A 56,200-nucleotide genomic window follows, 5' to 3' on the forward strand; every position below is an offset into this window, starting at 1 on the left:
CCGGTGTTCCGGGTGCGCCGCCCCTGTCGTACAGAGTCACGGAGCTCGTGGTCAGCCCTGCTGCGGGGCCCCGCTCATCTGGCCACCGCCGGGACCGCCGCAGCCGCCACCGGGGCCGCCGCCCTGACCGCCGCCTCCGCCGGGGCCGCCGGTCGGCATGCCGGAGGCGTTGCCCGTGGGCTGACCGGTCGGCATGCCCGAGGCGCCCGCGGCACCCGTGGGCGCGCCGGACGGGGCACCGGTGGGCCGGGTCGTGGAGTTTCCGGTCGGCATGCCGGAGGCGGCCGAACAGGACTGGGTGGAACCGGAGTTGCCGGTGCCGGTCGACGAGGTCGAGTCGCCCGAGCCGCAGGCCGCCAGGGCCAGGGGCGAGAGCGCCAGCAGGGCCACCGCGGGGATGAGACGCACACGCTTCATGAGAAACGACTCCAAAAACGATGAGGGTGTCTTGAGACGGGAACTCAATCAACGCCGCTTAGGGCTTCGTTGTCGGCGCCCTGTCCCCACCCTGTGCGCAAGGTAAAGGGCAGCCCAAGAGACCGCCCTGGCCTGGGACTTCACGATTGGCCCCCGCCTACTCCCTGGTACAACTCCGTGACAGAAGCGGCCGCCGCGGCGATCTCCGCGCGGACTTCGGGCGGCGATACGACCTCCAACGTGTCGGCGAACTGGAGGAGTTGACGAGCTTCGCGGACGAAGCCGTACGACAGCCGGGCGGTCACCCACTCGCTCTCACCGTCGAGGGTGGGGAGTTCGGTCAGCGAGGAGGCGTTGAGGCGCACGAACATGTCGAGGCGGGAGCGGCGGACGCGGACGGTGACGTCGAGTCCGCCGGGGCGGTCCTCGACCTGACGGCGCAACACATCCCAGGCGTCGGCGAGTTCGACGCCCGGGCGGCGCTTCACCGGGTCGGGAAGGAGGGTGGCCGAGTGCACGCGGTCGGCGCGGAAGAGTCGGGGTTTCGCGCGGCGGTCGGCGACGAGGTACCAGACGCCCGCCTTGGAGACGAGGCCGTAAGGGTCGACGGTGTAGGTGCTGGGCTCCTTGGCGCCGCTGTGCCGGTAGCGCAGGCGCAGTCGGCGGTCGGCGAAGACCGCGTCCTGCAACACGCCCAGGTCCACGGCGGGTTGGGGTCCGCCCTTCCAGCGGGTGGCGTCGACGAGGATGCGGCGGGAGGTCACCTCGGCGGCCGGGCGGTACGGCGCCGGCAGCGCGGCCATCACCTTGCGCAGCGCCGAGCCGAGTGCCGCGTCCAGGCCCAGTGCGGCGTGGGCGCCCTGCGCGGCCAGGATGAAGAGGGCGCGGGACTCGTCGGCGGTCAGTCCCGTGACATCCGTACGGAATCCGGCGAGCAGCTCGATCCCGCCGTGCCGCCCGCGTTCGGCGTACACCGGCACCCCGGAGGCGGACAGCGCCTCGATGTCCCGGTAGATGGTCCGCACCGACACCTCCAGCCGGTCGGCGAGTTCATGCGCGGGGACCCGGCCCCTGGTCTGCAGGAGCAACAGGATCGAGAGCAGTCGGTCGGCCTTCATACGCAAATGTTGCCGGAAACTGTCAGGTTATGGGCCCACCATCGGGTCCATGAACACCACCCCGATCGATCCCCGCCCCTTGTACACCCGTGCCACCGAGCAGGCCGCCGCGCTGATCAGGACGGTACGACCGGATCAGCTCAACGGCCCCACCCCGTGCACGGAGTTCGACGTACGGACCCTGCTGAGCCATCTGGTCGGCGGCACCCACCGCATCGCGACGATCGGCGAGGGCGGCGACGGCCTCGCCGTACACCCCTTCGTGGACGGCATCCCCGACCAGGGCTGGCCGACCGCCTACGACGAGGCCCGCGCCCGGGCCACGAACGCCTGGTCGGACGGCACCCGCCTGGACGCGCTGGTCCAGGTGCCCTGGGGCGAGGCACCGGGCCGCATCGCCCTGGCCGGCTACGTCATGGAGGGCGTCACCCACACCTGGGACCTCTCCGAGTCCCTGGGCCACCCCCTCGAACTCGACCCGGAACTGGCCGAGTTCGCCCTCACCATCGCCCACCGGGTCCTGCCGGACGAGGAGCGGGACACGGACATCCCGTTCGGCTCTGCCCGCTCCGCGCCTGAACAGGCCGACGCCTACGGTCGGTTGGCGGCTTGGCTCGGCCGCAAGCCCATTATCTGAACCCACCCACCCCCGCAGCGAAAATCCCTCAGGCCAGCTTCGCCCGAGCCAACTGCCGTGACTGGGCCACCAGTCGATCCGCGCTGTCCCAGACCTCCGCGTCCTCCTCCAGGAAGCCGCCGGCCAGGTTGCGGGTGGTGATGGAGACGCGCAACGGGCCCGGGGCGGGGCGGGCGCGGACATGGACCGTGAGTTCGACCGTGGGGACCCAGCCCTTCAGGCCGATCTCGAAGGCTGTGGGTGGCAGCGCGTCCACCGTGAGGAGGAGGGAGAGGGGGTCCGCGTCGCGGCCGTCCGCGAGGCCGAACCAGGAGCGCATCTCGCCCTTGCCGGAGGGTGCGCCCAGGGCCCAGCCGAGGGTGGACGGGTCCAGCTTGAGCATCAGGCGGTCGGTGATGGCCGAGCTGCCGTCGACCGGGGCCGGGCCACCCGACGGCAGTCGGATATCTGATGCAGTTTCCGGGCCGAAGCACTGGTCCAGGGGTGGGAAGACGGGCGGCTTGGCGGACGTGCGGACGTCGTCCGGGAGTGCGTCCAGGTCGCCGTAGGAGGCCAGGACCCGGATGCGTTCCACCTCGTGGCCCTCGTCGTCGTACTGGAAGAGGGATGCCTGGCCGGTGGAGAGGGTGCGGCCGGTGCGGACCGTCTCCGTGCGGACGACCGCCGGGCCCGGCTGGGACGCCGTCAGATAGTGCGCGGAGATCGTGAACGGGTCGCTGTGCGGCAGGGCGTCCGCGAGGGCGCGGCCGAGGACGGCGAGGAGGTAGCCGCCGTTGACGGCGCTGATGATCGTCCAGCCGGCCGAGAGGTCGAGGTCGTAGACGCCCGGGGCGCGGCGGGTGACGGCCGTGTCGCGGTCGAACTCGCTGTCGCCGATCGTGGCCCGCACGGCCGTCGACGCGGAAGCTGCTTCTGGCATAGGTGAACCGTACAATAGGAAATTACTAAGCGGTAGCTTTGGTGTTGCGGGCATATGAAAACACCGACCGGCCGGGTGAGGAAGCGGCAATTTCTTGGTAAGTGTCCGAAGTCGTCCGTGACGCCCGGCCCAGGTTCTCCCTCTTTGGGGACATGAGCCTCACCGGGACTCCGTTCCTCTACACCGCCGTCGTGCTGACGGTCGTCGCCCTCATACTGCCGCTCGTGCTGTGGTCACGGCTGCGCGGCCCCAAGGCCCTGCGCGTGGCGGCACGGGCACTCATGCTGCTGTTCGCCCAGGGCACGGCCGTCACCCTGGTCTTCGTGATGGTCAACAACCAGAACAACCTGTACGACAACTGGGCCGACCTCCTCGGCACCGGCAACCACGTCCAGCAGGCCGCCGACCTCGGCAAGGACGGCACCGGCAACATCTCGCTGAAACGGTTGCCCAAGGTCAGGCAGCACTTCTCCCCCGCCGAGGGCCCCGGCATGCGCGCGGCCGGCGGGGTGGAGGTCACCCAGCTCAAGGGCCAGGTGTCCGGCGTCAACGCCGAGGTCTATGTGTGGCTGCCGCCGCAGTACAAGGAGCCCGCCTACCGGCATCACAAGTTCCCGGTCGTGGAGGTGCTGCCCGGCTATCCCGGCTCGGCGAAGGCCTGGTTCGGGTCGCTGCACGCGAACGCGCAGTTGTCGCCGCTGATGAGGAGCGGCCGGGTCGCCCCCTTCATCCTGGTCGCGCCGCGCACCAACCTGCTGGCCGGTGTCGATACCGGCTGCGCCAACATCACCGGCACCGTCAACGCCGACACCTGGCTGAGCGTCGACGTGCCGAGGATGGTCATGAACAACTTCCGCGCCGAGCCAGCCCCCTCCGGCTGGGCGGTGGCCGGCTACTCGGCCGGGGCGCAGTGCGCGGTCAAGCTCGCGGTGGCCCACCCGGACCGCTACCGCGCGGCCGTCGGAATGTCCGGCTACAACGACCCCATCGGCGAACGCAATTCACTCGCCGCGGCGAGCCCGGCCCTGCGCGCCGCGAACAACCCGTATCTGCTGCTCAAGGAGAAGAAGACCCCGCCGCCGATCGCGCTCTACATCTCCGGCGAGTCCGGCGACGGCTACCAGGCGGGCACCGCCCTGGCGTCGGTCGCGAAGGCGCCGACTACCGTGCACGTGGTGTTCCTGCCGCGCAGCGACGGCGGCCACACGATGGCGCTGTGGCGGCCGCAGGTGACGACGGTGTTCCGCTGGCTGACCCTGGAGATGGGCAAGAACCGTCCGCACGCCAAGGCCGGGAGCACTACTCCTCACGGACGGTCGAACGACGGTTCCACGCGCGCGGAGCTCGCCAGTGGAACCTCATCGCGAGCAGGCGCAGCACGAAAGCGGTGACGATGGCGAGCCCGCTGGTGAGCGGGGTCAGCGCGTCGTAGCGGATGCACAGGACGGAGATCGTGGCGCCGACGATCGCCGGGACCGCGTACAGGTCGCGGTCCCAGCGGAGCAGTGAGGGCACCTCGTTGGCCAGCACGTCCCGCAGCACACCGCCGCCGACGGCGGTGGCGAGACCGAGGGCGGCGGAGGAGGTGAGGTTGAGGCCGTAGTCGTACGCCTTCACCGTGCCGGAGACGCAGAACAGGCCGAGGCCGGCGGCGTCGAAGACGTTGACGCCGAGCTGGATGCGCTCCACGTGGGGATGGAGGAAGAAGACGAGGAGCGCGGCCAAGAGCGGGGTGATGAAGTAGCCCAGGTCCGTGAAGGCGGCCGGGGGCACCGCTCCGATGATCACGTCCCGGAAGATCCCTCCGCCCAGCGCGGTGACCTCGGCGAGGACGGCGATGCCGAACACGTCGAAGTTCTTGCGAACCGCCAGCAGCGCGCCGGAGATGGCGAACACGAAGATGCCGACGATGTCGAGCGTGTGCTGGACGGAGGGGCTGAACAGTTGCTGAAGCACCCCACATTGTTACTCGTGGGGCTTCCCGGTGGATCTACAGCGTGGGCTTGCCCGTGGTGAAGAGCCAGGTCTGGAACAGGTCGTCGAGCTGCTGCCCGCTGATCTTCTCGGCGAGCCTGATGAACCCGGCCGTGTCGCCGTTGCCGTAGCGGTGGAGTTTCGTCCAGGCGGGCAGCAGCTTGAAGAACGCGGCGTCGCCGATGCGTTCGCGCAGCATCTGGAGGGTCATCGCGCCGCGCTGGTAGACGGCCGAGGCGAACATGGTGTCGCGCTGCGGGTCGCCGACGACGGTCTGCCAGAAGGCGTTGTCGGCGGGGCGCGCGTTGTAGGCGGCGAGGAACGAGTCGTGCGCGGTGCGGGTGCCCTGATGCTCGGTCCACAGCCACTGGGCGTAGCTGGCGAAGCCCTCGTTGAGCCAGATGTCCTTCCAGTGCGCGACCGACACGGAGTCGCCGAACCACTGGTGGGCCAGCTCGTGCACGATCGTCGTCTCGCTGCGCACGGCCGAGTACGCGGGCTTGCTCTGCACCTCCAGCGAGAACCCCGCCTCCGGCATGTCGTCGACGATCGCGCCGGTCTCCTCGAAGGGATACGGGCCGAAGACCTGCGACCAGTAGTCGGTGGCGGCGGCCGTCACGGCGTACACGTCGACGCTGTTGCTGTTCGCGAGGACCGGGTCGATGGCGACGTAGATCGGGATGCCACCGGGCGTCTTCCCGGTCCTGACGTCGAACTTCCCGATGGTGGCGGTGGCGAGGTAGGTCGCCATCGGCTTGCTCTCCCGCCAGTGGGTGTACGTCGAGTCGCCCTTGTCGTATGTCGAGATCAGGCGGCCGTTGGAGACGCCGGTGAGGCCCTTGGGGGCCTTGATGCGGATGTCGTAGGTGGCCTTGTCGGAGGGGTGGTCGCTGGACGGGAACCAGGTGGAGGCGGCGTTGGGTTCGCAGGCGACGAAGACTCCGTCGGCGGTCTTCATCCAGCCGTAGTCGGAGCCGAACACGATGGGGCCGTTGAGGGGTTCGGGCACCCCGCCGTAGGTGACGGAGACCGTGAAGTCCCTGCCCTTGCGGAGCGAGTCCCGCGGGGTGATGACCAGTTCGTCGCCGCTGCGGGTGAACTCGGCCCGTCTGCCGTTCACTTCGACCTTGGTGACCTCAAGTCTCTGGAGGTCCAGGTCGAAGGACGAGAGGTTCTGGGTGGCCCGGGCGGTGAGAGTCGTACGGCCGTCGAGGCGGTCGGTGTCGGGGTTGTAGGCGACGTCGAGGGCGTAGTGCCGGGCGTCGAAACCGCCGTTGCCGAGTTGCGGGAAGTAGCTGTCACCGATGCCGTCCGCGCCGGGGGTGGGGGCGGAGGAGGCGGCTACGACAAGAAAAGAGGCCGCCGCGGTCGCGAGGGCCCCTATACGTGCCGCACGGGAGAGTGCCATGAGTCGTCCCTTCGGGTGCGTTTCCGATCAGTCGGACACGCTCGACTCTGCCCGCTCCCGTTTCGGCATGGACATGACTTTACCAACTCGTCATGCACCACTCGCCAGTTGACTCCTGACGATCCCCGGTCCGGGGCAATCCGTTGGCAGGCACGGCATTTGACAGGGGCTTTGCCGCGTTTTTCGCAGCCCCAAAGGACGAATGCCCGCCAAGGGCCAGTACTTCAAGGACGGTCCCGGCGGCACCATGTCGATCTCGGTCACCAAGGCCGGCACCATCAGGTACAGCGTCTCCACCTCGCTGGAGGTGAGCGCGAGCTACCTCTTCGCCTCGGCAGTCGCACCGCACCAACCCGAACTGCACGACGACAACTCTGGCCACGGGCACGGCCAAGCTTCCGGGCATCTTCCGTCGGCCGGCACTACTGGGAAACCAACTCCTGATCCAGTAGTCCGGTTTGACGGAGTGGGCCTCGGCAACCAGTTCCGGTTGCCGAGGCCCACTCCGTCATCGACAGATCTGTTTTCTGCTTCTCGCTGCTACTTCTCGCCGCCGGTTTCCGATTCCTCGTCAGATTCCGAGACGGCTTCAGTGGTTTCAGCGGTTCCTTCGGAGGGGGTCTTGGCGGCCACCGCCGCCGACGCCTCCGCCAGCACCTCGTCCGCCACCAGCTCCGCCGCCTCTTTCGCGGCGGACAGCAGCACCGTGTCCTGCGGCGCCTGGTCCGCGAAGTTCTCCGGGTGGTGGCAGGCGACCCGCTGACCGGGCTTCAGCTCGACGAGCTGCGGCTCGGTCGTCGTGCAGATCTGCGTCGCCTTCCAGCACCGGGTGTGGAAGCGGCAGCCGCTCGGCGGGGAGATCGGCGAGGGCACATCGCCCTTGAGCAGGATGCGCTCGCTCTTGGCCGACTTGCGTCGCGGATCGGGGACCGGGACCGCCGACATCAGCGCCTTGGTGTACGGATGCATCGGCGCCTTGTAGAGCGAGTCCCGGTCGGCCAGCTCCACGATCTTGCCGAGGTACATCACGGCGATCCGGTCGGAGACGTGCCGGACGACCGAGAGATCGTGCGCGATGATCACGTAGGTCAGGCCGAGCTCCTGCTGGAGGTCGTCCATCAGGTTCACGACCTGCGCCTGGATCGACACGTCGAGCGCGGAGACCGGCTCGTCGGCCACGACCAGTTTCGGGCTGAGCGCGAGCGCGCGGGCGATGCCGATGCGCTGACGCTGGCCGCCGGAGAACTCGTGCGGATAGCGGTTGTAGTGCTCGGGGTTGAGGCCGACCACCGACAGCAGGCGCTGCACCTCCTTCTTCACGCCGCCCTCGGGCTCGACGCCCTGGAGCTTGAAGGGAGCACCGACGATCGTGCCGATGGTGTGGCGCGGGTTCAGCGACGAGTACGGGTCCTGGAAGATCATCTGTACGTCGCGGCGCAGCGGACGCATGCCGCTCACCCCGAGGTGCGTGATGTCCTTGCCCTCGAACTCGACGGTGCCCGCGGTCGGTTCGAGGAGCCGGGTGATCAGCCGGCCCATCGTCGACTTGCCGCAGCCCGACTCGCCCACGACACCCAGGGTCTCGCCGGCCTTGACCTCGAAGTCGATCCCGTCGACGGCGTGCACCGCACCGACCTGCCGCTGGAACAGGCCCTTGCGGATCGGGAAGTGCTTCTGGAGCCCGGTCACCTTCAGCAGGATCTCGCCGGGGGCGGCATCCTCGGTGAGTTGAGCGGTGCCCTCGCTCTGCGCGGGAATCGTCACGGCCGCGTCCTCAGGTTTCTCGCTCACAGCTTCGGCGCAATCTCTTCGGTCCAGATCCGCTCCCGCTGTTCCTGCGTCATGTGGCAGGCGGCCCAGTGCCGACTGCCCACCTCGGTCAGCTCGGGGCGGACCGTGCGGGTGACATTGTCCTTCGGGACGTCCGCGTACGGACAGCGCGGGTTGAAGGCGCAGCCGGACGGGATGTTGATCAGCGAGGGCGGGGAGCCCTTGACCGGGATCAGGCGTTCCTGCTGCTCGCGGTCGAGCCGCGGCATCGAGCCGAGCAGGCCCCAGGTGTAGGGGTGGCGGGGCTCGTAGAACACCTTCTCCGCGGGGCCCCGCTCGATGCAGCGGCCGCCGTACATCACCAGGATGTCGTCGGCCAACTCGGCGACGACGCCCAGGTCGTGGGTGATGATGATGACCGCGGAGCCGAACTCTTTCTGCAGATCCCGGATGAGGTCGAGGATCTGTGCCTGGACAGTGACGTCGAGGGCGGTGGTCGGCTCGTCCGCGATGAGCAGTTCGGGGTTGTTGACCAGCGACATCGCGATCATCGCGCGCTGCCGCATACCGCCGGAGAACTCGTGCGGATAGTTGTCGACGCGCTTGTCCGGCTGCGGGATGCCCACGCGGTCCAGCATCTCGACCGCGCGCTTCTTCGCGGTCTTCTTGTCGACGTCGTGGTGAATGCGGTACGCCTCCACGATCTGCTGGCCGATCGTGAAGTACGGGTGCAGCGCGGACAGCGGGTCCTGGAAGATCATCGCCATCTCGCGACCACGCAGCTTGCGTACGTGGTCGGGATCGGCGGAGAGCAGTTCGGTGCCCTCCAGCCAGATCTCGCCGGAGATCTGGGCCTTGCGCTTGCCGTACTGGCCGGCGGTGTGCAGCCCCATGATGCCGAGCGAGGTCACCGACTTGCCGGAGCCCGACTCGCCCACGATGCCGAGGGTCTTGCCCTTCTCCAACTGGAAGCTGAGCCCGTCGACGGACTTGACCAGACCGTCGTCGGTCGGGAAGTGCACCTTCAGGTCGCGTACTTCCAGGAAGGCGGTCGGCGCGGGCGAGGCGTTGATGGGCTCGCCCACGGCTGCCCCGCTCTTGCTGAGTTCGGTCATGACAGCCTCACTCGGGGGTCGATCACGGCGTACAGGATGTCCACCACGAGGTTGGCGATCAGCACGGCGAGAGAAGTGATGAGGGTGACGCCCAGGATGATGGGCAGGTCCTGGTTCTTGATCGCGCTCAGAACCGCCTGGCCGAGGCCGGGCAGGCTGAACGTCGTCTCGGTCAGGATCGCGCCGCCGATGAGGGCTCCGAGGTCCATGCCGAGCATGGTCAGGATGGGCGTCATCGTCGAGCGCATGGCGTGCTTGCCGATGACGACCTGCTCCGTGAGGCCCTTCGCGCGGGCCGTGCGGATGTAGTCCTCGCCGAGGATCTCCAGCATGGTGGCACGGGTGATACGGGCATACATCGCGGCATAGAGGAAGGCGAGGGTGACCCAGGGCAGGATCATGCCGCCGAGGTAGCCGCCGATGCCCTGGTCGAGGGGCACGTACTTGCCGTCGATCCAGCCAAGTCCGTAGCTGAAGATCGCCAGCGACAGCAGGCCGGTGAAGTAGATCGGCAGGGACACACCGCCGAGCGCGATGACCATCGCGCCGCGGTCCCAGATGCTGCCTCGCTTGAGCGCCGAGAGCACACCCGCCGCGACACCGAAGACCAGCCACAGCACGGCGGCACCGAGCGCGAGCCCCAGGGTCACCGGGAAGCGGTCGGTCAGCACCGGCCAGACAGCCTGCTCGCTGCGGAAGGAGTAGCCGAAGCACGGCGCGGCACAGTGGGTGACATCGCCGCCGGCCGCGTAGGTGCGGCCCATGAACAGGCCCTTGAAGAAGTGCCAGACCTGAACGAAGATCGGGTCGCTCAGTCCCAGCTTCTCCCGTACCGCGTTCACCGACGCGGGGTCGGCCTGCTTGCCCACGAAGCTCGTGGCGATGTCCACGCCCGCCCACTTGGGGACGAGGAAGAAGATGCAGAAGACCACCAGGATGATGACCACCAGCATCACTGCGGCGGCGAACAGCCGCCTGATGAGGTAAGCGAGCACAGCTAACGGCCTACCGCGGGACCGTGGGCCACCGGAGGTCGTCCGGTGGCCCACGGTCCCGCCGCGCCGGCCTTCACCTGCCTTTCGTGCCGTACGGCGGGTGTGCCGGAATTACTTCGTGGACTTCAGACCGATGTTGACGAAGTCGTAGTAGCCGCTGTACGCGTTCGTCGTGTAGACATTGCCGATACGCGAGGAGCGCCAGTTCAGCAGTCGCTCGAAGGTGAAGGGCAGGTAGTACGCGCCCTCCATGACCTTGTGGTTGATCTCGGTCGCGATCTGGGTCTTCTTCGCGTCGTCCTGCGTCGAGTTGTACGTGTCGAACAGGCCGTCGATCGTCTTGTCCTTGATCATGGCGAAGTTGTTGTTACCGCTCTGCAGGATGTAGTGGCTGTCCCACAGCGGGATTCCGTAGCCCTGGACGGTCGGGAAGTCCGGACCCCAGCCCATGATGATGATGCCGAGCTTCTTCTTCTGGACGTTCGACGGGCTGCCGATGATGCCGGAACTCTGCGAGCCGTCGTACTGGTAGATGTCGGCCTGGATACCGATCTTCTTCAGCGCCGCCTGCAGGGCCGTGGCCGTGGCCACTTCCTGCGTCTTGTTGCTGCGCACGGCGATGGTGGTCTTGAAGCCGTTCGGCTGACCGCAGGCCGTCAGCGCCTTCTTGGCGAGGTCGACGTTGCCGTTCTTGTTGGCACCGGCGATCCCGTACGGGTCGTACTTCTGGCCCTCGCCACCCGCGACCGACGGCGGGAGCATGTTGGTGCCGATGTCACCACCGGCGACCGGGCCACCGCGCGCGGTCTGGATCGACACGTGGTCGGCGGCGTAGATGACGGCCTTGCGGCACTCGATGTTGTTGAACGGCGCCACCGTCTGCGGGAAGACCGCGTACCGGATGAAACCGGACACCGGGTTGTCCAGGTTGGCCTTGTCCTGCTTCAGTGCGGTGGTGCGGCCCTGCGGGCCCAGACCCGTCTGACTGGCGTCGATGTCGTAGTCGCCGTTGATCAGACGCTGGTCCGCGTCGTTCTGGTTGGACGAGATGTCCAGCGTGATCTTGTCCGGGTACGCCTTACGGATCGGGTCCGAGGACGCCTTCCAGTTGGTGTTACGGACCAGTACCAAGCCCTTGCCCGGGGTGTACGACTGGAACTTGTACGGGCCGGAGGAGAAGGGGTGCAGCGTGTACTTGGCCTTGGTGTCCTTGTCCTGGCGGACCGGCGAGGCCGACACCATGGCCAGGACCTGACGGAAGTCCGAGTTCGCCTTGGGCAGGTGGAAGACGATCGTCTTCGCGTCGGGCGTGGAGATCGCCTTCAGGCCCAGCTTGTCCTTCGAGGTGTCCTTGTAGGGACCCTTGTAGGTGTTGTTGGGGTCGAGCATCTGCTGGAGGTAGATCGGACCGCCGGACAGCACGTCCTGTGCCCAGACGCGTTCTATGCCGTACTTGATGTCCTGGGAGGTGATGGCCTTGCCGTCTTCCCAGGTGCCCCCGTCCCGCAGGTGGAAGGTGTACGTCTTGCCGTCGGCGGACTCCGTACCCATGTCCGTGGCGAGGTCGGGGGTGACGTCCGCGCCCGCCGCACCCGGCTCGGTCTTGTACGTGAGCAGCTGACGGCTGTAGTAGCGCGCGAAGTCCCACATGAAGCCGTAGTAGCCGCGAGTGGTGTCCCAGAAGTCGGCGTCCTGAGTGCTGACGAACTTCAGCGTGCCGCCCTTCTTGACCAGCGAGGCCTGAGCGACCTTGTTGTTCGCCGCGTCGAAGCCGGCCGCGCCGTTGTTGGAACTGCCGTTGTCGTTGCCGCCGCCGCACGCTGCCATGGCCAGCATGCCTGCGACCGCGGCAGCAGCGGCCAACGCCTGCCTGCGCCGCCCTGAGGTGCGTTGGGTAGTCACGATCTCGGATCCTCCGGATTTGATGAGAGACCCCGTGTAGATGGCACGGGAGGCTTGGGGTACAGCAGTTCAGCGCGAGCCCTTCGGGTCCAGCGCGTCCCGCACGCCGTCGCCGAAGAGGTTGAACGCCAGAACGGTGATGAAGATCGCTACGCCGGGGACGATCACGTACATGGGGTCCGAGTCGTAGTAGTCGATCGCGGTCGAGAGCATCTGTCCCCAGGAGGAGGTGGGCGGCTTGACTCCCACACCCAGGAAGCTCAGGGCGGCCTCCGTAAGGATGTTGGTGGGGATCATCATCGTCGTGTACACGATGATGGGCGCGACCAGGTTGGGCAGCAGTTCCTTGAAGAGGATGTAGTACCGCCCCGCGCCCAGCGACCGGGCGGCCTCGACGTACTCGCGTTCACGCATCGAGAGTGTCTGACCGCGCACCACGCGTCCGATGTAGGGCCAGCCGAAGAAGCCGATGACCAGGATCATCACGAACACACGCACGCTGGAACCGCTCAGGCCCAGCATCTGGTCCGGCATGACGGAGACCAGCGCGATGATGAAGAGCAACTGGGGGAAGGCCAGCAGGCCATCCATGACGCGGCTGATGACCGAGTCGACCCAGCCGCCGAAGAAGCCCGCCAGGATGCCGAGGACCGTGCCGAGCACGACAGCGACGATCGCTGACAGGAAGCCGACCAGCAGGGAGATGCGGGCGCCGTAGAGGGTGCGGGCGAAGATGTCGCGGCCGTTGACCGGCTCGACGCCCAGCCAGTGCGTGCCACTGACCCCGCCGAGCGACCCCTTGGGGGTGCTGAACAGGGGGTCGATCAGGTTCTCGTGAAAGGTGTCCGGATCCTGTCCGTACAGATTGGCGAGCACGGGTGCGAGCAGCGCCACCACGACGAGAACGAACACGACGATGCCGCCCGACAGGGCCAGTTTGTCCCGCTTGAGGCGGTCCCAGGCGATCCGGCCGAGGGAACGCCCCTGCACGTCCTTCTCGCCGACGGTCGCGGCCGCCGCTTCCTCGGCCGCGCTCGGGGCCGCTTCCGCGGTCGGCTCGTGCAGTGGTGCCGTCATCTGGCAGGGACCCCTCTCAACCGGCGGTAGCCGGCCCGCGCTTGCCGCTGTGGCGACGTGATCAGTCTGTTGTACACAGGGGTTAAACCCCATGGATCGGGAGTCTTCAACGCTTTGGCGATCTGTTGCCAGACTTGGCGGTGAATGGATGCCTAAACGTGATGCTGTCTGATGGATTCCGTTATCCGAACAGTGGGTAACGCCCCCCGGACGTCGGACAGATCGGACACAACGTCGATCCGGCGTCTTTCGGGGCATCACACCGCGGTCTACGCGCGAAGAAATGTGTCGTAGACGTAAATCCTGCGGAGAAGCGGGGAAGAGGACTCGCGGGTGTCAGTATCCACCACGGGCGGGCGGGTATCCGTACCCGCCCGCCTGAGCCGGCGCCGCGTGCGCCTCGCGGTCGTAGAACGGGCGGGCGTTCGCCCGCAGCCACAGGGCCACCGGGTCGTACTCGTCGGCCATCGCCACGGTCGACACCGGCAGCCCGTCCGGGACCGCGCCGATCGACTGCTGCATCATCGCGCGCACCGAGTCCACGGCGGGCGGGCTGGTGTCGTACACATCCAGTCCGATCGCGAGATACGGCGCTCCGAGCGCGGGCTGCACCCAGGCGCGGCGCAGCGTGCGGACCGCCGGGGTGCGGTGGGCGTTCTGCGTGAGCAGGGCGTAGAACTGCGGGATCTCGATGCCCGGTTCGGACAGCCGCAGTGGTCCGGCGGGCTGGCGCTCCAGGCCGGTGGCGATCCGGCGCAGGTCGAGCCAGGGGATGCCGACGCCGCCGCCGGGGGCGTGCGGGTTGAGCCAGAGACCGAAGTGGTCGGGGTAGAGGGTGCGGGCCACGTCGAGGCCGTCGACCACTTCGTAGGAGCGGTTCCAGCCGCTGGCGGAGAGCTCCTGGGCGGAGGTGACACAGGGGGCGTAGCCGTACCTGTCGACCTGCATGTTCCCGTACTGGGCGTCCGGGGAGCCGGACTGGCCGTGCCACAGGAGCATCCAGATCTGACCGGAGTGGGGGGTCGCGAGGGCGCGCAGGAGCGCCTCGTAGGCGTCGTAGCGCCCGGGCGTCACCTGGCGCAGCATGTGCTCGACCTGGCCGGTCGCGGTGCCGCTGGCGCTCAACGTGTACCGCCCCTTCTGGTAGTTGCCCTGAGATGACCCGCGTATGGAACCAGCTTAAGCGCCCGGTGGCCGGGGGTCCGATGTCCGTCGACGGGTGGGTCGGCGGTCGGACAGGCCCTAGTGACCCTGTGTGTAGAAGGGGCGCACCGACTGGCGCATCCACTCGGCGACCGGGTCCTGGGTCACGTCGAGCAGGACCAGGTTGACCGGCCATTTCACCTCGGCCCGGGCCAGGGCGCGGGACAGGGCGTCCATCGGAGCCGCCCTCAGATCGCCGTCCCAGTTGGTCAGTTCGACGCCGACGAACATGACCGGGTCGGCGGTCTCGATCGCGGCCAGGCAGCGGCGGGCCGTGCCGACCACGCCCGTGCCGGCGAACTCGGCGGAGGCCGCGGCGAGGAAGTCGACCGGGTCGTCCTGCCAGTCGGGCTCGAAGAGCCGGACCCGGCCGCCGCTGGTCGGACCGTCGAGTGCGGTACGGCCGATGCGGCACAACTCGGCGACGGCGGGGGGCGGAAGCGGTACGCCGACCATGCCGTCCGGGTTCACCGCGAGGCCGACCTGCGGGGGCAGCCCGCGGGCGAACTCCACGGCGGGCGCGATGGTGAACGACAGATGCGAGCCGACGACCCGCCGGAACTGCTCCTCGGAGCTGAAGACCGGGACGTAGGCCTGTCCGTCGATCTCCAGGGTGGGCAGGTCCAGGGGGCCGCTCTGCGGGCCGCCGCCGCTGGGCAGCGGGATCCAGATGAAGCTGCGGCCGAGCACCTCGATGATCCGGCCGCCGGCCGAGGGCATGCCGAGGGACGCGGAGAGCACCTCCTCCAGCTCGTTGCCGGGCCATCCGCCGTGCGGATGCGGGTGGGGGTACGCCTGACCGGGGAAGTCCGCCGGGAAGTCCATCTACCTACCGCCTGCTGGTGAAACCGCCTGCTGCAAACCTGCTGTGGCTGAAAAGGCTAGCGGCTCAGTCCGCGAAGTCGATCCGCCGCAGCACGTCCGCCGCGTCCCGGTCGAGCAGGACCGCCGAACCGACGCCCCGCGGCAGGTCACCGCGCTCCACGGCGCGCAACAGCCGGGCGGCGGCCCTGCGGTGGCGCAGGAACGCGTACCGCGAGACTCCGCGACCGCGCTCGCGCTGACCGTCGAGCGCGGTGTCCGGGCCGACGTCGAGGAACACCAGGTGCAGGGTCCCGCCCCGGCGGCGCGCCGCGCGGGCCAGCCAGCCGCGCACCCAGGTCTGGGTGCCGCAGTCGTGCACGACGGCTCCGGACGCGGAGCGCAGGGTGCGGTGCAGTCCGGCGTAGTGGGCGAGCCGGACCAGGGGGCGGTAGACGGAATAAGGGAGTCGGCCCGACATCCGGGCGTCCCAGTGGTCGCGGGTGTCCTGGGAGTCGATCCGTGCGCCCCGGACGGTGCGGTGCATCAGCGTGGACTTGCCACTGCCGGGCAGACCGGTGACCACGACGAGGTCGCGGGCGCCGAAGCGGAGTCCGTGCGGGCTGTGGCCGGCACGCTCGCGGAGATCGCGGACGACCGGTGCCGGGCGGGCCGGGCAGGCCTCTTGGGCCGGGGCCGAGGGTTGCTTCGGCAGCGCGACGGCCGAGGTCGTGGCGTACACCGTGGTCCTTGTCACCGTGATCGTCCTCCCTGCGGGGTCAGGAAAGGTTGTCCCCACTGAACGTAAAGAGAAGGTAATGCACGGTGTCTCGCGGTTCCGTTCGCTTCCGGCCACAGGCCTGTTACAAAGGCTGTGCGATGATGTGCGCGCCAACTGCATACCGGCCGCTTGAATCCGCGCGGGAGAGTCCCCGGCAGTACGTCGTTAGACGTCGTCCGGGGCGCCGAAGGAGCAAGTCCCTCCCTTGAATCTCTCAGGCCCCGTTACCGCGCGGGCGAGGCACATCTGAAAAGCGGGCCGCCCTTCCCGGTGGCCCCACCCAAGGTGCAACCCATGGCCCGCGCGGTCATGGCGAACCTCTCAGGTCCCGATGACAGATGGGGAGGAACGACCTCGCCGTCATGCCTTGGGAGACCGACCGATGAGCAGTACCGCCACCCCTGACAAACGCCGCACCGCGCTCGACGCGCTGCACCGCTCGCTCGGTGCGACGATGACCGACTTCGCCGGCTGGGACATGCCGTTGCGCTACGGCTCCGAGCGCGACGAGCACCTCGCCGTCCGCACCAAGGCCGGCCTCTTCGACCTCTCCCACATGGGCGAGATCACGGTCACCGGACCGGAAGCGGGCGCACTCCTCAACTACGCGCTCGTCGGCAACATCGCCTCGGTGGGCGTCGGCCGGGCCCGCTACACCATGATCTGCCGGGCCGACGGCGGCATCCTGGACGACCTGATCGTCTACCGGCTGGCCGAGACGGAATTCATGGTGGTGGCCAACGCCTCCAACGCCCAGATTGTCCTGGACTCGCTGGTCGAGCGGGCCGAGGGCTTCGACGCGGTCGTCCGCGACGACCGTGACGCGTACGCCCTGCTCGCCGTGCAGGGCCCCGAGTCCCCCGCCATCCTCGCCTCCCTCACCGACGCCGACCTCGACGGCCTGAAGTACTACGCGGGCCTGCCCGGCACGGTCGCGGGCGTCCCCGCGCTGATCGCGCGCACCGGCTACACCGGCGAGGACGGCTTCGAGCTGTTCGTGCGGCCGGAGCACGCGGTGGAGCTGTGGCAGGCGCTGACCAAGGCGGGCGAGCCGCTGGGCCTGGTCCCCTGCGGGCTGTCCTGCCGGGACACCCTCCGCCTGGAGGCGGGCATGCCGCTGTACGGGCATGAGCTGTCCACCGACCTGACCCCCTTCGACGCCGGGCTCGGCCGGGTCGTGAAGTTCGAGAAGGAGGGCGACTTCGTCGGGCGTACGGCCCTGGAGGCCGCCGCCGAGCGCGCCGCCTCGCGGCCGCCGCGCGTCCTGGTCGGGCTCGTCGCCGAGGGCCGCCGGGTCCCGCGCGCCGGGTACTCCGTGGTCGCCGACGGCCAGGTGATCGGCGAGGTCACCTCGGGCGCGCCCTCCCCGACCCTCGGCAGGCCGATCGCCATGGCCTACGTCGACGCCGCGCACTCGGCGCCGGGCACGGCCGGTGTCGGCGTGGACATCCGGGGCAGTCACGAGCCGTACGAGGTCGTGGCGCTGCCGTTCTACAAGCGCCAGAAGTAACCCTTGGGCGTGGCCCCGGGTACGTCACCGCTGCTCACGCATGCTTCCAGCAGTCCCCCATTCATCAGCACTCCCTCGCGTACAGGAGAATTCAGGCCATGAGCAACCCCCAGCAACTGCGCTACAGCAAGGAGCACGAGTGGCTGTCGGTCGCCGAGGACGGCGTCTCGACGGTCGGCATCACCGAGTTCGCGGCCAACGCGCTCGGCGATGTCGTCTACGCCCAGCTCCCCGACGTCGGCTCCACGGTGACCGCGGGCGAGTCCTGCGGTGAGCTGGAGTCGACCAAGTCGGTGAGCGACCTGTACTCGCCGGTCGCCGGCGAGGTCACCGAGATCAACGAGGACGTGGTGAACGACCCGTCGCTCGTCAACTCGGCCCCCTTCGAGGGGGGTTGGCTGTTCAAGGTACGCGTCGCGGAGGAGCCGTCCGACCTGCTCTCCGCCGACGAGTACACCGCGTTTTCCGCCGGCTGAGGAGTCGTACACCCCTATGTCCGTACTGAACACGCCCCTGCACGAACTCGACCCGGACATCGCCGCCGCCGTCGACGCCGAGCTGCGCCGTCAGCAGTCCACGTTGGAGATGATCGCGTCGGAGAACTTCGCTCCGGTCGCGGTCATGGAGGCACAGGGCTCGGTCCTCACCAACAAGTACGCCGAGGGCTACCCGGGCCGCCGTTACTACGGCGGCTGCGAGCACGTCGACGTGGCCGAGCAGATCGCGATCGACCGGGTCAAGGAGCTGTTCGGCGCCGAGTACGCCAATGTGCAGCCGCACTCGGGCGCCTCCGCCAACCAGGCCGCGCTGTTCGCGCTGGCGCGGCCCGGGGACACCATCCTCGGCCTGGACCTGGCGCACGGCGGCCATCTGACCCACGGGATGCGGCTGAACTTCTCCGGCAAGCAGTTCGACGTGGTCGCCTACCACGTCGACGCGCAGACCGGTCTTGTCGACATGGCCGAGCTGGAGCGGCTCGCCAAGGAGCACCGGCCGAAGGTGATCATCGCGGGCTGGTCGGCGTATCCGCGCGAGCTGGACTTCGCCGAGTTCCGCCGGATCGCCGACGAAGTCGAGGCCTATCTGTGGGTCGACATGGCGCACTTCGCGGGGCTGGTCGCGGCCGGTCTGCACGCCAACCCGGTGCCGTACGCGGACGTCGTCACGTCCACCACGCACAAGACGCTGGGCGGCCCGCGCGGCGGGATCATCCTCGCGAAACAGTCCTTCGCGAAGAAGCTCAACTCGTCCGTGTTCCCCGGCTTCCAGGGCGGTCCGCTGGAGCATGTGATCGCCGCCAAGGCGGTCTCCTTCAAGGTCGCGGCGAGCGAGGACTTCAAGGAGCGCCAGCGGCGTACGGTGGAGGGCGCGCGGCTGCTCGCCGAGCGCCTGGTGCGGGACGACGTGAAGGCCGTAGGCGTCGACGTCCTGTCCGGCGGCACGGACGTGCACCTCGTCCTGGTCGACCTGCGCAACTCCGAACTCGACGGTCAGCAGGCCGAGGACCGGCTCCACGAGGTCGGCATCACGGTCAACCGGAACGCCGTCCCGAACGACCCGCGTCCTCCGATGGTCACCTCCGGCCTGCGCATCGGCACTCCGGCGCTGGCGACCCGCGGCTTCACCGCCGAGGACTTCGCCGAGGTCGCGGACGTCATCGCCGAGGCGTTGAAGGCGCCCTCTCCCTTCGGGGCGGCCGACGTCGACGCGCTGAAGGCCCGCGTGACCGCGCTGGCGGAGAAGTACCCGCTGTATCCCGGGCTGTAGTCGGCCCCCGGGACACCGCGCACACTGGGAGGTGTGCGCGGTGTCCCACCCCCTGCACCACCTCGCATGTCCTGCTTGTTCTGAGGAGTCACCGTGGCCATCTCCGTCTTCGACCTGTTCTCGATCGGTATCGGCCCGTCCAGCTCGCACACGGTCGGCCCGATGCGGGCGGCCGGCCTGTTCGCGCGCAAGCTGCGCAACGAAGAGCTGCTGGACTCCGTCGCCTCGGTCCGCACCGAGCTGTACGGCTCGCTCGGCGCCACCGGTCACGGGCACGGCACCCCCAAGGCGGTGCTGCTCGGCCTGGAGGGCGAGTCGCCGCGCACGGTGGACGTGGAGAAGGCCGACGAACAGGTGGAGCGGATCCGGGAGTCCGGCCGCCTCCGGCTCCTCGGCGACCACGAGATCCCCTTCTCCTACGACGACGACCTGAAGCTGCACCGCCGTAAAGCCCTGCCGTACCACGCGAACGGCATGACGCTGTGGGCGTACGACGCGGCGGGCACCGAGCTGCTGTCCAGGACGTACTACTCGGTGGGCGGCGGTTTCGTCGTCGACGAGGAGGCGGTGGGCGCCGACCGCATCAAGCTGGACGACACGGTCCTCAAGTACCCCTTCCGCACCGGCGACGAGTTGCTGCGGCTCACGCGGGAGACCGGTCTGTCGATCTCCGCGCTGATGCTGGAGAACGAGCGTGCCTGGCGCACGGAGGAGGAGATCCGGGCCGGGCTGCTGGAGATCTGGCGTGTGATGCAGGCGTGCGTGTCGCGGGGCATGTCGCGCGAGGGCCTCCTGCCCGGCGGCCTGAAGGTCCGCCGCAGGGCCGCCATGTCGGCGCGCCAACTCCGGGCGGAGGGCGACCCGTTGGCGCACGCGATGGAGTGGATCACGCTCTACGCGATGGCGGTGAACGAGGAGAACGCGGCGGGCGGCCGCGTGGTCACCGCCCCCACGAACGGCGCGGCCGGCATCATCCCGGCGGTCCTGCACTACTACATCAACTTCGTGCCGGGCGCGGACGAGGAGGGCGTGGTCCGCTTCATGCTGGCCGCCGGCGCCATCGGCATGCTCTTCAAGGAGAACGCCTCCATCTCCGGCGCCGAGGTCGGCTGCCAGGGCGAGGTCGGCTCCGCCTGCTCCATGGCCGCGGGCGCCCTGGCCGAGGTCCTGGGCGGCAGCCCGGAGCAGGTCGAGAACGCGGCCGAGATCGGCATGGAACACAACCTCGGCCTCACCTGCGACCCCGTCGGCGGCCTCGTCCAGATCCCCTGCATCGAACGCAACGGCATGGCCGCGGTGAAGGCGGTCACGGCGGCGCGGATGGCGATGCGGGGGGACGGCTCGCACAAGGTGTCCCTGGACAAGGTCATCAAGACGATGAAGGAGACGGGGGCGGACATGAGCGTGAAGTACAAGGAGACGGCGCGCGGCGGGCTCGCGGTGAACATCATCGAGTGCTGAGGCCGTTGTCCCCGAGCTGATGCCCGGCTTCGAGGGCGATCGGGTAGCGGTGGACGGGTGGCAGGTCCGCGAGCAGGCCGGGCCACACCGTGTCGATGACGTGCGCACTCGGGGTGAACAGCGGCTGCGGCAGGGCGGGGAGGTCGGTGACCTCGTGCCACTCCCAGCGACGGATCAACTGCGGTTCGGTGACGGTCGGTCGACCGGTCCAGGCGGGGACGTGGACGACGGCTGTCAGCCGGGGCATGGTGTCGATGGAGTCCAGCAGGAGGGCCGGCACACGCGCCTCGGCGGGGTCGGCCCGCAGGCCCGTCTCCTCCTCCAACTCCCGTACGCCCGCCTCCAGGAAGCCTTCGCCGGGGTCGTTCTTGCCGCCGGGCAACTCCCATACCCCGCGCACCGACCAGCCCAGCAGGATCCGCCCCGCCGAGTCGGTGACGACGACACCGGCGCCGGTGAGGGCGTGCGGGGAGGGCCGTCCTTTGCCCGCACAGGTGGCCTGGGCGGGGGCGGACCCTCGTAGGACGACGAACGCGAGGCCGTCCGCGTCGTGGCGCCCGGCCGAGGCCCAGCCCGCGCACAGCGCGTCGATCTCCTCGTCGTCGAGGGCGATGGGGCGTTTGCCGTCCGGTACGGCCCGCGCGAGAGGCGTGATGACACAGAGGGCGCCGCCCGGCCGCAACCGCTCGCGCAGCCGGTTCAGCACGCGGGTGCGGTCGTGGACGAACGCCCAGGTGAGGCGGAAGGTGATCAGGTCGTAGGCGGGGCGGGGCAGCGTGTCGAGGTCGTCGCGTTCGATGTCGAAGAGGTGGTAGGTCACCGCGGCGGTGGCCTGGTGCCGGGCTTCGGCGCGGGTGAGGGCGGCGGGGGCGTAGTCGACGGCGTCGACCTCGTACCCCAACTCGGCGAGGTGACGGGCGAGTTCGCCCAGTCCGCAGCCGACGTCCAGGGCGCGTCCGCCGTCGGCGGGGGCCGGGGCGTGCGCGGCGAGCAGCGCGCGTTCGGCGTCGCGCAGGGGGCTGAAGGTGTTGCCTTCGGCGTAGTGCGCGTCCCATTGGTCGGGGTTGGTGTGTCCCACCGGTTCTCCTGGTCGGTCGTTGGTGGTCAGCGGTCGGTCGACAGGGTCAGGAGTTCGGCGAACAGGCCGCCGCCGTGGGCGAGTTCGGCGGCCGTACGCACCGCCTCCAGCGCGGCCCCGGTCACGGTGAGCGCGCTCAGCGGGGTGCCGCGAACAGTGGAAGTGATCAGGGCGAGGTGCTGGGCGGACGTCGCGGTGAGACGGGGCGCGCGGCCGGGGCCGAGGTAGGACACGGCGTGCCGGTGGGCGAAGGTCTCGCGGGTGAAGGCGAGGGGCGCGGCGGAGAGCTTGACCCAGAAGCGGTCGCCACCGCCCTGCCGCCCCGCCGTCACCTCCCACGCGCGCGAGGGCGACGGCCAGGCGGCGAGGGGGGCATCGTCGAGAGACGTGACGGGACCGATGACGGATTCGGCCCAGGCCCGGACGGGGTCCGGAAGGGTGGTCGCTCCGCTCATGCCCCCACCTCGCTGGCCGTCGTGACGTATCCGCGTGGGCGACGGCCGTGGCGTCAACCTCGTGCGTCGCGGACAGGACGGGGACCGTGATCAAGGGGGCGCGATGTTCGAACTCGAGCGGGGCGGGGGCAGGAACGGGGACGGGATCCATGGCGGCCTCCTGCGACGGACTGAGCGACTCGGCGCCTGAAGAACGCGCCTGATCACGGAGCCTTCACGGGTGAGGCCGGGCGAATCGTCGGACGAAAGTTCGAGACGACGACGGGTGCGGGCCCAGGGACTGCTGGGAGGTGCGGTCGCCATGCGGTGTTCGATCGGCCGCGCAGGGGGTGTCACCTGATCGAGGGATTGCGACGGGGGACGGGAGGCCGGAGCACGGTACGCTCCGGTCGGCCGTCTGCCCGCACGAACCGGTGCTCAGGTCCGGTTGACCCCGCTGGCCACCGCGTGGCCGATGAAGAGGTAGACGAGGGCGGGCAGGCCGTAGTTGACCACGGTGCGCCAGTCCGCCGAGTGGATGGTGAAGAGGTTGCGGGACCAGCCCGAGAGCCAGTTGGCCGCGTGGTGAACCCAGTCGACCGTGCTGTTCGCGGTGTTGGCGTCGAACAGGTAGAGGCCGATCCACAGGATCAGTATCAGTGCCGCGATGTCCGCGATGACGGAGATGACCGTCCCCGCGGGGCTTCCGCCGTAGCGAATGGACATGTTGAACGGATGACCCGGAAAGCCGGGCTGAAACCAGCAGGCGCCCGGTGCCCTCAGCGACGGGCGAGTTGGCGTTCGCCGTTGACACCGGGGCGGTAGGGCAGGCCGTAGTGCTTGAAGATCGGCTCCTCCTGTTCGGCGGGCAGGATGTCGTCGGTGCCGATCGAAGGAGCCTGTTTCACCAGGGCTTTGGCGTAGCCGACCTTGACGTAGTCCGGGCCCACGATCGCGTCGTCCAGCGGGACGAAGATCAGCCGGTGCCGTGTGGGCAGCCCGACCCGGACCGTGGCCATGGCCGGCTCGTCGGTGGCGGTGTCGACGTAGACGGCCTCCAGGACACCGATCTTGTGCGACTCCGGGTCCACGACGTCACGTTCACGCCACTCCCGGATGTCCGCTGCGTGGATCATGGCCTTCTCCTTCTGGACGGCCCCCTCTTGCTGTCAATCTTGACCGGGTACCCACCCCTCGGAAAGGGAAAGATGACCATTGACTCCGCGCTCGTCGACCGACTCCTCAGCACGCAGTTCCCGCAATGGGCCCAGTTGCCGCTGACCCCTCTGGAGGTCGCCGGATCGGATCACCACATCTACCGGCTCGGCGAGACGATGTCGGTGCGGCTGCCGCGGAGCGACTGGGCGGACGGGGAGGCCGCCAAGCAGCACCTGTGGCTCCGCCGCCTGGCCCCCTTGCTGCCCCTGCCCGTCCCGGAACCGCTGGGGCTCGGCACACCGGGCGACGGCTACCCATGGCACTGGTCCGTCACCCGCTGGCTCGACGGGACGACGGCGAGCGCGGAGAACCTCGCCGACCCCGAGCGGACCGCCGTCCAACTGGCCGATTTCCTACGGACGTTGTACGGCATCCCGACCGCCGGAACGCTGATCCCCGGCCCCCATCCCGAGCTGACCCGCGCCCCGCTGGCCGACCGCGACGACGCGATCCGGGCGGCGATCGAGGCCGTGGACGGGGCATTCGACGCCGCCGCCCTGACCGAGGTCTGGGAGAACGCGCTCCGGGCTCCGGCCTGGGACCGCGAACCGGTCTGGTGCCACGGGGACTTCCACACGGGCAACCTGCTCACCACCGACGGCCACCTCTCCGCCGTCATCGACTTCGGCGGCCTGGGCATGGGCGACCCCGCCTGCGATCTGGTCATCGCCTACACCCTGCTGTCGCCGACGACCCGTCCGCTGTTCCGCTCCGCCCTCGGCCTGGACGACGACACCTGGACCCGCGGCATGGGCTGGGCCCTCGCCACCGGCCTGAACGCCTACACCAGGCACGCGGCCACCGACCCCCGCGTCGCACGCCAGACCACCCACCAGCTCACCGAGGTCCTCACCGAGCACGGTCACCCCTCACTACTCTGAGCACTTCAAGCACATCAGGGGGTGGACGCCATGGCAGCAGAGCCGGTCGGCGCCGAGGTCGTGGCGGCGGTGCAACACGTGTTCCGGGACGGGCTGTTGAGCGGCAGATCCGCCTTCGTGCCCGAGTGGGAGGCATGGAACGAGCGGACGGCCACCGATCTGCGCGTCCGCTTCGTGGACCATCCGGACGAATCGTCGGACACCTTCCTGGTCAAGCTGCGCCGCCAGTTGGACGGTGCCCCGGACGAAACGATCGCGCTGGCGGCCGAGTTGCTGTTCGTGAACATGGCACCGCTGGTGCCGGAGCAGATAGGACTGCGCAAGAAACGGGAGATCCTGACCGAGGTGCTGTCCTGGGCCGGTCGGCCGGTGTCGATCCCGGCGGATCTTGAGGGCGGTCTCGGCGGGTTCATCCACGGCGGGCAGGGCTTCCTGAACTACCGCTGGGCGCAGTTCCAGATCCTGGTCCTGCTGGTGGAACGGCTCGCCGCGATGGAGCGCCCGGAACGCGAGGCGGTGCTCGGCGACCCGTGGCGGTTCCGCGCCGAATGCTTCGCGATCCAGGAATCGGAGGGCCACAAGAAGGGGCGGGCGCAGATCCACGTCCTGCTGTATCTGCTCTTCCCGGACAAGTTCGAGCCGATCGCCAGCGTCTTCCACAAGCAGGAGATCCTGAAGGCCTTCGCCGGCGACCTGCCCGAGCCGACCGGCGACCAGGACCGCGATCTGCTCGCGCTCCGCCAGGTCCTGGAGGCGCGGTCCGGTGAGCCGGTCGACTTCTACGCCGAGCCCTGGCAGGGCAGTTGGCGGAAGCGCGCGACCGAGCACGCGCAACGCGGCTGGCTGGTCCGCGGCGCCAACGTGGACGGCGCCAACTTCATACCGTCCTGGCTCGATCAGGGCTACTGCTCCCTGTCCTGGGGGGAGATGCCGGACATCCCCGCCGACTCCACCAAGCCGCAGGTCCAGCACGCGGTGGCGGAGGCGATGCCCGACGCCAGCGCCCAGCTCCGCGGCCAGGCCACCTACCAACTGCACGCCTTCGTCACGGTGATGCAGCCCGGCGACCTGATCGTCACCGTCACCCCGGACGAGGTCCACGTCGGCACCGTCCAGGGCCCTTCGTCGTACGACCTGACCGACGGCCCCGACAACGCCCGTCGCCGCCCGGTGCGTTGGGCCACGATCGGCCGGCCCCTGGAGCGGGCACGGCTGCCGGAGACGGTACAGGCGCAGTTGACCCGGCCTCCGGCGGTCTACGACATCAGCAGCGTCGCCGCCGAACTCGCCGAGCGGGCCGGCCTGGAGGACGTCGTGGCCGAACCGCTCATTGAGGCCGACGTCACCAAGCCTCTCGAACTGCCCTCCGTCACCGAGGAGTTGGCGACGCAGTTGCTGATGCCTCTGGACTGGCTGCGGGAGACCGCCGAACAGTTGCAGGAGCAGCGGCAGTTGGTCTTCCACGGACCGCCCGGCACCGGAAAGACCTATGTCGCCCGCGCGCTGGCCCGACACCTTGCCGGTCCCGACCGGGTGGAACTCGTCCAGTTCCACCCCTCCTACACCTACGAGGACTTCTTCGAGGGCTTCCGGCCGGTCCGGGGCGAGAACGGCTCGGTGGTGTTCGAGGTGCTGCCGGGCCCCTTGAAGCTGCTGGCCGGGCGGGCCCGGAACGACCCGTCGAACCCGTACATCCTGGTCATCGACGAGATCAACCGCGCCAACCTGGCGAAGGTGTTCGGCGAGCTGTACTTCCTGCTGGAGTACCGGGAGGAGCCGGTCACCACCCAGTACAGCCCGCACGACCCGTTCCATCTGCCGGGCAATCTGCTCGTCATCGGCACGATGAACACCGCCGACCGGTCGATCGCGCTCGTCGACGCGGCGATGCGCCGCCGCTTCGCGTTCCGCCGCCTCTCGCCCGAACTGCCGCCGGTACGCGGCCTGTTGGAGCGCTGGCTGCACGACCGCGGCCTGCCGGACACGGCGGCCCGACTGCTGAACACGCTCAACTCCCGGCTGGGCGACCCCGACCGCGCCATCGGACCGTCGTACCTGATGAAACCGGCCGCGGCCCGCCCGGAGGGACTCGACCTCATCTGGCGCACCCAGATCCTGCCCCTCCTGGAGGACCAGCTCTACGGCACCGGCGTCGACGTCGAGGAGGAGTACGGGCTCGCCGCACTGAACGCCGGTGCGGCGGAGGAGAGTTGAGCACCACCGACCCGCTTCGGCTCACCGTCGACGAGACCGGCCCCGGCGTGGTGCGCGAGCTGACCGGCGACCAGCTCGCCGGACTGCTCGGCGTGCCCGGGCTGGTGCGGCTGAGCCCCGTCGGCGGCGGCAGATGGCGGCTGGCCGGAAACCAGAAGGCCGGCCTGATACGGCTGCGCACCCCCTCCGGAGCCGCGATCCAGCTCCGGCTGCGCCCCAAACTCCCGGTCCGCAACCTGCTGTTCCTGCTCTCCTACTCCGCTGCCGACCCATGGCTGCGCGAGACGGTCGACACCGCCGAGGCCGACGACCTGCCGCCGGCCCTCGCCGACCTCCTCGCCCGCGTCACCCGCCGCACCCTGGACGCCGGGGTACTGCACGGCTACCGCACGGTCGAGGAGGAACTGCCCCTGATCCGGGGCCGCATCCGCACCGCGGACCAGTTGCGCCGGGTCGGCCTGCCCCTCCCGGTCGCCGTCCGCTACGACGACCACACACCGGACATCGCCGAGAACCGCATCCTGCTCGCCGCCCTGCACCGCGCCGCCCGCCTGCCCGAACTCCCCGTCCGCACCGGCCTCGCACTGCGCCACCTCGCCCACCGTCTCGACGGCGTACACCTGCCGCCGCCCGGCGCACCACTCCCCCACTGGACCCAGAACCGCCTCAACTCCCGGTACGCACCGGCACTGAGAATCGCGGAACTGCTGCTGTCCGACCGGTCCGTCGACCCGGACGGCCAACTCCCCACCACGGCGGACGGGTTCGTCCTCGCCATGCCGGCCGTCTTTGAACGGTTCCTCACCCTGGCGCTCACCGACGCCCTGGCCCGGCACGGGGTCCGCTGCGCGGCACAGGAGCGGCACCACCGTCTCGATCAGGCGGGGCACGTCCGGCTGCGACCGGACCTCGTCCTGTACCGGGCGGGCCGTACGGTGTCCGTCGTGGACGCCAAGTACGCCGCCCGGCACGCACCCGCGCCGCCCACCGAGCACCTGTACCAACTCCTCGGCTACTGCACGGCGTTGGGCCTACCGCACGGTCATCTCGTGTACGCCGCGACGAGCCGGGACGGACCGACCGAGCATGTCGTACGGCGAGCCGGCATCAGCGTCACGGCCCACGCGCTCGACCTGGACCGGCCACCCCCCGAGCTGCTCGGCGCGGTGTCCGAACTGGCCGGACTGATCGCGAACGCGAGGGACACCGGCGGCCTTCCGAGCCCGGCGGAAGCCGATGTTCCTCCAGGGGCTACCGAGCAGTAACCGCTTCCCCCTACGCTGCTGCCGCCCACCAGGCGCCCAATCAAGCGCCAACCAGGCTACGGCGAAGGGGACTTGAGACCCATGAAGGCGATAAGACGGCTCGCGGCGCTGCTGGGCGCCACGGCTCTGCTGCTGACGGGGGCCGCGGGCAATGCGCACGCGGCGGCGGCGACGTTCTCCGAGACGACGACGATCGGCACGCACAACGCGTACGAGCAGGACAAGTACACGTACTGGGCGCAGGCGTTGGACTCCGGGGCCTCGCTGCTCGAACTGGACGTCTACGCCGACAGCCTGAGCAAGCGGTGGCGGGTCAGCCACAGCAACCCACTCGGCAACGACAACAACTGCGAGTACGCGAGCACCCCCGCCGACCTGTACAGCAAGGCCCGCAACCAGGATCTCGGCAGTTGCCTGGACAACATGGCCGCCTGGAACACCCTGCACCCGGACCACGCGCCCGTCATCATCAAGGTGGAGATGAAGGTGGGCTTCAACAACGACGTCGGCCTCGGCCCGGACGAGTTCGACACCCTGGTCTCGCAGAAGCTCGGCAGCAGCGTCTACAAGCCGTCCGACCTGCTCGGCTCCTCCTACTCCACGCTCGACGCGGCGGCCCAGGCGAACGCGTGGCCGTCCCGTGACACCCTCAAGGGCAAGTTCCTCTTCGAGCTGATCCCGGGCACGGTCGAGCAGGCCAATCCGTTCGACCACTACTGGACGGACCAGGAGTACGGCGACCATCTGCGGGACCTGTACGCGGCCGGGAACATCTCCCAGGCACAGGCCTTCCCTGCGGTACTGGGCGCGGCGAACGGCGACCCCAGGGCGAGCCGCTGGACCTCCGACACCTCCATCCGCCCCTGGTTCGTGTTCTTCGACGGTGACGCGGCGACGTACGTCAACAACGGCTACGACACGTCGTTCTACTCCACGAACCACTACATCCTGATCATGACGGACGCGTACGCGGTGGCTCCGGCGATCTCCTCCACAGCTCCCACGGACGCGGAAGTCGCCGCCAAACTGGCCCTGTTGGCGGCCGACCACGCAAGTGTGATCACCTCTGACTGGTCGTCGAAGTCGGCGTCGGTGCTCAGCTCGGTGGCCACCAGAAGCTGAGGTTCCGGATACCGGGGACGGGGCACAAGTCCCCCATGTTGCATGGCATCGACGTAAGCGCGTACCAGTCCACCGCGTACGACACGAGCGGTTCCTCCTTCGTCTTCATCAAGGCGACGGAGGGCCACTCGTACGTCAACCCCAGACTCACCGCCCAGACGAAGACGGGCCGTGACGCGGGCCTGGTAGTCGGCTTCTACCACTTCCTCTGGCCCGGGAACATCACCGCCCAGGCGGAGTACTTCGTGAGCAAGGCCCCTGAGAAAGCAGGGGACTTGCTGGCCGTCGACTGGGAGACCACCGGCGACGGCACGCACGCGTCCAACGCGGAGAAGGACAGCTTCATCCGGAAGGTGAAGGCGTTGCGGCCGAACAACCGGGTCGTGCTGTACACAAACCGCAACTTCTGGCTCACCGTGGACACCACCTCATACGCCGGCGACGGCCTCTGGATAGCCGACTACGTCACCGCGGGCAAGCCCCGCATCAAGGCCAAGTGGCTTTTCCACCAGTACACCAGCGACCCGCACGACAAAGACGTGGCCGACTTCGCGGACAAGGCCGCGCTGAAGAAGTGGGCGGCGGACGCGTAACAGCTATCCGTCCAGCGCGGCGACAAATCCCGCACGCATCTGCCGCGCGGGCGGATTTGCCAAGTAGTCGTTCAGGACATCGAAGCTGCGAAGAGCCGCCGGAAGAGCCTCATACCAAGCGAGGCCACGCCAATTGCACGTGGAACAGAGCAATCCCCGCACGCAGTCGCCACAGCTCCGACGCCCAGGACAACACGTGTGGTCGTGGTCGACGTGCATGGCTTTCGCCCCCGAGTCGGGAGCTCCGCATATGGCACACCTCCCGCGTTGGAACTCCAGAAGCAGGTCCACGAACTCTTTCGTCACGCTGTAGTTGCCGAGGCGCACACGCTGGCTGTTGCACGGCTTGCAGTACGGCCGCGGCAGACCCGCCGCGCTAAGTGTCGAGTACTCAGATGCTGCTGATAGTGGCCCGTGCACAACCCACGGGCGCTCACTCGTCGCACACATCCATCGAACGCACATGTACGACTCTCCGTCGCTGCGCGAGGAGCTCCGACGGGGGCCAGGCCTCGGCCTTTCCGGTGTTGCGCATAGTGGGCCGCACAGAGCCCCCTGGTGAGCCGATGCTCGTCGGAAGACCGACCGCAAGCCCACCCGTCTCCGCCCGCCAGGCACTTCTTCACCCGTTCCCCAACCGCGTTGATCCGTAAGACACATCACCCGGTCAACGAGGAAGTCGAACACATGTCACGCATGCGCACGCGAAGGCGATCAAGTGCTCCAGCGGGCGGGGCCGCACCTACCCCCGGAGATCATGTGAGCCTGTGCCTGGTCAGCCCTTGAAGTCCCCCGTCCGCTCAGGCGAAGCCTCCGCCAGCCCCTTCGTGATGCCGGCCGCGTCCTCCCGCAGCCCGTACACCGGTGTCCCCGGCTGCTGGCGCCAGGACTCGTCCAGGGTGCCCGCGTCGACCGTGTCGAAGCCGAGGTCGTCGATCAGGGCCCTGACCTTGCGCTTGGCCGCCTCGTCGTCGCCGGCCACGGGGAGCGCGATGCGGTCGGGGGCGCCGGCCGGGCGGGGGCGGTCCAGGATGTCCTGGGCGAAGGTGCCGTTGAACGCCTTGATCACCGTGTGGCCGATCTGCCGCGCCGTCCAACGGCTCTCGGTGAGGCCGTCGTCCAGGATGGCGTCGATCCTGCCGTCCCGCCCGGGGTAGTAGTTGCCGGTGTCGATGACCGCGACGCCGTCCGCCGCGCCGTCGAGGAAACCCTTGGGCAGGTTCGGGACCGCCTTGAGCGGGACGGTGACCACGACGACCTCGGCCCCGTTCGCCGCCTCCTCGACCGGTACGGGGGTCGCCCCCGTCTCCTCGGCCAGCGCGGTGAGTGTCTGCGGGCCCCGCGAGTTGGCGACGGAGACGTCGTGGCCGAGGGCGGTGAGCCGCCGGGTGAGGTTGCCGCCGATGTTGCCCGCGCCGATGATGCCGATCTTCATGACAGACCCTTCGCCGATTCGGAATCAATGAACATGCACATGCATCCTTCGAGGGGCCTCAACCTCGGCCACCCACCAGCTATTCCGGACCCCCTGCCATACGGGTGACACGGCCTCCGGCGCCGAGGCCCTACTCCCCGAACGGATCCTCCAGCTCCGCCCGCAGCACCTCCGCCGCCGTCTCCGCGTCCCCCTCCGCGACCGCCCGCACCAACGCCTCGTGCGCCCCGTCCCCGGTGTTCGGGTCGTGCTCGCGCAGCCCGGTCAGCGCCAGCAGCTCCACCAGCCCCTCCCGCAGCACCGGTCTGAACTGGTCGAAGAGATCCGCGAGTACGGGGTTGTGCGCGGCGGCGACCACGGCAGCGTGGAACGCGATGTCGGCGGCGACGAAGGCGGTGTCGTCCAGGGCGGACGCGGCCCGGCGGCCCTCCAGCGCACGCTCCATCGCCGTCACGTCCTCGGGTGTACGGCGCCGTGCGGCCAGCCGTGCCGCCTGGACCTCGACACCCATCCGCACTTCGTAGACGTCGGTCACCGCGGCCCGCCGCAGCCGGGTCGGCCAGTCCTCGGCGGGTTCGGTGGCGACGACGAACACGCCGGCGCCCTGCCGAGGCCGGACCAGCCCCGCCCCGGCGAGCGCCCGCAGCGCCTCGCGGACCGTCGAGCGGCCGACACCCAGCTCCGTGGCGAGCGTGGTCTCCCCGGGCAGCTTGCTGCCGACCGGCCACTCACCTGCGGCGATCTGCGCGCGCAGCCGGGCGGCGGCCTGCTCGACGAGGGGACTGGGGCGGACAGGACCTAGCGGCATGCGCGGTTCACCAACTCCGGTGTCGGAAGGAAGAGGCTCAGGAAATTCTCACTTGTCTGAGGACCTGAGGTGTGGATAGCGTACCGGCATGACGCTTCGCGGTCTCCTTCTTCTCGGCTGCCGCGGCGGGGTTTGACGCGACCGGCACCCCGCCGCGGGGCGCCGTGCTGCCGGTCACCGTCCGACCGAGCCGAGAGCAGTCAGCAGACGATGACCACCGCCCCAGCCGTCCGTTGGAACCCCCAACGCCCGAGCCCCATGCCGTACCACCGCTACCGCCCCTTCCACGACCGGGTGAACGTCCCTGCCGGGAACCGGAGTTGGCCCTCCGCCCGGATCGAGCGCGCCCCCCTCTGGGTCCCCGTCGATCTGCGCGACGGCAACCAGGCCCTCGCCGAACCGATGGACACCCCCCGCAAGCGCCGCCTCTTCGACCTGCTGGTGGCGACCGGCTTCAAGGAGATCGAGGTCGGCTACCCCTCCGCGAGCCGTACGGACTTCGACTTCGTACGACACCTGGTGACCTCCGGAGCCGTACCCGACGACGTCACTCCCGTCGTCTTCACCCCCGCCAGACGGGAGTTGATCGACCGCACCTTCGACGCGATCGAGGGGCTGCCCCGCGCGGTCGTGCACCTGTACATCGCGACCTCACCGGTGTGGCGGGAGGTGGTGCTCGGCCGGGACCGGGGTGAGGTCCGGGAAACCGTGCGCGCGGCGGCCGAGCAGATGGCGCGCCGGGCCGGGGACGCGCCCGGTGTCCGGTTCCAGTTCTCGCCGGAGACCTTCAACCTCACGGAGCCCGACTTCGTCCTCGAACTGTGCGACGGGCTCACGGAGTTGTGGGACGCGAGCCCGGACCGCCCGGTCACGCACAACCTCCCGGCCACGGTCGAGATCGCGACGCCGAACGTCTACGCCGACCAGATCGAGTACGCCCACCGGAACCTGTCCCGGCGGAAGTCGGTGATCCTCTCCGTCCACCCGCACAACGACCGCGGCACAGGCGTGGCCTGCGCCGAACTCGCCGTCCTGGCCGGCGCCCAGCGCGTCGAGGGCTGTCTGTTCGGCAACGGCGAGCGCACCGGGAACGTCGATCTGGTGACCCTCGCGCTCAATCTGTTCGCCCAAGGAGTGGACCCCACGGTCGACTTCGGGAACATCGACGCGGTCCGGGAGACCGTCGAGCACTGCAACCGGCTGCCGGTGCACCCCCGGCACCCGTACGCCGGTGACCTGGTGTACACGGCGTTCTCCGGCACCCACCAGGACGCGATCAGCAAGGGCCTGACCCATCACGCAGGCAGGGCGAGGGAGTTGGGGGTGCCCGAGCGGCGGGCTCCCTGGTCCATCCCGTATCTGCCCATCGACCCCGCCGACGTGGGCCGTTCCTACGAGGCGGTGATCCGCGTCAACTCGCAGTCGGGCAAGGGCGGAATGGCGTATCTGCTGCGCACCCACCACGGACTCGACCTGCCGCCGCGCATGCGCCCCGACTTCTCCCGGGTCGTCCAGGAGGCGACGGACGCGAGCGGGCGGGAGGCGACACCGAAGGAGCTGTACGAGCTGTTCCGGGAGACGTACGTGGTGGACGGGTCGGTGGAGCCGGGCGCGTACCCGGACACAGCCGCCCTGGTGGACGCGCTCGCGCGGACCGGATGCGTGGTCGAGGTCCTGGAGTTGACCGAGGACGGGACGGCCTCCTATGCCGAGTGCCGGGTGGACGGCGTCACGGTGTGGGGTGCCGCGGAGGGCTCGGCGGCCTCCGTACGGGCCGTCCTCTCCGCGGTGAACCGCGTGGCCCGATGAGCGAGGTGCTGCGCGCCGAGGACGTGCACGTCGTACGGGACGGGCGGCCCATCCTCGCGGAGGTGTCCCTCACCGTCCGGGCCGGCGAGCACTGGGCGCTCCTCGGCGCCAATGGGGCAGGGAAGTCAACCCTGTTGAGCCTGCTCGGGGCGCGGGTCCATCCGACCGGCGGGACGGTGGAGGTGCTCGGCCGCAGGCTGGGCCGAGTCGACGTACGGGAGTTGAGGTCGTACGTGGGTCACGTCGACCCGCGTCATCCGCTCGCCGAGCCGCTGCGGGTGCCGGAGGTGGTGCTGACGGGGCTGACCAACTCCGTGGCGTTGCTGCCCCGTTGGCGGCCGACGCCGGAGCAGGAGGCGCGGGCCGAGCGGCTCATCGACACGATGGGGCTCACGGAACTGCGCGAGGCGCGCTGGCCCACGCTCTCCCAGGGGCAGCGGGGCCGGACCCTGATCGCCCGCGCGCTGATGCCCGAGCCCCGGCTCCTGCTGCTGGACGAACCGGCCACCGGTCTGGATCTGCCGGGCCGGGAGCGGCTGCTCGACGCGCTGGACTCGCTGCGCCGGAAGCATCCGCACCTGGCCACGGTCCTGGTCACCCACCACCTGGAGGAGTTGCCGGCCGGCACCACCCACGCCCTGCTGCTGCGCGAGGGCCGTCCCCTCGCACAGGGTCCGGCGGCCGAGGTCCTCACCGGTGACCAGGTCGGCAAGTGCTTCGACTTGCCGCTGGTCCTGGACCGGCACGACGGCCGCTGGAGCGTGCGGATCAGGAGCGGCCGCCGGGCATGACGGAAGGGGCGCCCCTCCACGAAGGACGGGCGCCCCTTCCGCTGGGATCACTCCCGGTTCACTTGTTCAGGTGGGCCCAGAACTCGTCGAACGAGAGGACCTTGTCCCCGTTGAGGTCCCGGCTCTTGATGATGGCCTCGGCGACCGTCTCGGTCACGTTCCAGTCGCCTCCCTGGGCCAGGGCGGTCTTGAACTCGGCCGCGGTGATGAAGCCGTCACCGTCCGTATCGATCCGCTCGAACTGCTTGCGTGCTTCCTCGATGTCCGCCACCGGATCCGCCCCTTCGTAACGCATTACCGCCTGTTGACGGAGGCCAGATTAACCGGCCGCGCGAGCACGCAGTGCGGCGACCACCCACGCGAACTCCTCACGGTGCGCCGCCGCGGGTCCGGCGCCCTTCACCGCGGACAGCAACTCCCGGTACCGGGCAAGCCTGTTGTTGGACGCCGCCTCCATGCGTTCGAGGACGACGGCCGGGTCGCCGCCGTCCCCCAGCACCTCCCGCACGATCGCCTCCGCCTCCGGGGAGTCGGGGGCGATGCCCCGTTCGCGGGCCTCCGTCGCCAGCTGGATCAGCCGCATCGGGAACCACGTGGAGCGCCCGCGCACGGCGGCGCGCTCCTGGTCCGACGCGTTGAACTCGACGGCCGCCCGCATCTGGGCCCGGAACTCCGGGTCCTGGACCATCTCCGCGAGTTCCACCCAGGCATCCACCTGTTCGGGGGTGGGGTCGTCGGGCAGGTCCACCGCGATGGACCGCATCCGCTCCTCGATGGCCGGATCCACGGTGTCGAGGCCGTGGAACAACTCGTCCACGAACTCCTCCATGATCCGCCTGCGTTCGGCTGCCGACAGCCGTGCCAGTTTGTTCATGAGTGTCATCTCCTCTGTGGTCGAGCCACGTCGCGCCACGGTCGACAGCACCGCACGGGTCACCCTCAGTGAACGGATCTGGGCGTCCAGCGCCACCACATGGGCGGCGGCCACCTCCGCGACCGTCGTCTCCCCCGCCAGCACCTTGCGCACGTCGTCCAGACCGAGGCCCAACTCGCGCAGGGTGCGGATCAACTCCAGGCGGGCGGCGGACTCGGCGTCGTAGAGCCGGTAGCCGCCCGCGGAGCGGGTCACCGGGGTGAGCACGCCCTCGTCGGACCAGTAGCGGATGGTGCGCACGGTCAGACCGGTGGACCTGGCCAGTTCCCCGATGGTGAAAAGTCCGGTGCCGTCTTCGATCATGTCTGCGAGTGTGGGCCTTCCAGTGGGTGGAGACTCAAGGAGCACGGGGGAGCACGGTGGTGGAGACTCTCCGGGACATTCTCGACGCGGCGGCGCAGGGTGTCCTCCCCCCGCCCGACGGCCGTACGACCGTGGTGCCGCAGGCGTCCGAGCGGGACGCGGGGGTGCTCGCCTTCACCGCGCACGCGGTGGTCTTCACGGACGAGGATCCGGAGTGGGTGCGGGCCACCTTGGCGGCCGTGCCGTGCGACGCGCTGGCGGCGCCGATGAACCCGCGGTTCCTGACGGCCCTGCTCGACCGGACGGGCCGTACGTCCGAGACCGTCGACGCGATGCTGGTGGGCTCCCCGCTGCCGGGCGAACCACCGCTCCCGCTGAAGGAGATCACGGACGGCGACCATCCGCGGATCGTGTACGCCCGCGGCCGCCGCGACGACGTGCGCGCGTGGACGACGGAGGGCGGAGTGCTGGTGACGGGCCGCGGCGTGGCCGGCCGGCTGGAGGTCTCGGTCGAGATCGACGCGGACGTACGACACCGGGGCCTGGGCCGCACCCTGGTGACGGCGGCCCGCCACCTCGCGGCCGAACCCCTGTGGGCGCAGGTGGCACCGGGGAACGCCCGCAGCATGCGGGCGTTCCTGGCGGCGGGTTACCGTCCGGTGGGTTCGGAGGCGCTGCTGCTGCGCCCGCGGTCAGCGGAAGATGCCGGTGTGGCCCAGTGAGTAGCGGCCCGGCTGCGGGTACACGGCGAGGCCGTGCGGGCCGCTGCCGACCTTGATGCGGGCGAGTTGGGTGCCGGTGCGGGTGTCGATGGCGTAGACCTCGGAGTTGTAGCGGCCGGAGAGCCACAGGACCTTGCCGTCGGCCGAGACGCCGCCCATGTCGGGGCTGCCGCCGTTCGGCAGATGCCACTTCTTGGTCAGCTTGTTCCGGGTGAAGTCGAAGACGGAGATGCTGCCTTCGCCGCGGTTGGAGATGTACATCTCGCGGGAGTCCCGGCTGATGTAGAGGCCGTGGCAGCCCTTGCCGGTGGGCAGGAAGTCCGGTTTGGCGAAGGTGTCGCCGTTCAGGACCCACATGCCGTCGGCCATCATGTCGGCGATGTAGAACTTCTTGCCGTCGGGCGAGATCTTGACGTCCTGCGGCATCGCCCCGTGGAACGGCAGCTTCTGCTGGCCGATCACCTTCATCTTCTCGGTGTCGACCTTGAGGAGTTCGCCGCTGAACTCGCAGGAGACGATGAAGTACCGCCCGTCCGGGGAGAAGTCGGCGTGGTTGACGCCGTAGCAGCCCACCGGCACCGCCTTCACCGTCTTCATGGTGTGCGCGTCGCGGAAGACGAGCTGTCGGTCGAGGGAGGCCATCACGATCGCGTACTTGCCGTTGGGCGTGAAGTACAGGTTGTAGGGGTCGTGCACATCGACCGGGTCGCCCGCCTCCCCCGTTCTCGGGTCGATCGGGGTGAGGGTGTTGCCCCGGTCGTTGTTGACCCACAGCGTCTTCAAGTCCCAGGAGGGGACGACGTGTTGGGGCTGGATGCCGACCGGAATGGTCTCGATGACCTTGTACGTCTTCGGGTCGATCACCGAGACCGTGTTGGAGTTGGTGTTGGGGACGTAGACCCGGGAGGGGAAGTCCCGTACGACCGGGGAGAGTTGGTTCGGCCGGTCGGCCGCGTACAGGTCGGCCGGGTCGAGCACCGGCGGCATACCGGGCAGCCCCAGTGCCTTCTTGTGCTGCTGCGGCCGGAGCGCGGCCTTGGTGCCGAGGGCTTCGTCGGCGTGGTCCTGCGAGCTGCAGCCGGCCAGGGCGGCCAGCACGGCGAGGGCGGCGCCGGTGACCAGGACGCGGACGGCGCGGGCGAGTCGGGTGGGGTGCATCAGCTCAGCAGCTCCGTGGTCGTCACCGCGCGCAGTCCGCGGCGGTCGAGTTCTTCCAGTACGGCGGGGAGCGCGGCGACCGTGCCGGCGTACCCGAAGTGCATGCTCACGACGGACCCGTTGCGGACCTCGGCGAGCACCTTGCGGGTGATGGCGGGCGCCCCGGGTTCGGTGAAGTCGAGGGAGTCGACGTCGTACGACAGCACATGCGGGTAGCCCACGCGGTGGGCCAGTCGCTCGACGAGCGGGGACGCGGCCGGGGCGCGCGAGGGCCTGAACCAGGTGCCGATCGAGCCGGTGAGCCGCTTGAGGCGGTCGGCGCAGCCGGTGATCTCGGCGAGGGCGTCGGCCTCGGACAGGGTGTTGACGGCGATGTGCCGCTGGGTGTGGTTGCCGAGGTCGTGGCCGCCGTCGAGGATGCGGCGGGCCATCTCGGGGTGGGTGTCGAGCCAGGTGCCGACGGCGAGCACGGTGACATGGGCGCCGTGTTTCTCCGCCTCGGTGAGGAGGGCGGTGGCGATCTTCGGGTCGCCCTGGCCGTGGAAGGTGAGCGCGATCCGGGGGCGGTCGCGGGGTCCGTGGGTGATCTGCGCGGGCTGCCGGGGGAAGGCGCGCGGGGCGGGGGCGGTGAGCGGGGTCGCCTTGGCGGCGGGCGTGCGGGCGGGGGCGTCGGGGGGCGCGGCGGGGCCGGTCGTGGCACATCCGGCGGCGAGTGCGCCCCCGGCGACGAGCCCGGCACCCGCACGCAACGCCGTACGGCGGTCGGTCGTGGTCACCCGGACCATTTAAGGGGCGCCGGGTAAGAAAGCGGGGCATTAACCCATTTGAGGGACCCTCACGGGTCGCGCTAGAACAGGGGTTCCAGAAAGGGTCTACGGCGGAGCCGCGCCGGTGCTCAGCGGTCGGCGACCCGCATCTCGAACCAGGTGGTCTTGCCGCGCGGCAGCAGGTCGACGCCCCAGCGGTCGGAGAGCTTGTCGACGAGGAAGAGGCCGCGGCCGCTCACGTCCATCTCCTGGACCGGCATCAGACAGGGCAGGCCCCGGGAGGGGTCGCGGACCTCGATGCGGATCCAGCCGCGACGGCGCCGCATCCGCAGGCCGAACACCCGGGCGCCGGTGTGCCGTACGGCGTTTCCGACGAGTTCCGAGACGAGCAGGACGGCGTCCTCGGTCATTTTCGGGGTGAGTCCCCAGTGCCGTAGCACGACGATCTGGGTGAGTCTGCGGGCGGCGGCGGCGGACTCGGGGCGGGACGGGAGCGGAACTTCCGCCTCCGTGGGATTGCCGAACAACTCGATCGCCTTGAGTGCCCGCTCGTCCTCGACCGCAGGCGACCAGCGCGCCGCGGTCGCACGGCCTTGTCCCCGCGGCTGTCCGATACCTTCCAGCCCCGCCATGCGTCCATCATGGCCGCCCCGCAGGCCCTCCGGGGCGGTTCCGGAGGAATACGCCCCCCGGAAGCCCCCGTTCCGCGACATCCGCTCGACATATGCCGAAGGCATTTCAGGGCTCGCCGCAACCCCTACGACCTGCGGCGAAGGCTGTGTTGGTGGCAATCGACAGGCTCCCTCGACAAGGCAGGCTTAAGGTCCAGTTAAGGCTCCCATAAACCACCCCGCCGGGGGACCTGTATGAGACATCGCGTCAATTGCAAGTAGTACAGCGGGATTTGACAACCCGTGTCAGAGGAACTTGGCCTTGCCGGGGCCCTCTTCGACGAAGCTCCGCATCCCGCGCTCACGGTCCTCGGTCGCGAACAGCCCCGCGAACCACGTCCGTTCGACCGCCAACCCGGTCTCGATGTCCGTCTCCAGCCCCGTGTCGATCGCCTCCTTCGCGGCACGCAACGCGATCGCCGGCCCCTTCGCCAGCCGCGCCGCCCACGCATGCGCCTCCGCGTACACCGCACCGGCCGGCACCAACCGGTCCACCAGACCCAGCGCCAGCGCCTCCTCCGCCTTCACCATCCGACCCGTGAAGATCAGATCCTTCGCCTTGGACGGACCGATCAGCCGCGCCAGCCGCTGCGTGCCGCCCGCACCCGGGATCAGCCCCAGCAGAATCTCCGGCTGCCCGAGCTTCGCGTCGTCCGCCGCGATCCGGAAGTCCGCGCACAACGCCAACTCACAACCCCCGCCCAGCGCATAGCCCGTCACCGCCGCCACCACCGGCTTCGGAATCCGGGCCACCGCCGTGAACGACTCCTGCAACGCACGCGACCGCACGACCATCGCCGCGTGGTCCATGCCCTGCATCTCCTTGATGTCCGCGCCCGCCGCGAACACCTTCTCCCCGCCGTAGACGACCACGGCCCGCACGTCCTCGCGCCGCGTCACCTCCTCGGCCAGCACCTTCAACCGGTCCTGGACGGCGGTGTCCAACGCGTTCATCGGCGGGCGGTCCAGACGGATGGTGCCCACGCCCTCGGCGACTTCGAGATTCACGGTCATGGCAGGAGGTTAACGCGTGCTAACGACAACGGGCCCGGTGCTGTGGGTCACAGCACCGGGCCCGATCAAGTCACTACGGAAGCGTCACGCCTTCCACTTCGCCCACGACATGTTCCAGCCGTTGAGGCCGTTGTCGGGCGCGACGGTCGCGTCGTTGGAGTTCTTGACGACCACGACGTCACCGAGGATCGAGTGGTTGAAGAACCACGCGGCCGACACGCTCTTGCTGTAGCCGCCCTTGACGTCCTTGAGGCCTATGCAGCCGTGGCTGGCGTTGTAGTTGCCGAAGGCGTCGCCGCCCCAGTAGTTGCCGTGGATGAAGGTGCCGGAGTCGGTCAGGCGGGTGGCGTGCGGGACGTCCTTGATGTCGTACTCGCCGCCGTAGCCGACCGTCTCGCCGTTCATCCGGGTCACTTCGAGCTTCTGGCTCATGACCATCTGGCCGTTCCAGGTGTCGTAGCCGGGCTTGCCGGTGGTGACCGGGATGGTCTTGATGGTCTTGCCGTCCTGGGTGACCTTCATCGTGTGCTTCTTGGCGTCCACGATGGAGACCTGGTTGCGGCCGATGGTGAACTTGACCGTCTTGGCCTGCTTGCCGTAGACGCCCGGACGGCCTTCGACGCCGTCGAGGTCGAGCTTGACGGTGACCTTGGTACCGGACTTCCAGTAGTTCTCGGGGCGGAAGTCGAGGCGGTCGTTGCCGAACCAGTGGCCCTCGACGTCGACGGCCGGCTCGGTCGTGATGGTGATCGCCTTCTTCACGTCCTCCGGGTGCGTGATGCCCCTGGTGAAGCGGATGGAGAACGGCATCCCGACGCCGACCGTGGAGCCGTCGTCCGGGGTGAAGTTGCCGATGAAGGTGTTCGCCGGGGTCAGCGTGGTGAAGCTGGAGTCCTCCGCGGCGACCCGGCCGTCGGAGTCCTTGGCGACCGCGTGCACGGTGTACTTGGTGGCGGCGGCGAGATGCGTGGCGGGCGTCCAGGTCGCGCCGCCGCCGGTGATCGCGCCGGTGACCGCGGTGCCGTCCGCGTCCTTGACGGTGACCTGGGTCAACTTGCCCTTCGCGGCACTGATCTTGAGGGCACCGCTGGTGTCGACGGCCTTCGAGCCGTCCTTGGGCGCGATGGTGACGACCGCCTGCGACTGCTTGGCCTGGGCCGTGTCCGAGCCCTTGCCCTTGCTGTCGCCCGACCCGGACCCCGAGTTGGAGCCGCCGCCACCCCCGCACGCGGCGACGGCGAGCAGCAGCACGCCGAGAACCAGCGCCAGCAGCCCTCTGTTTCTACGGCCGCGCGCGTCCCCCGACGCCCCCGATATCGGTCGCACGTTCAAGACTTTCTCCCCTCGCCGGGCCCGGTCCGGCCCGCACCCCTTCGCGCATCTGACGTGCACGTCCGCGCATATTAACCGCCAAATTTTGAGCTTCGTGTCAGTCGAATGTCACCGTTCGGTCGCAACTTCAACTGCCGCCTGACACAAGGCTCCCGCCCCTTCTCCGGTCACTTGACCGCACTGCCCGCCTTCCACTGTTTCCAACCCATGTTCCATCCACCGAGGCCATTGTCCGGGGCGACCTGTTTGTCGTTGCTGTGCACGACCTCGATCACGTCACCGATGATGCTGCGGTCGAAGAACCAGCCGGCCGGGGTGTCCGAGCCCCCGCCCTTGACGTCCCGCAGGCCCACGCAGCCGTGGCTGACGTTGATGTGTCCGGGGGCGTCGGGCGCCCAGTAGTTGCCGTGCAGGAAGGTGCCGGAGTCGGTGAGCCGCATGGCGTGCGGGACGTCGGGGATGTCGTACTCGCCGCCGAAGCCGACCGTGCGGCTGTTCATGCGGGTCACCTCCAGCATCTCCATGACCACCATTTTCCCGTTGTACGTGGTGGTCCTGGGGCCGCCGGCCGTGATCGGCACGGTGGCCAGGAGGTCGCCGTCGCGCCGCACCTCCATGGTGTGCTCGGCCGCGTCGACGAGGGAGACCTGGCTGCGGCCGACGGTGAAGGAGAACGTCTTGTACTGGAGTCCGTAGACCCCGGGTGCGCCCTCGACGTCGCGCAGACGCAGGGAGACGGTGACCTGGGTGCCGGGTTTCCAGTAGGTCTCGGGGCGGAAGTCGAGGCGGGTGGTGCCGAACCAGTGGGGGCGGACCTCCACGGCCGGTTTCGCGGTGACGTGGACGGCGCGTTCTACGGCGGCCCGGTTCTTGATCTCCCGGTTGAAGCCGAGGGACACGATCATTCCGGTGCCGACGGTGGCGCGGTTCTCGGGGGTGACGTAGCCGATGAACCGCTCGTCGGGGACGTAGGTCGTGAACGTGGCGTGCCGGGCGGAGCGGCGGCCGTCGCCGTCCAGGGCGACCGCGTCGACGGTGTACTCGGCGGCCAGCGCGAGCTTGGGGTCCTCGGGTTCCCAGCGCAGTCCGTCGTCGGAGATCCGGCCGGGGACCGGGGTGTCCTGGGCGTCCTGCTCCTTGACGACCTGCACCGACTCCAGCCGTCCGCTGGGCACCCGGACCAGGAGCCGCTGGTCGGGTTTGACGCCCTTGGCGGCGTCGTCGGGGGAGATCCTGATCACGTCCTCGGGTGCCGGTGCCTTGCCGAAGAGTTCGTCGATGCCGCTCCCGCCCGAACCGTCGGAAGTACAGCCGGTGGCTCCGGCCAGCAGTCCTGCCCATGTCAGTACGGCGGCCAGTGCGACCCCTGCGCGTCGCGCGCGCCCTTGTGCATGCCTCACGGGGTGCTCAACGAGCGGGCCTGCCTCAGGGAAACGTGAGTGCGACGCAAGCTCTGGGCAGAACAGTGGGGAGGACGACAGGACAGGCAGGCGCGGCCGGGACGCCGTACGCCCTTCACCTCGTCGTTCCATGAGTCGCGGGAGGCCGGACGGTGTCGAGCGCAGCCGAGCAGGAGGCCGTGCAGGAGGGGCGCGTCGACGGCGGCGTGCCGGTGGAGCGGTCCGTCGAAAGCGCGGCGGACGCGACAGAGGCGGCCGACACGGCCGTGCCGTCGCCGCGTGCCGCCCCCGCGCTGAACGGCGCTCCGCGCCCCGCGCCGCCCGTGCCCGTGTGGCCGGGGACGCCGATGCCTCTGGGCGCCCGGTTCCGGGTCGGCCCGGACGGGGTGCCCGGCACCAACTTCGCGCTGTGGGCGGGGGGCGCGGAGTCGGTCGAGCTGTGTCTGTTCGACCAGGAAGGGCCAGAAGGAGGGGAAACGGCCGTCCCGCTCACCGAGTTGACGCATGAGATCTGGCACGGCTTCCTGCCGGGTGTCATGCCGGGGCAGCGCTACGGCTTCCGGGTGCACGGCCGTTGGGATCCGTGGACCGGCGCCCGCTGGAATCCGGCGAAGCTGCTCCTGGACCCGTACGCGCGGGCGGTGGACGGGGAGTTCGGGTTGCCGCCGGAGGTGTACGCGCATGTGCGGGACTGGCCGCAGCAGCAGGTCGCGGACACCGTGCGCGACGACCGGGACTCGGCGCCGTACGTCCCGAAGGGTGTCGTCGTGCACGACGACGCGACCGACGACGAGTGGATGGACGACCGCCGCCCGAAGACACCGTGGGCGGACTCGGTGATCTACGAGCTACATGTCGGCGGCTTCACCAAACTGCACCCGGGCATCCCGGAGGAACTCCGGGGCACCTACGCCGGGTTGGCACACCCGGCCGCGATCGAGCACCTGGTGAAGCTGGGCGTGACGGCCGTGGAGCTGCTGCCCGTCCACCAGTTCGCACACGAGGACCATCTGCTGCGCAAGGGCCTGAAGAACTACTGGGGTTACAACTCCATCGGCTACTTCGCCCCGCACGCGGCCTACGCGGCGACCGGTACGGCGGGGCAGCAGGTCGGCGAGTTCAAGCGGATGGTGCGGGCCCTGCACGCGGCCGGGATCGAGGTCATCCTCGACGTGGTCTACAACCACACCGCGGAAGCGGGCGAGTTGGGGCCGATGCTGTCCCTCAAGGGCATCGACAACCGCGGCTACTACCGCCTCCAGAGCGACGCCCGCCGCTACACGGACTACACGGGCTGCGGCAACACCCTGCACGTGGTGCAGCCGCATGTCCTCCGGCTCATCACCGACTCGCTGCGCTACTGGGTCACGGAGATGGGCGTGGACGGCTTCCGCTTCGACCTCGCGGCAGCGCTGGCCCGCTCGATGCACGACGTCGACATGCTGTCGCCGTTCCTCGCCGTGATCGCCCAGGACCCGGTGCTGCGCCGGGTGAAGCTGATCGCCGAGCCCTGGGACGTCGGCTCCGGCGGCTACCAGGTGGGCGCCTTCCCGCCCCTGTGGACGGAGTGGAACGACCGCTATCGCAACGCCGTGCGGGACTTCTGGCGGGGCACGCTGCCGGACGTACGGGACCTCGGGTACCGGCTCTCGGGGTCGAGCGACCTGTACGCGTGGGGCGGTCGGCGCCCCTACGCCTCCGTCAACTTCGTCACGGCGCACGACGGTTACACGCTCCGCGACCTGGTGTCGTACGAACGCAAGCACAACGAGGCAAACGGCGAGGGCAACCGGGACGGCACCGACGACAACCGCTCCTGGAACTGCGGGGCGGAGGGCGAGACCGGCGACGAGCGCGTACGGGCGCTGCGGCGGCGGCAGTTGAGGAACCTCCTCACCACGCTGCTGCTGTCCACGGGGGTGCCGATGCTGGTCGCGGGCGACGAGCTGGGGCGGACGCAGCGGGGCAACAACAACGCCTACTGCCAGGACAACGAGATCAGTTGGGTGGACTGGGGGCTGCTGGACGACCCCGGCTGGCGGGCGCTGACCGATCTCACCGCCCGCCTGATCGAGCTGCGGCACCGCCATCCGGTGCTGCGCCGCCGGGCGTTCTTCTCCGGGCGGGCCCATTCGGCGGACGGCATCAGGGACTTGGCCTGGTTCACCGCGCGCGGCGCGGAGATGACGGAACGGGACTGGTACGCGCCCGCCGCCACCCTGGGCATGTATCTCTCCGGCCGGGACATCCCCGGCCGCGACGAACGCGGCGCCCCGATCGTCGACGACAGCTTCCTCGCCGTCCTGCACGCCGGTGACCGCCCGGTGAGTTTCGTGCTGCCGGGGCCGCCGTGGGCGGAGCGGTACGAGGTGGTCGTCGACACCTCGCGGGAGGAACAGGGGGAGGCGCCGGGGGTGGTGCACCGGGCGGGGGCGGCGATCACCGTGCCGGCGCGGGCGGTGCTGCTGCTCAAGGTGGTCGGCTGACCGCCTCAGCCGAGGATGCCCCGGTCGTACGCCACCGCCACCGCGGCCGCGCGGTCCTTGACGCCCAACTTGCCGTAGAGGTGGGTGAGATGGGTCTTCACCGTCGCCTCGCTGATGAACAGTTCGCGGGCGATCTCGCGGTTGGAGGTGCCCTTGGCGACGAGGACCAGCACTTCGCGTTCGCGGGCGGAGAGTGGTTCCTTGCCGGGGGTCTGGGGGCCGCGGACCGCGGAGACCAGTCGGGAGGCGACGGCGGGCGAGAGGACCGTGCGGCCTGCCGCCGCGGCGCGGACGGCGGTGAACAGCTCGTCGCGCGGAGCGTCCTTCAGCAGATAGCCCGTCGCGCCGGCCTCGATCGCGGGCAGGGTGTCGGAGTCGGTGTCGTACGTCGTCAGGACGAGCACCTTGGCGCGGGCGGAGCGGCGGGTCAGCTCGCGGATGGCGTCGACTCCCCCACCGCCCGGCATCCGCAGGTCCATCAGGATCACGTCGGGGTCGAGGGCGGCGGCCCGCGCCACGGCCTCGACGCCGTCGGACGCCTCGCCCAGGACACGGAATCCGGGCGCGGAGTCGAACATGCCCCGCAGACCGTCGCGTACGACGGGATGGTCGTCGACGATCAGAACGGAGATCAGCGGCTCGTCACGCAGGTCGTCACTCATGGCGGACCAACGGTACGCGAGCCGACAGGGCCGTGCCGTGCCCGGGCTCGGACTCGACGGCGAGGGAACCGGCGATGCGTTCGGCGCGGGCGCGCATGCCGTCGAGGCCGAAGCCGCCGGCGTGGGTGCGGTCGGGCAGCGCGAGCGGGTCGAAGCCCTGGCCGTCGTCGCGGATGTCGAGGATGACCTCGTCGCCGAGGAAGGAGAGGGTGACGCCGACGCGGGTGGCGCGGGCGTGCCGGGCCGCGTTCGACAGCGCCTCCTGGGCGATCCGCAGCAGGGTCGCCGAGAGCTCGTCGTGGAGCTGCTCGGTGGTGCCGGTGACGGTGAACTCGGCGCGGACATTGGTGCGTTCACCCCATTCCGCGACGGTGTTCTTCAAAGCCTCGGGCAGTCCGTCGTGTTCCAGGGCCACGGGGGCGAGGTTCTGCACGGAGCGGCGGGCCTCGCCGAGGCTGTGCCGGGCGAGTGCGGAGGCGCGGTCGAGATGGGTGCGGGCGGTCGTCAAGTCGGGTGCGCCCGCCACGACTTGGAGCTGGGCGATGATGCCGGTGAGGCCCTGGGCGATGGTGTCGTGGATCTCGGCGGCCAGTCGGCGGCGTTCGTCGGCGACCCCCGCTTCCCTTGCCTGGACGAGGAGTTGGGCGTGCAGGGCGGCGTTCTCGTCGAGGGCCTGTTGCAGGGCGGTGTTGGTGCGTTCGAGTTCGGCGATGGTGTCGCCGCGCTCGTGGGAGCGCCGCATCTCCTGCTCCTGAAGATGGGCGACCACCATCTGGAGGGCGGACATGGTGACCAGGAGCGCGAGGAAGACCATCCACTGGACCGCGCTCCCGAACGGCATCCCACCGGCTTGCGCGCCGGCCACGGTCACCGAACTCGCGACCAGTGCGAGTCGCTGCCATGTCCTGCCCGGGATCGTCTCGTCGGCGTCCATGTAGCCGGCGGCGGCGTAGAACGCGAAGAACGGGTTGAGCCAGGTGAGGGCGAAGGCGATGGCCCAGCGGACGGCGTAGTACCCGGTCCCCGCCCGGGACGGGGTCCGACGGCCGCCGGGCTGCCGGGAACGAGTGCCGTGCCACCACAACTGGAGGACGAGCGCGGCGCCGACCAGGGTCCAGGCGGCGTACCACCGGGTGTCGATGTCGACGGGACCGGAGGAGGCGAGCGCGAGGACGACACCGATGCCGAGCAGCCCGTACGGCCCCCAGGTGTGCAGTTGCTCCCAGCGCCGCTCGATCTGCCGGTCCGCGGTGGTCATCTCCCCAGTCTGCACGGCGCTCCCCTACTCCCAGCGGAACCAGCGGGAGGCGCCCGCCGTGAGCAGCACGGTCCAGGCCACGAGCACGCCCAGGTGGGTCCAGCCCGGCCAGTTCCCGGCCGCCGCCCGGTTCAGGGCCTCGGCGGCGGCGCCGAAGGGGGTGTAGCCGACGATCCGGGCAAGGGTGTCCGGCATCGCCTGCACCGGGATCCACACGCCCGCGCAGAACATCATCGGGAAGAACACGGCCGAGCCGATCGCACCGGCGATCTTTGTGGTCCGCGACAGCGCGGAGACCACCGCGCCCAGCGCGAGCGCGGCGAGGACCGCGAGGAGCAGGGCGAGGAGATAGCCGTAGGGCTGCTTCGGGAGGCGGACGTCGAAGGCGAGGCGGCCGACGATCAGCGCGCACAGGGCGGAGGCCAGGGCCGCCGTGCCGTAGACCAGCATCTGCGCGGAGAGCAGGGCGGACGGGCGGATCGGGGTGGCGGACATGCGGCGCAGGATGCCGCGTTCGCGGTAGCCGGTGAGGTTCTGCGGCATCGACTGGAGCGCGCCGACGATCATGCCGAGCAGGACGGCGACCGGGACGTACACGTCGACCGTGCGCAGGCCGCCGAGGTCGGCCTGGTGGTGGCGGAAGCCGGGGATGGAGCCCAGGATCACCAGGAGCAGGGTGGGGAAGGCCAGGATCCAGAAGAGCGCGCCCGGTTCGCGGCGGAAGAGGCGCGACTCGGCGCGCAGGACCGCGGTGTTCATCGGGTGACCTCCGTCAGGTCCAGGAAGGCGTCGTCCAACGTGGCGTCGGAGACCCGGAGTTGGTGGGCGGTGATGTGGCCGCGGGCGAGCAGGGTGATGACGGCGTTGACGGTCTCGTCGGTGCCGGAGAGCGTGATCCGGCCGTCCTTGCGGGTCACGGCGGTGAGCGCGGGCAGCGCGTTCAGGTCACCGTCGTCCAGCGGAGCGGAGGGCGTGAAGCTGATGACGGTGGAGCCCGCCGAGCGGCGGATCAGCCCGTCCGGGGTGTCCAGCGCGGCCACCCTGCCCTGGTCGATCACGGCGATCCGGTCGCAGAGGCGCTGCGCCTCCTCCATGAAGTGGGTGACGAGCAGGACGGTGACCCCGCTCGCCCGGACCTCCTCGATGAGCTGCCAGGTGTCGCGGCGGGCGCGCGGGTCGAGGCCGGTGGTCAGTTCGTCGAGGACGACGACCCGGGGGTCGCCGATCAGCGCGAGCGCGATGAACAGGCGCTGCTTCTGGCCACCGGAGAGTTTCGCGAACCGGGTGGTCAACTGGGCGGTCAGGCCTAGGCGTTCGGCCAGCGGCTTCCAGTCGGCGGGGTGCGGATAGAAGGACGCGTACAGCTCCAGGGCCTCGCGGACGGTGAGTTTGGCCTGGAGTTCGCTCTCCTGGAGCTGGGCGCCCAGCACGCGGGCGACCTGCTCGTGGTCGGCGACGGGGTCGAGGCCGGTGACGCGGACCCGGCCCGCGTCGGGGACGCGCAGTCCCTCGACGCACTCGACGGTGGTGGTCTTCCCGGCGCCGTTCGGGCCGAGGATCCCGAAGATCTCGCCCTCCTCGACGGCGAAGGAGACACCGTCGACGACGGCCCGGCCGCCGTAGGACTTGCGCAGTGCGGTGACTTCGATGACGGGTGTGGCTGACATGCTCCGAGGGTCCCGCCGGGGGCGGGCCGGGCACATCGGCCATCGCGCTCGAAGGGACATCGACCGATCGGTTGATACGGCGCTACGACCGGACCGGCGACCGGCACCGCGGCCGGTCCTAGGACCCTGGTCGGAGCCCTGGTCGGCCAAAACTCGGTGGGCACTGTCAGTGCCGGTCCGTAGGCTCGCCCGTGATGTCGACGACACGTGCAACCGCCGAGAACCGATCCGCCGTCCGCGTCCTCGCCCGGCTGTGGCCGTATGTACGGCCGGTGCGGGCGCGGCTGTTCGCGGCCGCCGCCGTCGCGATCGTCGCGTCCTGTACGGGGCTGGTGTTCCCGCTCGTCCTGAAGTGGATGGTGGACGGGCCGGTCGCCGAGCGGGACACGGCGGGGGTGTGGCTCGGGGCGCTGTACCTGCTGCTGCTCGGTGTCGCGGAGGCCGGCCTTTTCGGGTTGCGGCGGTGGCTGGTCGCGCGGCCGCTGTCGCATGTCGAGGCGGGGATGCGGGCGGATCTGTACCGGCATCTCCAGCGGCTGCCGGTGTCCTTCCACGACCGGTGGCCCTCGGGCCAGCTCCTTTCCCGGGGCACCACCGACCTGATGCTGCTGCGCATGTTCCTCGCCTTTCCGCTGACGTTCCTGCTGGTCAACGCGGTGACGATCCTGGTGGGCGTGGTCATCATGCTGCTCCAGGACTGGACGCTGGGGCTGGTGATCCTGGGGCCCGCCGTGCCGGTGGTCGTCACCTGTGTGGTGTTCGAGCGGCGGTACGCGCACGTGGCGCGGCTCGCGCAGGACCAGGTCGGCGATCTGACGACGGTCGTCGAGGAGAGCGTGCTCGGCATCCGGATCATCAAGGGGTTCGGCCGGCACCGCAGCCAGGCGCGGGCCTTCCGTGAGCTGTCCCGGACCCTGCGCGGCACCGAGCTGCGCAAGGCCCGGCTGCTGGCCACGATCTGGGGTGTCATCGTGACGCTGCCGGAGCTGGCGCTCGGGGCGACGCTGGTGCTGGGCACGGTGCAGGTCGCGGACGGGAACCTGTCGGCGGGCACGCTGGTCGCGTTCCTGTCCACGGCGCTCGCGCTGCGCTGGCCGGTGGAGTCGATCGGCTTCCTGCTGGCGATGAGCCAGGAGGCGGCGACGGCCACCGAGCGCTACTTCGAGGTGATGGACGAGGCCCCGGAGGACTCCCGGGTCGTGGCCGAGCCGCGGCCCGCCGAGCGGGACGGCGGGCTGCGCTTCCGTGACGTGGTGTTCCGCTATCCCGACGCCGCCGCCGACTCCCCGCCTGTCCTGGACCACATCGATCTGCACATCAGACCCGGCGAGTCCATGGCCCTGGTCGGCGCCACCGGCACCGGCAAGACCACCCTCACGGCGCTGGTCCCGCGTCTGCACGAGGTGACCTCGGGCCGGATCACCCTGGACGGCGAGGACATCAGGGCGATGCCCCGCGAGGAGCTGCGAGCGAAGGTGGCGGTGGCCTTCGAGGAACCGACATTGTTCTCGGCGAGCGTCGGGGAGAACGTCCTCATGGGAGTCGAAGGAGGCGCGGGGCGGCCCGAGTTGGAGCACGCTCTCGCCGTCGCCCAGGCCGATTTCGCGCACGCGCTGCCCCAGGGCACGGACACCCAGGTCGGCGAGCAGGGCCTGAGCCTCTCCGGCGGCCAGCGCCAGCGGCTCGCCCTCGCGCGGGCGGTGGTCGGCAGCCCCCGCTTCCTGGTCCTCGACGACCCGCTCTCCGCCCTGGACGTCCACACGGAGGCCGCCGTGGAGGCCGCCCTGCGTCAAGTCCTCGCCGACACCACGGCGTTGATCGTGGCCCACCGCCCCTCCACGGTCCTCCTCGCGGACCGCGTGGCCCTGCTGTCCGAGGGCCGGATCACGGCGGTCGGCACCCACCAGGACCTCCTGCGGACGAACGCGGAGTACGCGCATCTCATGTCGGGTGTCCCGGAGCACTCGGGCATCCGGGAGCACTCGGGTATTCAGGAACAGGAGGACGCACGATGACCGCCCCGACCACCTCGGCGCCCGCCACCGACGACGGCCAGGAACCCCCACGCCCGCCCGCCGCGAGCGACCCCTTCGACCACGACGTCCTGCCCACTCCCCCGGGCGCCACCGCCGCCCTGCTGCGGTCGCTGCTCGCGCCGATGAAGGCGCGGGTCGCGGTCACCACGCTCCTGCTGCTGCTCCAGCAGGCCGCGGTGCAGGCGGGGCCGCTGCTCGTGGCGTACGCCATCGACCGGGCGGTCCCCGCGTTCCGCGCGCACGACCACGGGCCGCTGATCGCCGTGGCCGTCGGCTATCTGCTCTGCGCTCTCGTCTCCGGCGGGCTCCAGTACGCGTTCATCGGCGCCTCCGCGCGCGTCAACCAGGATGTGCTGCTCGATCTGCGGGGCCGGATCTTCCGGCACGCGCAGGCCCTCAGCATCGACTTCCACGAGCGCTACACCTCGGGCCGGCTCATCTCGCGTTCCACCACGGACGTCGAGGCCCTGCGCGAACTGCTCAGCGAGGGACTCCAGGAACTGATCACGGTCGTCCTGTCGTTCGTGTACATCTCGGCGATGCTCCTCTGGCTGGACCTGGGGCTCGGCGCGGTCGCGGTGGCGTCCTTCGTGCCGCTGTACGGGCTGGTGCGGGTCTACCAGCGGCGCGCGGTGCGGGTGTACGCGGTGCGCTCCACGGCGATCGCGCGGGTGATCGTGAAGTTCGTGGAGACGATGAACGGCATCCGTCCGGTGCGCGCCTTCCGCCGCGAGGACGTCAACGACGCCGACTTCCGGGTCCTCAACGAGCGGCACGAACGGTCCAACGGCGACGCCCTGTTGGAGATGGCCCGCTATGTCACCGGCTCCCGGCTGGTCGCGAACACCGCCGTCGCGGCGATCGTGCTGTGGGGCGCGAGCCGGGTCGCGGACGGCTCGCTGGAGCTGGGGGTGCTGGCCGCCGCGGTGCTGTATCTACGGCGGCTCTACGACCCGATCGACCGGCTCGGCATGTTCCTCAACTCCTACCAGTCGGCCGCCGCCTCCCTGGAGAAGATCGCGGGCCTGCTCGCCCAGACCCCCTCGGTGCCGGAGCCCTCAACACCCGTGCAACTCCCGGAACTTGCCTCGTCGCAGCCCGGCCGTGAGGTCGTCTTCGACGGCGTGCGCTTCGCCTACCGCACCGGCGGCGAGGTGCTGCCCGCCTTCGACCTCGCCCTCCCCGCCGGGCAGACGGTCGCCGTGGTCGGTTCCACCGGCGCGGGCAAGTCCACCCTGGCCAAGCTGCTGGCCCGCTTCTACGACCCCACTGAGGGGCGGGTGTTGCTCGACGGCGTCGACCTGCGCGAGTTGTCCGGGCCCGAGCTGCGGCGCGCGGTGGTGATGGTGACGCAGGAGGCCTTCCTGTTCTCGGGCACGGTCGCCGAGAACATCGCGATCGGGCGTCCGGACGCGCCCCGTGAGGAGATCGAGCGGGCCGCGAAGGCGATCGGCGCACACGACTTCATCAGCGCGCTGCCCGACGGCTACGACACGGACGTCCGCAAGCGGGGTGGCCGTATCTCAGCCGGTCAGCGCCAACTCGTCGCGTTCGCACGGGCGTTGCTCGCCGACCCGGCGGTGCTGATCCTGGACGAGGCGACGAGTTCGCTCGACGTGCCGGGCGAACGGGCCGTGCAGCGGGCCATGTCGACGGTCCTGCGGGGCCGTACGGCGGTGGTGATCGCGCACCGGCTGTCCACCGTGGAGATCGCGGACCGGGTGCTCGTGATGGAGCACGGCAGGATCGTCGAGGACGGCAGCCCGGCCGAACTGATCGCGGGGACCGGGCGGTTCGCGGATCTGCACCGGGCGTGGCGGGACAGTCTCGCGTGAGCGGACAGCATCCAGGATCCGCGACTTCGTCAGCAATGAAGGTGGTCGTTGGCAGTGGATCAGCAAATCCGCGATCACAGGAAGCGGTCGCCGCTTCCTCGGCGAAGCCACTCGTCTCCTGTCCCTGCGCGACGACCACCGCGCCGGGAAACCCGGTTGCTCCCGCCCGAACACCGCTGACAGGGTCTTGACCATGCCTACCTTCTCCGCGCACGACGGAACCACGCTCGCATACCACGTGTTCGGAGACGGTTCCCCGGTGGTCTGCCTCCCCGGAGGCCCGACCGACTCCGCATACCTCGGCGACCTCGGCAGCCTTTCCTCGCATCGGCAGTTGATCAGGCTAGATCTCCGCGGCACCGGCGAGTCCGCAACTTCCGAGGACACCGCCTCCTACCGCTGTGACCGACTCGTCGACGACGTCGAAGCCCTGCGCCAGCACCTCGGACTCGATCGGATGGACCTGCTCGCTCACTGCGCCGGTGCCAATCTCGCCGCGCTCTACGTGAGCCGTCACCCGGAAAACGTCAACAAGCTCGCCCTGATCACGCCGAGCATCAGGGCCGTCGGCCTCACCGTCACAGGAGGCCTCCGGCTGGAGACCGCACAGCTCCGCCGGAACGAACCGTGGTTCCCGGAAGCGTTCGCGGCCCTGGAAGCGATCGTGGCGGGCAAGGCCACCGCCGAAAGCTGGAACGCCATCGCACCGTTCTCCTACGGCCGCTGGGACGAGGCGGCTCAGGCGCATCAGGCCGCCGGGGACGAACGGATGAACCCGGAGATCGTCGCCGCCTTCGGCGCCGAAGGCGCTTTCGACCCGGACACCACCCGCACCGCACTCGCCCAGTTCACCCCGCCGGTCCTCCTGCTGGCCGGTGAAACCGACCTGGGAGCCCCTCCCCACACCATGGCCGAGTTCGCGGGCCTCTTCCCGAACGCCGAACTCGTCATCCAGCCCAGCACCGGACACTACCCGTGGCTCGACGACGCCGAGCAGTTCGTGAAGACCACCACAGCGTTCCTGGGTCACACCACCGCCCCGTCGTCATAACCCCAGCCGTTGCAGTTCCCCGGACGAAACCAGGTGGCACAACGGAAAGTAACCACCCTCGCCGACCACCAGGGACCGAATTGCTCACCATGAACCGACGCGGCCAGTGCTCACGACACCCGGATCCAGGCGTTTCCGCAGGGCCCACTACTAACGATCAAGCGGAACCGACACAGCACATACGGGGGCGGCGATGATCGACGCGTACGAGGATCCCGGGACACCCGACTGCCGGGGCGGCTGGCGGTTCCTGTGGTGGCTGGTGCTGCGGCAGTGGGAGCGGGCGGTGTCCGGGGCGCTGCTGTCGAGCGTGTGGATGGTGCTGATGGCGGCGGCGCCCTATCTGATGTCCCGGGCGGTCGACGACGGGCTGGTGCCGGGGCATCTGGGCGCGCTGGCCTGGTGGACCGGGGTGCTGTTCGCGGTCGGGGCGGTCAACTCGTGGCTGAGCATCATGCGGCACCGCACGATGACCCGGGTGCGGATCGACGCCAACTTCCGCACGGTGAAACTGATCGTCGGGCAGGCGGTGCGGCTGGGCGCGGTGCTGTCGCGCCGGGCGCGGGCCGGTGAGGTGATCACGGTCGGCGTCGGCGACGTGTGGACGATCGCCCAGTCGCTGACCGTAGTGGGGCCCGGCTTCGGTGCGCTGGTCGTCTACGGCGTGGTCGCCGGGGTACTGCTGTCGATCTCGGCGCCGCTGGCCGCCGTGGTCCTGCTGGGTGTGCCGGTGATAGCGCTGCTCGCGGGGCCGTTGACAGTGCGGTTGCAGGGTGTGGAGACGGAGTACCGGGAGCGGCAGAGCGTGCTGACCGCGCGGATCGGCGACCTCGCGGGCGGCCTGCGGGTCCTCAACGGCCTGGGTGGCAAAGGGCTGTTCGCGGACGCGTTCCGGCGTGACTCGCAGCGGCTGCGGGCGCAGGGCTACCGGGTGGGCGCGGTGGCGAGCTGGGTGCAGGCGATCGGGGTGGGCCTGCCGACGCTGTTCCTCGCCGTGGTGACCTGGCTCGCGGCCCGACTGGCGGCCCAAGGGCGGCTCAGCATCGGCGAGTTGGTCGCCGTGTACGGCTATGTCGCGGTCCTGATCGGCCCGGTGGCCTTCTTCATCCAGATGGTCTACGAGCTGAGCCGGGGCGTGGTGGCCGCGCGGCGGGTCGTGGAACTGCTGCGCCTGGAACCCGTAGCGGACACCGGAACGACGCCCGCCCCCGCCGAACCGGCCGCACTGCACGACCCCGACTCGGGAGTACGGATCCTGCCGGGCCGACTGACCGCACTGGTGGGCGCCCGGCCCTCCGACGCCCTGGCCGTGGTCGACCGCCTCGGCCGGTACACGCCGTCCGCGGCCACCTGGGGCGGGGTGCGGCTCGACGCGATTCCGCTGGACCAGGTGCGCTCGCGGATCCTGGTCGCCGACAACGAGGCCGACCTGTTCGCCGGACCGCTGCGGGAGGTGGTGTCCGGGCGCCGGGAGCCGTCCGAGGAATCGCTGGCGCGGGCCGTGCACGCGTCCGCCGCCGACGACATCGTGCAGGGACTGCCGGAGGGCCTGGACTCGCCGGTGGCCGCACAGGGCCGCAGCCTCTCCGGAGGACAGCGTCAACGGGTGCGCCTGGCAAGGGCGTTGCTCGCCGAGCCGGAGGTACTCCTCGCGGTGGAACCCACCTCGGCGCTGGACGCCCACACGGAGGCGGCGGTCGCACGCCATCTGCGCGAGGAGCGCGCAGGCCGTACGACGGTGGTGACCACGACGTCCCCACTGGTCCTCGACCACGCGGACACCGTCCACTACCTGGTCGACGGCAAACTCGCGGCCACCGGCACCCACCGGGGCCTGCTGGACTACGAGCCCGGCTACCGCGCGCTGGTGGCCCGGGACACGGACGCGGAAGAGGTCATACGGTGACGCCGGCCCCGGTATCCACAGGACAACTGCCCGTCGCCGGAAGTGCGGACGTGCGGCGGGCCGCCATGCGGCTGATCCGGGTCGATCGGCGGGCGTTCGTCGTCGTGCTCGTGGTGAACTCGCTGGCGGCCGGGGCCGGGCTGGCCGGGCCGTGGCTGCTGGGGCGGATTGTGGACGAGGTGCGGGGCGGGGCCGGGGTCGGCACGGTGGACCGGCTGGCGCTGGTCATCGTGGTGTGTGCGCTGGCCCAACTGCTGCTGGCGCGCTGGGCGCGGTACGTGGGGCATCGGTTCGGGGAGCGCACGCTGGCCCGGGTCCGGGAGGACTTCGTCGATCGGGCGCTGGCGCTGCCCGCGTCGGTGGTGGAGCGGGCCGGGACGGGTGACCTGACCGCGCGCGGCACGGCGGACGTGGCCATCGTGGGGACGACCCTGCGGGACGTCGGGCCCGATCTGCTGGTCAGCTTCGTGCAGGCGGCCTTCGTGATGGGCGCGG

General features: G+C 69.9%; 52 protein-coding genes and 1 riboswitch (1 of these 53 cut by a window edge). Of the genes, 20 read left to right on the top strand and 32 right to left on the bottom strand.

Going from position 1 to position 56,200, the window contains the following annotated elements; genetic code table 11:
- Positions 1-51: 51 nt before the first annotated feature.
- Positions 52-417: a hypothetical protein gene (locus tag ABZT04_RS37800; RefSeq protein ID WP_356062921.1), complete on the bottom strand. Its 366-nt coding sequence runs from the start codon at positions 415-417 to the stop codon at positions 52-54.
- A gap of 140 nt (positions 418-557) precedes the next feature.
- Positions 558-1,535 (bottom strand): YafY family protein, encoded by a 978-nt coding sequence (locus tag ABZT04_RS37805; protein ID WP_356062924.1) that lies wholly within the window; start codon positions 1,533-1,535, stop codon positions 558-560.
- Positions 1,536-1,584: 49 nt separating this feature from the next.
- On the opposite strand from ABZT04_RS37805, the gene ABZT04_RS37810 reads away from it, so the two are divergent.
- The gene (locus ABZT04_RS37810; protein WP_356062926.1) at positions 1,585-2,172 is read left to right on the top strand and encodes a TIGR03086 family metal-binding protein; all 588 of its coding nucleotides are present in this window, start codon (positions 1,585-1,587) and stop codon (positions 2,170-2,172) included.
- 28 nt (positions 2,173-2,200) lie between these two features.
- Here ABZT04_RS37810 and ABZT04_RS37815 read toward each other — a convergent pair whose 3' ends face one another.
- Positions 2,201-3,091 carry a thioesterase family protein gene (locus ABZT04_RS37815; protein ID WP_356062929.1) on the bottom strand — a complete coding sequence of 297 codons (891 nt, stop codon included), beginning with the start codon at positions 3,089-3,091 and terminating at the stop codon, positions 2,201-2,203.
- 152 nt (positions 3,092-3,243) lie between these two features.
- Here ABZT04_RS37815 and ABZT04_RS37820 point away from each other — a divergent pair, with 152 nt between their 5' ends.
- A complete protein-coding gene (locus tag ABZT04_RS37820; RefSeq protein ID WP_356062932.1) occupies positions 3,244-4,482 on the top strand; it encodes an alpha/beta hydrolase-fold protein in 1,239 nt (412 codons plus the stop codon).
- On the opposite strand, the gene ABZT04_RS37825 is transcribed toward ABZT04_RS37820, so the two are convergent.
- The 10 genes from ABZT04_RS37825 to ABZT04_RS37870 form a co-directional block, all read right to left on the bottom strand.
- Positions 4,391-5,047, bottom strand: coding sequence for a trimeric intracellular cation channel family protein (locus tag ABZT04_RS37825; RefSeq protein ID WP_356062935.1), 657 nt, complete (start codon positions 5,045-5,047; stop codon positions 4,391-4,393). The two genes, ABZT04_RS37820 and ABZT04_RS37825, sit on opposite strands and share 92 nt — an antisense overlap.
- Before the next feature lie 34 nt (positions 5,048-5,081).
- Positions 5,082-6,473: a M1 family metallopeptidase gene (locus ABZT04_RS37830; RefSeq protein ID WP_356062938.1), complete on the bottom strand. Its 1,392-nt coding sequence runs from the start codon at positions 6,471-6,473 to the stop codon at positions 5,082-5,084.
- A gap of 540 nt (positions 6,474-7,013) precedes the next feature.
- Complete coding sequence (locus ABZT04_RS37835; RefSeq protein WP_356062941.1) at positions 7,014-8,264, bottom strand: dipeptide ABC transporter ATP-binding protein; 1,251 nt, start codon at positions 8,262-8,264, stop codon at positions 7,014-7,016.
- Entirely contained in the window at positions 8,261-9,358 is a 1,098-nt protein-coding gene (locus tag ABZT04_RS37840) for an ABC transporter ATP-binding protein (RefSeq protein ID WP_356062944.1), read from the bottom strand. The genes ABZT04_RS37835 and ABZT04_RS37840 overlap by 4 nt, the downstream gene beginning before the upstream one ends.
- Entirely contained in the window at positions 9,355-10,353 is a 999-nt protein-coding gene (locus tag ABZT04_RS37845) for an ABC transporter permease (protein WP_356062947.1), read from the bottom strand. The genes ABZT04_RS37840 and ABZT04_RS37845 overlap by 4 nt, the downstream gene beginning before the upstream one ends.
- A 111-nt stretch (positions 10,354-10,464) precedes the next feature.
- Positions 10,465-12,255, bottom strand: coding sequence for an ABC transporter substrate-binding protein (locus tag ABZT04_RS37850; RefSeq protein WP_356062950.1), 1,791 nt, complete (start codon positions 12,253-12,255; stop codon positions 10,465-10,467).
- A 69-nt stretch (positions 12,256-12,324) separates the two neighbouring features.
- The gene (locus ABZT04_RS37855) at positions 12,325-13,332 is read right to left on the bottom strand and encodes an ABC transporter permease (RefSeq protein ID WP_356062953.1); all 1,008 of its coding nucleotides are present in this window, start codon (positions 13,330-13,332) and stop codon (positions 12,325-12,327) included.
- A 336-nt stretch (positions 13,333-13,668) separates the two neighbouring features.
- A complete protein-coding gene (locus ABZT04_RS37860; RefSeq protein ID WP_356062956.1) occupies positions 13,669-14,457 on the bottom strand; it encodes an enhanced serine sensitivity protein SseB C-terminal domain-containing protein in 789 nt (262 codons plus the stop codon).
- A 117-nt stretch (positions 14,458-14,574) separates the two neighbouring features.
- Complete coding sequence (locus ABZT04_RS37865; RefSeq protein WP_356062959.1) at positions 14,575-15,360, bottom strand: enhanced serine sensitivity protein SseB; 786 nt, start codon at positions 15,358-15,360, stop codon at positions 14,575-14,577.
- A 64-nt stretch (positions 15,361-15,424) separates the two neighbouring features.
- Positions 15,425-16,099, bottom strand: coding sequence for an AAA family ATPase (locus ABZT04_RS37870; protein ID WP_356063076.1), 675 nt, complete (start codon positions 16,097-16,099; stop codon positions 15,425-15,427).
- Positions 16,100-16,247: 148 nt separating this feature from the next.
- Positions 16,248-16,357: riboswitch (glycine riboswitch) on the top strand.
- A gap of 142 nt (positions 16,358-16,499) precedes the next feature.
- Between ABZT04_RS37870 and gcvT the strand changes: the two genes are divergently transcribed.
- From gcvT to ABZT04_RS37890, 4 genes are all read left to right on the top strand, one after another.
- The gene (gene gcvT / locus ABZT04_RS37875) at positions 16,500-17,627 is read left to right on the top strand and encodes a glycine cleavage system aminomethyltransferase GcvT (protein WP_356062962.1); all 1,128 of its coding nucleotides are present in this window, start codon (positions 16,500-16,502) and stop codon (positions 17,625-17,627) included.
- A gap of 98 nt (positions 17,628-17,725) precedes the next feature.
- Positions 17,726-18,103 carry a glycine cleavage system protein GcvH gene (gene gcvH / locus ABZT04_RS37880; protein WP_356062964.1) on the top strand — a complete coding sequence of 126 codons (378 nt, stop codon included), beginning with the start codon at positions 17,726-17,728 and terminating at the stop codon, positions 18,101-18,103.
- 16 nt (positions 18,104-18,119) lie between these two features.
- Positions 18,120-19,394, top strand: a complete 1,275-nt coding sequence (gene glyA / locus ABZT04_RS37885; protein WP_356062966.1) for a serine hydroxymethyltransferase — start codon at positions 18,120-18,122, stop codon at positions 19,392-19,394.
- A 93-nt stretch (positions 19,395-19,487) separates the two neighbouring features.
- A complete protein-coding gene (locus ABZT04_RS37890) occupies positions 19,488-20,855 on the top strand; it encodes an L-serine ammonia-lyase (RefSeq protein WP_356062969.1) in 1,368 nt (455 codons plus the stop codon).
- Here the strand turns inward: ABZT04_RS37890 and ABZT04_RS37895 are convergent.
- From ABZT04_RS37895 to ABZT04_RS37910, 4 genes are all read right to left on the bottom strand, one after another.
- Positions 20,842-21,933 (bottom strand): NUDIX domain-containing protein, encoded by a 1,092-nt coding sequence (locus ABZT04_RS37895; protein WP_356062972.1) that lies wholly within the window; start codon positions 21,931-21,933, stop codon positions 20,842-20,844. The genes ABZT04_RS37890 and ABZT04_RS37895 overlap by 14 nt on opposite strands.
- Positions 21,934-21,959: 26 nt before the next feature.
- Positions 21,960-22,388, bottom strand: a complete 429-nt coding sequence (locus tag ABZT04_RS37900; RefSeq protein ID WP_356062975.1) for a hypothetical protein — start codon at positions 22,386-22,388, stop codon at positions 21,960-21,962.
- A gap of 417 nt (positions 22,389-22,805) precedes the next feature.
- Positions 22,806-23,093, bottom strand: coding sequence for a hypothetical protein (locus tag ABZT04_RS37905; protein WP_356062977.1), 288 nt, complete (start codon positions 23,091-23,093; stop codon positions 22,806-22,808).
- Between the two features lie 53 nt (positions 23,094-23,146).
- Positions 23,147-23,503 carry a PRC-barrel domain-containing protein gene (locus tag ABZT04_RS37910; protein WP_356062980.1) on the bottom strand — a complete coding sequence of 119 codons (357 nt, stop codon included), beginning with the start codon at positions 23,501-23,503 and terminating at the stop codon, positions 23,147-23,149.
- Between the two features lie 72 nt (positions 23,504-23,575).
- Here ABZT04_RS37910 and ABZT04_RS37915 point away from each other — a divergent pair, with 72 nt between their 5' ends.
- From ABZT04_RS37915 to ABZT04_RS37935, 5 genes are all read left to right on the top strand, one after another.
- Complete coding sequence (locus ABZT04_RS37915; protein ID WP_356062983.1) at positions 23,576-24,466, top strand: aminoglycoside phosphotransferase family protein; 891 nt, start codon at positions 23,576-23,578, stop codon at positions 24,464-24,466.
- A 30-nt stretch (positions 24,467-24,496) separates the two neighbouring features.
- The gene (locus ABZT04_RS37920) at positions 24,497-26,680 is read left to right on the top strand and encodes an AAA family ATPase (protein WP_356062986.1); all 2,184 of its coding nucleotides are present in this window, start codon (positions 24,497-24,499) and stop codon (positions 26,678-26,680) included.
- Positions 26,677-27,945: a restriction endonuclease gene (locus ABZT04_RS37925; protein ID WP_356062989.1), complete on the top strand. Its 1,269-nt coding sequence runs from the start codon at positions 26,677-26,679 to the stop codon at positions 27,943-27,945. The genes ABZT04_RS37920 and ABZT04_RS37925 overlap by 4 nt, the downstream gene beginning before the upstream one ends.
- An 81-nt stretch (positions 27,946-28,026) precedes the next feature.
- Positions 28,027-29,067, top strand: coding sequence for a phosphatidylinositol-specific phospholipase C domain-containing protein (locus tag ABZT04_RS37930; protein ID WP_356062992.1), 1,041 nt, complete (start codon positions 28,027-28,029; stop codon positions 29,065-29,067).
- A gap of 35 nt (positions 29,068-29,102) precedes the next feature.
- On the top strand, positions 29,103-29,660 hold the full coding sequence (locus tag ABZT04_RS37935; protein ID WP_356062995.1) for a glycoside hydrolase family 25 protein: 558 nt from the start codon (positions 29,103-29,105) through the stop codon (positions 29,658-29,660).
- A gap of 3 nt (positions 29,661-29,663) precedes the next feature.
- Here the strand turns inward: ABZT04_RS37935 and ABZT04_RS37940 are convergent, their stop codons facing one another.
- From ABZT04_RS37940 to ABZT04_RS37950, 3 genes are all read right to left on the bottom strand, one after another.
- Positions 29,664-30,320 carry an endonuclease domain-containing protein gene (locus ABZT04_RS37940; RefSeq protein ID WP_356063079.1) on the bottom strand — a complete coding sequence of 219 codons (657 nt, stop codon included), beginning with the start codon at positions 30,318-30,320 and terminating at the stop codon, positions 29,664-29,666.
- A gap of 115 nt (positions 30,321-30,435) precedes the next feature.
- Entirely contained in the window at positions 30,436-31,095 is a 660-nt protein-coding gene (locus ABZT04_RS37945; RefSeq protein ID WP_356062998.1) for an NAD(P)-binding domain-containing protein, read from the bottom strand.
- A 130-nt stretch (positions 31,096-31,225) separates the two neighbouring features.
- Positions 31,226-31,903, bottom strand: a complete 678-nt coding sequence (locus ABZT04_RS37950; RefSeq protein WP_356063001.1) for an FCD domain-containing protein — start codon at positions 31,901-31,903, stop codon at positions 31,226-31,228.
- 210 nt (positions 31,904-32,113) lie between these two features.
- On the opposite strand from ABZT04_RS37950, the gene ABZT04_RS37955 reads away from it, so the two are divergent.
- Positions 32,114-33,712 carry a 2-isopropylmalate synthase gene (locus ABZT04_RS37955; protein ID WP_356063004.1) on the top strand — a complete coding sequence of 533 codons (1,599 nt, stop codon included), beginning with the start codon at positions 32,114-32,116 and terminating at the stop codon, positions 33,710-33,712.
- A complete protein-coding gene (locus ABZT04_RS37960; RefSeq protein WP_356063007.1) occupies positions 33,709-34,503 on the top strand; it encodes an ATP-binding cassette domain-containing protein in 795 nt (264 codons plus the stop codon). Before ABZT04_RS37955 ends, ABZT04_RS37960 begins: the two co-directional genes overlap by 4 nt.
- Before the next feature lie 58 nt (positions 34,504-34,561).
- Here the strand turns inward: ABZT04_RS37960 and ABZT04_RS37965 are convergent, their stop codons facing one another.
- Positions 34,562-34,774, bottom strand: coding sequence for an EF-hand domain-containing protein (locus ABZT04_RS37965; protein ID WP_266772742.1), 213 nt, complete (start codon positions 34,772-34,774; stop codon positions 34,562-34,564).
- Between the two features lie 48 nt (positions 34,775-34,822).
- The gene (locus tag ABZT04_RS37970) at positions 34,823-35,740 is read right to left on the bottom strand and encodes a MerR family transcriptional regulator (protein WP_356063011.1); all 918 of its coding nucleotides are present in this window, start codon (positions 35,738-35,740) and stop codon (positions 34,823-34,825) included.
- A gap of 59 nt (positions 35,741-35,799) precedes the next feature.
- Between ABZT04_RS37970 and ABZT04_RS37975 the strand changes: the two genes are divergently transcribed.
- Complete coding sequence (locus ABZT04_RS37975) at positions 35,800-36,462, top strand: GNAT family N-acetyltransferase (RefSeq protein WP_356063082.1); 663 nt, start codon at positions 35,800-35,802, stop codon at positions 36,460-36,462.
- Here ABZT04_RS37975 and ABZT04_RS37980 read toward each other — a convergent pair.
- From ABZT04_RS37980 to ABZT04_RS38005, 6 genes are all read right to left on the bottom strand, one after another.
- Positions 36,433-37,620, bottom strand: a complete 1,188-nt coding sequence (locus tag ABZT04_RS37980; RefSeq protein WP_356063014.1) for a hypothetical protein — start codon at positions 37,618-37,620, stop codon at positions 36,433-36,435. The genes ABZT04_RS37975 and ABZT04_RS37980 overlap by 30 nt on opposite strands.
- Entirely contained in the window at positions 37,620-38,405 is a 786-nt protein-coding gene (locus ABZT04_RS37985) for a polysaccharide deacetylase family protein (RefSeq protein WP_356063017.1), read from the bottom strand. Before ABZT04_RS37985 ends, ABZT04_RS37980 begins: the two co-directional genes overlap by 1 nt.
- Before the next feature lie 110 nt (positions 38,406-38,515).
- A complete protein-coding gene (locus ABZT04_RS37990; protein ID WP_356063020.1) occupies positions 38,516-39,124 on the bottom strand; it encodes an ATP-binding protein in 609 nt (202 codons plus the stop codon).
- 180 nt (positions 39,125-39,304) lie between these two features.
- The gene (locus ABZT04_RS37995; protein WP_356063023.1) at positions 39,305-40,072 is read right to left on the bottom strand and encodes an enoyl-CoA hydratase-related protein; all 768 of its coding nucleotides are present in this window, start codon (positions 40,070-40,072) and stop codon (positions 39,305-39,307) included.
- A gap of 84 nt (positions 40,073-40,156) precedes the next feature.
- Positions 40,157-41,404, bottom strand: a complete 1,248-nt coding sequence (locus ABZT04_RS38000; RefSeq protein WP_356063026.1) for an Ig-like domain-containing protein — start codon at positions 41,402-41,404, stop codon at positions 40,157-40,159.
- A 167-nt stretch (positions 41,405-41,571) separates the two neighbouring features.
- A complete protein-coding gene (locus tag ABZT04_RS38005) occupies positions 41,572-42,804 on the bottom strand; it encodes an Ig-like domain-containing protein (protein WP_356063029.1) in 1,233 nt (410 codons plus the stop codon).
- Positions 42,805-42,956: 152 nt separating this feature from the next.
- Between ABZT04_RS38005 and glgX the strand changes: the two genes are divergently transcribed.
- Positions 42,957-45,290: a glycogen debranching protein GlgX gene (gene glgX, locus ABZT04_RS38010; RefSeq protein WP_356063032.1), complete on the top strand. Its 2,334-nt coding sequence runs from the start codon at positions 42,957-42,959 to the stop codon at positions 45,288-45,290.
- A 5-nt stretch (positions 45,291-45,295) separates the two neighbouring features.
- On the opposite strand, the gene ABZT04_RS38015 is transcribed toward glgX, so the two are convergent.
- The 4 genes from ABZT04_RS38015 to ABZT04_RS38030 are packed head-to-tail and all read right to left on the bottom strand — an operon-like array spanning position 45,296 to position 48,877.
- The gene (locus ABZT04_RS38015) at positions 45,296-45,952 is read right to left on the bottom strand and encodes a response regulator transcription factor (RefSeq protein ID WP_356063035.1); all 657 of its coding nucleotides are present in this window, start codon (positions 45,950-45,952) and stop codon (positions 45,296-45,298) included.
- On the bottom strand, positions 45,945-47,210 hold the full coding sequence (locus ABZT04_RS38020) for a sensor histidine kinase (protein WP_356063038.1): 1,266 nt from the start codon (positions 47,208-47,210) through the stop codon (positions 45,945-45,947). Before ABZT04_RS38020 ends, ABZT04_RS38015 begins: the two co-directional genes overlap by 8 nt.
- A 24-nt stretch (positions 47,211-47,234) precedes the next feature.
- On the bottom strand, positions 47,235-47,969 hold the full coding sequence (locus tag ABZT04_RS38025) for an ABC transporter permease (RefSeq protein ID WP_356063041.1): 735 nt from the start codon (positions 47,967-47,969) through the stop codon (positions 47,235-47,237).
- On the bottom strand, positions 47,966-48,877 hold the full coding sequence (locus tag ABZT04_RS38030; protein ID WP_356063044.1) for an ABC transporter ATP-binding protein: 912 nt from the start codon (positions 48,875-48,877) through the stop codon (positions 47,966-47,968). The genes ABZT04_RS38025 and ABZT04_RS38030 overlap by 4 nt, the downstream gene beginning before the upstream one ends.
- Before the next feature lie 194 nt (positions 48,878-49,071).
- On the opposite strand from ABZT04_RS38030, the gene ABZT04_RS38035 reads away from it, so the two are divergent.
- From ABZT04_RS38035 to ABZT04_RS38055, 5 genes are all read left to right on the top strand, one after another.
- The gene (locus ABZT04_RS38035) at positions 49,072-50,892 is read left to right on the top strand and encodes an ABC transporter ATP-binding protein (protein WP_356063047.1); all 1,821 of its coding nucleotides are present in this window, start codon (positions 49,072-49,074) and stop codon (positions 50,890-50,892) included.
- A complete protein-coding gene (locus ABZT04_RS38040; RefSeq protein ID WP_356063050.1) occupies positions 50,889-52,748 on the top strand; it encodes an ABC transporter ATP-binding protein in 1,860 nt (619 codons plus the stop codon). The genes ABZT04_RS38035 and ABZT04_RS38040 overlap by 4 nt, the downstream gene beginning before the upstream one ends.
- A gap of 193 nt (positions 52,749-52,941) precedes the next feature.
- A complete protein-coding gene (locus ABZT04_RS38045; protein ID WP_356063053.1) occupies positions 52,942-53,799 on the top strand; it encodes an alpha/beta hydrolase in 858 nt (285 codons plus the stop codon).
- 193 nt (positions 53,800-53,992) lie between these two features.
- A complete protein-coding gene (locus ABZT04_RS38050; RefSeq protein WP_356063056.1) occupies positions 53,993-55,705 on the top strand; it encodes an ABC transporter ATP-binding protein in 1,713 nt (570 codons plus the stop codon).
- A 65-nt stretch (positions 55,706-55,770) separates the two neighbouring features.
- Positions 55,771-56,200 carry the beginning of an ABC transporter ATP-binding protein gene (locus ABZT04_RS38055; protein ID WP_356063085.1) on the top strand. Its footprint extends 1,265 nt past the window's final position, so the window shows 430 of its 1,695 coding nt (coding positions 1-430); it begins with the start codon at positions 55,771-55,773; the stop codon falls past the right edge of the window.

Origin of the sequence: Streptomyces sp. NPDC005492 (assembly GCF_040605995.1) — a bacterium.
Taxonomy (GTDB): Bacteria; Actinomycetota; Actinomycetes; order Streptomycetales; family Streptomycetaceae; genus Streptomyces.

What these genes read in the sequence shown, in the direction of transcription:
- ABZT04_RS37985 (WP_356063017.1), bottom strand. Translation starts at nt 38,405, where the DNA reads ATGGTCCGGGTGACCACGACCGACCGCCGTACGGCGTTGCGTGCGGGT.
- ABZT04_RS37915 (WP_356062983.1), top strand. Translation starts at nt 23,576, where the DNA reads ATGACCATTGACTCCGCGCTCGTCGACCGACTCCTCAGCACGCAGTTC.
- ABZT04_RS37900 (WP_356062975.1), bottom strand. Translation starts at nt 22,388, where the DNA reads ATGAGCGGAGCGACCACCCTTCCGGACCCCGTCCGGGCCTGGGCCGAA.
- ABZT04_RS38020 (WP_356063038.1), bottom strand. Translation starts at nt 47,210, where the DNA reads ATGACCACCGCGGACCGGCAGATCGAGCGGCGCTGGGAGCAACTGCAC.
- glyA (WP_356062966.1), top strand. Translation starts at nt 18,120, where the DNA reads ATGTCCGTACTGAACACGCCCCTGCACGAACTCGACCCGGACATCGCC.
- ABZT04_RS37905 (WP_356062977.1), bottom strand. Translation starts at nt 23,093, where the DNA reads ATGTCCATTCGCTACGGCGGAAGCCCCGCGGGGACGGTCATCTCCGTC.
- ABZT04_RS38040 (WP_356063050.1), top strand. Translation starts at nt 50,889, where the DNA reads ATGACCGCCCCGACCACCTCGGCGCCCGCCACCGACGACGGCCAGGAA.
- ABZT04_RS37820 (WP_356062932.1), top strand. Translation starts at nt 3,244, where the DNA reads ATGAGCCTCACCGGGACTCCGTTCCTCTACACCGCCGTCGTGCTGACG.
- ABZT04_RS37990 (WP_356063020.1), bottom strand. Translation starts at nt 39,124, where the DNA reads ATGCCTTCGGCATATGTCGAGCGGATGTCGCGGAACGGGGGCTTCCGG.
- ABZT04_RS37910 (WP_356062980.1), bottom strand. Translation starts at nt 23,503, where the DNA reads ATGATCCACGCAGCGGACATCCGGGAGTGGCGTGAACGTGACGTCGTG.
- gcvT (WP_356062962.1), top strand. Translation starts at nt 16,500, where the DNA reads ATGAGCAGTACCGCCACCCCTGACAAACGCCGCACCGCGCTCGACGCG.
- ABZT04_RS38030 (WP_356063044.1), bottom strand. Translation starts at nt 48,877, where the DNA reads ATGTCAGCCACACCCGTCATCGAAGTCACCGCACTGCGCAAGTCCTAC.
- ABZT04_RS37935 (WP_356062995.1), top strand. Translation starts at nt 29,103, where the DNA reads ATGTTGCATGGCATCGACGTAAGCGCGTACCAGTCCACCGCGTACGAC.
- ABZT04_RS37980 (WP_356063014.1), bottom strand. Translation starts at nt 37,620, where the DNA reads ATGCACCCCACCCGACTCGCCCGCGCCGTCCGCGTCCTGGTCACCGGC.
- ABZT04_RS37810 (WP_356062926.1), top strand. Translation starts at nt 1,585, where the DNA reads ATGAACACCACCCCGATCGATCCCCGCCCCTTGTACACCCGTGCCACC.
- ABZT04_RS37945 (WP_356062998.1), bottom strand. Translation starts at nt 31,095, where the DNA reads ATGAAGATCGGCATCATCGGCGCGGGCAACATCGGCGGCAACCTCACC.
- ABZT04_RS38045 (WP_356063053.1), top strand. Translation starts at nt 52,942, where the DNA reads ATGCCTACCTTCTCCGCGCACGACGGAACCACGCTCGCATACCACGTG.
- ABZT04_RS37800 (WP_356062921.1), bottom strand. Translation starts at nt 417, where the DNA reads ATGAAGCGTGTGCGTCTCATCCCCGCGGTGGCCCTGCTGGCGCTCTCG.
- ABZT04_RS38050 (WP_356063056.1), top strand. Translation starts at nt 53,993, where the DNA reads ATGATCGACGCGTACGAGGATCCCGGGACACCCGACTGCCGGGGCGGC.
- ABZT04_RS37805 (WP_356062924.1), bottom strand. Translation starts at nt 1,535, where the DNA reads ATGAAGGCCGACCGACTGCTCTCGATCCTGTTGCTCCTGCAGACCAGG.
- ABZT04_RS37815 (WP_356062929.1), bottom strand. Translation starts at nt 3,091, where the DNA reads ATGCCAGAAGCAGCTTCCGCGTCGACGGCCGTGCGGGCCACGATCGGC.
- ABZT04_RS37930 (WP_356062992.1), top strand. Translation starts at nt 28,027, where the DNA reads ATGAAGGCGATAAGACGGCTCGCGGCGCTGCTGGGCGCCACGGCTCTG.
- ABZT04_RS37830 (WP_356062938.1), bottom strand. Translation starts at nt 6,473, where the DNA reads ATGGCACTCTCCCGTGCGGCACGTATAGGGGCCCTCGCGACCGCGGCG.
- ABZT04_RS37840 (WP_356062944.1), bottom strand. Translation starts at nt 9,358, where the DNA reads ATGACCGAACTCAGCAAGAGCGGGGCAGCCGTGGGCGAGCCCATCAAC.
- ABZT04_RS37865 (WP_356062959.1), bottom strand. Translation starts at nt 15,360, where the DNA reads ATGGACTTCCCGGCGGACTTCCCCGGTCAGGCGTACCCCCACCCGCAT.
- ABZT04_RS37940 (WP_356063079.1), bottom strand. Translation starts at nt 30,320, where the DNA reads ATGTGTCTTACGGATCAACGCGGTTGGGGAACGGGTGAAGAAGTGCCT.
- ABZT04_RS38025 (WP_356063041.1), bottom strand. Translation starts at nt 47,969, where the DNA reads ATGAACACCGCGGTCCTGCGCGCCGAGTCGCGCCTCTTCCGCCGCGAA.
- ABZT04_RS37995 (WP_356063023.1), bottom strand. Translation starts at nt 40,072, where the DNA reads ATGACCGTGAATCTCGAAGTCGCCGAGGGCGTGGGCACCATCCGTCTG.
- ABZT04_RS37950 (WP_356063001.1), bottom strand. Translation starts at nt 31,903, where the DNA reads ATGCCGCTAGGTCCTGTCCGCCCCAGTCCCCTCGTCGAGCAGGCCGCC.
- ABZT04_RS38015 (WP_356063035.1), bottom strand. Translation starts at nt 45,952, where the DNA reads ATGAGTGACGACCTGCGTGACGAGCCGCTGATCTCCGTTCTGATCGTC.
- gcvH (WP_356062964.1), top strand. Translation starts at nt 17,726, where the DNA reads ATGAGCAACCCCCAGCAACTGCGCTACAGCAAGGAGCACGAGTGGCTG.
- ABZT04_RS37855 (WP_356062953.1), bottom strand. Translation starts at nt 13,332, where the DNA reads ATGACGGCACCACTGCACGAGCCGACCGCGGAAGCGGCCCCGAGCGCG.
- ABZT04_RS37920 (WP_356062986.1), top strand. Translation starts at nt 24,497, where the DNA reads ATGGCAGCAGAGCCGGTCGGCGCCGAGGTCGTGGCGGCGGTGCAACAC.
- ABZT04_RS37970 (WP_356063011.1), bottom strand. Translation starts at nt 35,740, where the DNA reads ATGATCGAAGACGGCACCGGACTTTTCACCATCGGGGAACTGGCCAGG.
- ABZT04_RS37955 (WP_356063004.1), top strand. Translation starts at nt 32,114, where the DNA reads ATGACCACCGCCCCAGCCGTCCGTTGGAACCCCCAACGCCCGAGCCCC.
- ABZT04_RS37960 (WP_356063007.1), top strand. Translation starts at nt 33,709, where the DNA reads ATGAGCGAGGTGCTGCGCGCCGAGGACGTGCACGTCGTACGGGACGGG.
- ABZT04_RS38035 (WP_356063047.1), top strand. Translation starts at nt 49,072, where the DNA reads ATGTCGACGACACGTGCAACCGCCGAGAACCGATCCGCCGTCCGCGTC.